Consider the following 57,671-nt stretch of genomic DNA (forward strand, 5'->3'; position numbering starts at 1 on the left):
GATCATGAATCATCAGAGCTGGCCGCAGGGGTTTTACGTAAACAAAATTTGCAGAGCAGCTACCTCCAGGACATGAAGTGATCCTGCATTCTGATAACGGCAGTCCTATGAAAGGAGCTACTATGCTGGCTACTATGCAAAAATTGGGTGTCGTGCCGTCATTTAGTCGGCCATCGGTCAGCAATGACAATCCCTATTCAGAGTCTCTGTTTAAGACCTTGAAATATACACCTGTGTATCCCACCAAGCCATTTGATAGTTTAGAAGATGCACGAGAATGGGTACATCAGTTTGCCCAGTGGTACAACACGAAACATCGTCACAGTGCCTTGAAATACGTCACCCCTGTACAACGGCATACCGGAAAGGACATAGCCCTTCTGGAGCTGCGCAGAGAGTTATATGAAGCAGCAAAAAGAAGCAACCCTGAGCGGTGGTCTGGCAAAACCAGAGACTGGACGCACAACCCAGTTGTCAAGCTGAATCCGGTCAATGAAGCTAATGTAAATACAAAGAAAAAGGATGAGGATGAGCAAAAAGCGGCATAAACCGCTTATTACCCTTGACGGTCATCGTCTCCTCAGCCTGTACCGTGAGAGAATTATAACAGGATCATTACCCTTGTGAAAATACCTTGGGTGAATGGGACGGCTCTATCGTCCCAGAGGGCAAAGCCCTTGTTCTTTAGAATAATAATATTTTAGGAAAAGGCGACAACTTGCTTGACACCTACCGGTAGTGTGAAGGGCCAAACAGGAATAAAAAGACCTAAAGCTAAAAATATAACGGTTCTGAATTTAAACGTATTTTGTTGCTCCACATCCCTTAGTTGTTGTTTTTCAAGTTTCAGTCTGGCAGCTATTTCTTCGTCTTTTATTTTGTTTTTATCATCTAATGTTTTACATTCAGAACATAAGTCTAAAGGCTTTCCATCCCAACCAGAGTCTGTTTTTATCCCACACATTGTACACGACATATTTATCTTCCTTGATAATGAATTATTGGGGAGATTGTGGTCACCCATTATTTGAATATAAAATGATTTCAAAAAGTGGGTATCCTTGAACCATGTTCAAAGCCTCAAGGGCTACTTTTGCTTTAATTTGTTGTTGAATGTTTTTCTTTTTGTGCTCATTTTTTTGTTCCCCGTTAGGTTAGCTCTTATATCTTAACCTATTGTCCAGTTTTTCGGGGGCACTATACCACCTGAAAATACAGGTTTCAAGCCATTATTTGTATCAAAAAACTGTTTTTAGTTTAGCAGATTTTCTTAATTGATCAAAATAACGGCTTTTGATCAAATATTGCTTTTCAACCTTAATGTAATGGTTTCATGGACAGTTATACCATTTTATTGAAAGAATAACTTTCTGAAATTCGATATTTTCAGTTGCTGCTTTTTGAGCTTGTATTAACTCGAAATAACACGGTGACCTGCCGTTAAGGGACGATAAGACTAATTGTTGTCATCCGTTTAAATTATTTTTCAAGCTTAACTGATGGTGTGGTCAGGAGTGATGTATAATATTCGCTTAGGTAGAATTTCTGCTACAATTGGCTTTTATTTAACTGTGATTCTTAGTCCCTATTGATGTTTTTTTCTGAACAACGCCAACAATTCTTCAAGCCTCTGATGTCGTTTTACAAAACAAACCGGCTTTTTTCATTAATCGACCAATTCTCCGGCGGCTTATATGAACGCCTTTTTCAGCCAGTTTTCTTTTAAGACGACGGGTTCCATAAGTCTTGCGACTGTCTTCAAACAGTTTTTTAGCTGCTCAGTAAGCGCTTCATTTTCTTTCTCTCTATCCGTTTTAGGAGAGCTAACCCAATCATAATAGCAACTACGGAAACATCCATAAAACGGCACAGAATCGTTACCGGGTAATCTTTAGCCTGATCAGTTATCCATGCGTACTTCACAAAGTTTCCCTTGCAAAGTACGCTGTGGCCTTTTTTAATAAATCACGCTCCTGAATCACTTTTGCCAATTCTTTTTTCAGACGTTTTACTTCATCATAAATGTGTTCATCACTTCTATTGGCTACCGTCTTCACCGGTTTGGAATATTTACTGATCCAGGTATGTAGAGTATTTACATTAACACCTAGCTCCCTGGCAGTCTGAGAAACGGGTCGGTTAAGTATAGCCACATTACTCTGACCAGCAAGTACCGTGAACAGGTGGTTGAGTGCCTGCGTCTGCTTTATGAGCGCCTCTATAGTGCCAATGCGGACTATGGTGAATCCTTGCGCCGTAACCAACTGATTGAAATCTTTGAGGAAGCTTTGGCGCGTGCGCCCGTCTTAGAGCAAGAAGCAGAACAATCCGTAGAAAATGAGCAGGAATCTAGTGCCCCTCGTTTTAAAAATACCCGTGAGCAAGCTAGTTGGATCTTGAATTTGCTAGTGGATAATGGCTGGATTGAAAAACAGGTGGATCAGGTTACTTTTCAGTCCACCTATCCCTTTAGTCGCATGGGGCGCTTGTTTACTCAGCCCTTGGTCGAAGCCAATCATACCAAAGTGCGTACCCGACATCGTAATACCCGTAATACTCTCAATGCACTGGAGGCTTTTCTTAGTCGTGGTGAAGTGCATGATTTGCTTGATGCTCATGAATACTCTAATGTGGCTATACTTAACCGGACACACAACTTAAAATAACTAAAAGATAAAAAGTGTGACCTAAAATGAATGATCAAACAAAAAAACCGAATAAAAGCTATACATCAGAATTTAAAGAATCAGCTGTCAAATTAGCTAATGAGACGGATCAACCCGTTTCTCAGACTGCCAGGGAGCTAGGTGTTAATGTAAATACTCTACATACCTGGATCAGTAAATATTCCAAACCGGTGAAGACGGTAGCCAATAGAAGTGATGAACACATTTATGATGAAGTAAAACGTCTGAAAAAAGAATTGGCAAAAGTGATTCAGGAGCGTGATTTATTAAAAAGGCCACAGCGTACTTTGCAAGGGAAACTTTGTGAAGTACGCATGGATAACTGATCAGGCTAAAGATTACCCGGTAACGATTCTGTGCCGTTTTATGGATGTTTCCCGTAGTTGCTATTATGATTGGGTTAGCTCTCCTAAAACGGATAGAGAGAAAGAAAAATGAAGCGCTTACTGAGCAGCTAAAAAACTGTTTGAAGACAGTCGCAAGACTTATGGAACCCGTCGTCTTAAAAGAAAACTGGCTGAAAAAGGCGTTCATATAAGCCGCCGGAGAATTGGTCGATTAATGAAAAAAAAAGCGGTTTGTTTTGTAAAACGAAGAGACGCTTTAAAGCGACGACTAATTCCAAGCATAATAAGCGTATATCTCCAAATTTACTGGAAAGAGAGTTTGCTGTCTCTCAACCTGATCGCTACTATGTGGGTGATATTACCTATATTGCCACCAAGGAAGGCTGGTTATATTTAGCGGTTGTCATTGACTTATTCTCTAGGCAAATTGTTGGCTGGTCGATGGATGAGCGAATGAAAGCCAAGCTAGTCAATGATGCTTTACTGATGGCCATATGGAAGCGTAAACCAATGGATGGATTGCTTTGGCATACTGACCGAGGTAGCCAATATGCCTCTGATAGTCATAGAAAAATATTGTCGGATCATAACATAATTCAGTCTATGAGCCGCAAAGGAAATTGCTGGGACAATGCTGTATCAGAGAGCTTCTTTCATAGTTTGAAAACTGAATTGACGCACCATTGTCGATTCAAAACCAGAGTAGAAGCAAAGCAGGCAATATTTGAATATATTGAGGTATTTTATAATCGGGAGCGACTTCATTCGGCTAATGATTATTTGTCACCAGTCGATTATGAAATACAGCAGGAAATAGCTTAAATCGATTGATTGAAGAGGGGTAAAAGGCGACATAAATGCCGCCCATTACCGTTGACGGCCATCGGCTCCTCAGCCTGTGCCGTGAAGATATTGTAACAGGATCATTACCGTTGTGAAAATACCTTGGGTGAATGGAACGGCTCTATCGTTCCAGAGGGCAAAGCCCTTTCTCTTCATCTGTTTAAAAAGTTAACATGAGAAACTAAAATGATAGGAAATACAAAATGACAAAAATCACTTGAAACAGCCAAAAAAATATTTAGAAAACTGTCCGGAAAAGTGTTGACACATCACTCTGAGCGGATTATTGCTGACTTTAGCGATGTGATTGCCGAATTAGAAGAGCGCAAACGCGAACTGGTGCGTGAAGTGGAAGCTCAAGTCTTGGTACAACAAGCATCGGAACACTTTTTTGACTTTATGGAAAAACGCTTTCAGCCGGATTTATCGATTCGTTTATCCGCTGATAGTGTTGAAAAACATCGCGATCAAATCAATCAGGTTATTGCTAAAATCCGTCGTAAACGCAAAGAATTCAAGGCTCAGGCTGAAAAGCGTTTGAGACAAGTTGCACCCGAGTTGCTCGATGCCGATGATCAATCGGTGTTATGGACGATTCTTGATACCATTGAACTACGCATGCGCAAGGCCGCAGAAACCATGTTGCCGGCTCTTCGCCGTGCCTTACAAAGTTTTACCAAACGGGCCGATATTATTATTCGCCAAATTGCTTATCTTGGTGGGCAAAACCAAAGTGACGTCCTAGCAGTTTGTGAGACATTAAAAAACCTAGATGATAAGGCAGTGCAGCAACGTTTAACACAAGCGGCAGAACAGATTTCACCACTGAGTTTACGCTTGCTGGATCCTCACCAGGTGGTGTTGAATGAGCGCCGACAAAAGCGCATAGTGCAAACAGAATTAGCCGAAGACGAACCTCTGGATGAAAGTGCGCAACGTGACTTAGTGATTCAACAATTATTGGATCAGGCTTTTTCCATTCGTAATAAGGATTTAAAAGATTATATGTTGCAAGCCATGCAACAGCATCAGCAAATTAACACCTCAGACTTGCCAGTGAAAAATGCCGATGATTTATTAGCTATGGCGCATGCCATTGAGCTCGGTGCAGTCAACCAAATGAGCTCTGAATTTAGTTTTCATGTTGAGCCTTTGGGGAAGACTAATAAAAATAGTTATTTTAAACAATTCGATGAATTTAGCATTGCCCTGAAACATCTGTCTCCAAAAGAGCTATCTCCCCAAAAAGTGTCTTCAGACAAAATACCAACCAATAAAGATGAACTTTAAATGATCAGTGATTTATTTGCCGAACAATTAGAAAAAAAGAATTATAGTCTGGAAGAATTTTCTGAGCTACTGATTCGCCTATTGGATTATGGCGTATTATGTCGTGATGAAAGTCAGGTCGAAGAGCAACTCTATGACCGTTTTTTACAACTCAAAAATCTGGTGGAAGATTACCTGATTATGATCGGTATTCGTCTGCAACATGATGAACGTTTTCATTTTGTGCGCATTTATCCGCCGGGCTCACAAGTCCCCGGCTTGCCCGATGAAGTTGATCAGCCTTTTAATAGTGGCTTTCGCCAACGTCTGTCACAAAGTGATGTTGCCGTTGTGTTAGTCCTACGTGCAGAGTATGACAAGTCTCTGCGTGAAGGCCAGATGGATGAAAATGGCTGTGTCATGATCGCTATGGAAGCCTTGAGCATCGGTATGCGTAATCTCTTGAATCGTAGCCTACCGGAAACCTTGACCGAACGTAATCGCTTATTGGCGAGATTAAAACAATTGCGCTTGATTCATTTTAAAATGAGTGACGATGAAGAACAGGAAGACTATTGGTTGAAAATTCGCCCGACAATTACTAGCTTTGTGAGTGAAGATGCCTTGGCTACTCTTTCTGGCGAAGGGATGTCTGAAGAGATGTCGGGCGAAACGAATACAACTAACGATGCTAATACAACTGTACCGCATGAGGCTGAATAGAAATATCTATGTTTGTTAAAAAAGTCATTTTTATCAATTGGGGCAATGTACCATTACTGGACTTTGATTTTGGCCCGATTAACTTATTTTCCGGAGGTAATGGCTCAGGAAAAACCACAGCGGCTGATGGTATTCAAACCATCATGACAGCAGCCCATGAAAACCTTTATAACTACAATCCAGGCCAAGATGAAACCACACAGCGTGGTCGTCGAGGCAAACAGGTGAGAACTCTGGCCTCGTATGTCTTAGGTTGTGATGATGGTAGTTATTCGCGCCCCTGGAATACCGATGGCTATTTAGCTGCAGTCTTTCATCCCACTCAGGGAGAAAGTGCAGAACCTTTTACCGCAGTCATGGGTATTCGTGCGCACGTGGAACAGTCGGGCAAGCAAAAACAAGCCCGACAGGATGAATTGAGTTTCTTTATTTTGCAAGGTGAAATGTTGGAACAGGCAGATTTTATTCAGCAGGAAAAACATATTATTCCGCTGACAGAAATTGAATCGCAATTAAAGAAAAAATACGGCACTAAAACAGTTGAATATTATAGCAAGAAGCGACCCTACTTAAGGCGTTTGTATGCAGTCTTACGGGGCAAGCATGATGCCGTGTCTGATCGTGAAGCTATGCATGCGGCAAAAACGTTTTCTTCCTTCATGGCCTATAAGCCCGTTAAAAGTATTAATGATTTTGTGGCACGGGAAATTTTAGAAAATAAAGACATGGGTGATGCCATTCATGATATTTCCGAGTCCATGAAAACCATTCATGGCATGGAACAGGATGCACGCTTTATTATCACCTCGATTGACCTATTGGATCAAACTGGGCAATTCTGTCATAGCTATATTGAACATTGGGTCGATTTAATCGTAAACCATTATACTGAGGCAAAACGTCAGTCTTTGGTGAACCAAGCAAGCTATCTAAAGGCTAAAAAAGAACAGCAGCAAATTAATGCCAATATCATTGAGCATGAAAAGAAAATTATTATTACTGAAGATCGTCTTAATCAGGCGCATCAAGAGCGCGTTTCTTTGGAAGCCCAGCGTCAGGGCATTAAAGCACTTAAAGACAAGGATGAATTGCTGGCAACGATTGAACAGCATAATAATCAGTTATCAGAACAAAGCCGTCCTTTGTTGGAACAAAACTTTTTGCTGAGTAAGAATACTGAAAATAGTGTCGCCTTGCTGGATGCAATGAAAAAAAGTTCATTGGGTGTAGACCTGCCGGGATTTGATAGCAAAGACTTGCTGGCACAAGTGCGTAAAGTCGTAGCGCTTAAAGAAAAATCAGAAATCGATTTACACAGCTTATTGGGTAGTGACTGGGTGGACATTTCACCGCTGGAAAACCATCTGGATAATGCACTCATCGCCGAACAGGAACATAACCGTCTCGTTGCACTATTACATGATAAAGAGCTACAAAGTAAAAATGGCTCTAATATGGCGATTAGTTTGCGCGATCAATTACAGCAATTACTGACCCGCCAGGAAAATTTATTACAGCAAACTCAGCATAAAATGCAGCAAAAACAGCAGGAAATTGACACCCTGCATGCGCATAAAATTACCTATCCGCATTATGTACAAGCGGCTTTGATTGCTATCGAGCAACAATGTCCTCAAGCTGATCCCAGAGTGTTGTGTGATTATATTGAAGTGCTTGATGCTGAGTGGCAAATGGCCATAGAAGGTTATCTCGGTGGGGCACGTTTTTCTATTCTGGTGGCAGAAGATTATGAGGCAGAAGCTATTCGCGTGGTGCGTAATATGCCCGGTGGCAATCGTAATCGTGCCAGAGTCATTCAGGGCAGTCGTGCTAAGCGGGATATGAAACGTTTGGATGTCAAAACGGATTCGATTGCCAGTATTATGAAGTTTGAGCATAAAACGGCTGAGTACTATCTGAAAGCTTCTTATGGCAACGTCTTAATGGTGTCGGATGCAGAAGCCTTGCGCTCAACGGCGAGGGGCATCACTCCGGATGGCTTGGCTTCCGGCAGTTATAGTATGTGGCGTTGTGACTTACCCGATGCGGAATTGGTGTTTGGTCAGGGGGCGCGTGAACGTGCACTGCTGGCCAAACAGGAAGAATTGCGCATTCAGCAGGATGATGCCAATAAATTACATCGTGCGCAGCAAAACAATCGCCAGATATTCAGCTTGCTTGAGCCTATCAAGCATTTAAACTATGTCAGCATTATTACGACCATGCTGGATCATCATCGACGCTTAAAGCAGGCTGAAACAGCCCTATCGAATTTGGATCTCAGTAGTTTTAATTCATTGGAACAAGAGCTGGAATTATGTAAGTCGAGTTTTGATGAACTGAATCAACAGGGCAAAACCTTATTAAAAGATTTAGGTGGCTTGCAAGTTGAACTGAAAAAACAAAAAGAAAAAGTAAAAACGCTGGATGATGCGCAAGATCAATTAGAGCAAGCACTGGAACATCAGGAAGAACAATTACAAAAAATCGCCTCAGTGCATAATGAATTTAATACGGAAGAGACTTTAGATCTGGCCGATGAACGTGCCCGTTTGGCCGGTAAAGAAATGGATTTTCTGACGGAGTTGGATGCCATGCGTGAAAAACTGGGCAAAACGACCGTCAGTATTGAGCAGTCGGTGATGCAGCATAATCAACATTGCAAAAATTACGATGCCATTGCCTATGACTCGGATACCTATGCCTTGCATAGCCATGAATTTTTTAAACGCATTAATCAGCTACTTGGTGAAGTGGATTCGATAAAGAACCGTTTAAAAAACAATGTATTGGCAGAAAAACAGGAAAAACTCACTAGTCTGAAAGAAGATTTTAATACCGCCTTTGTGACCAATCTTTGTCATTCGATATATCAGGCGATTAATGATGGCAAGCGGATTCTTGATGATCTTAATACAGAGTTAGCCCATCATCGCTTTGGGACGGATCAGGAAAGCTTTCGTTTTGCGTATAGTTGGGTACCTGAATTTCGTGAATATCAACGGTTTTTTAAAGAAGTGATTCAACAGCCTAATTTAGGGGATGGCACGACTTTATTTAATGCTGAACTCTCTGAAAATGCCCAAAAAATCCGCGACAAATTAATGACCATGTTGCTGGATGATGATGAGCAAAAAGCGACCCGTGAATTGGAGCGTATCAGCGACTACCGGAATTATCGTCAATATGAAATTTACAAAGAGCCTATGGGCAAACAGCCTATTCCTTTAAGCCAGTACGGTACGGGATCAGGGGGGCAATTAGAAACACCCGCCTATATTATTCGTTCTGCGGCGATAACGTCGGCGTTTCGTTTTAATGAAGGCAATAGTCATTTACGTATGGTGATGGTGGATGAAGCTTTTTCCAAAATGGATGAATCCCGCTCCCGTGAAGTGATCAATTATTTGACGAATACCCTGGGTCTGCAATTAATTTTTATTATGCCAACCAGTAAATCCGGGCCTTTTATGGATTTGATCAGTAATCAATTCGTCTTTAGTAAATGTCCGACCACTAAGGCTAGGGGCGAATTACAGACGCGAATGCTGGTGGATAGGAAAATCTGTGATCAGGATAAATTAAAAGAGCTGTGGGCTAATCACCGTAAAACTATTCGTCATCAAGCGATGTTGGATTTTATGGAAGATATTTAACCTAAAAAAATCAGTAGATTCAACTGATTATTTTAGGTTTAATCGAATACTCTATGGGTACGTATACAATAGTTACAAATTTTTAATTCTTAATTGGAAGGCCAGGAAACAATGACACTCAATTCTTTTTTACAAATCTTACAGGATGCGCCTGAAAGCATAGAATTTACTGATACGATGTCGGTTATTGAAGCATTATACGATTTTACCGAGACAGCATTTAATAATGGTGACTTAGTTAACGCGGCAGGGGAAAATTCAGGTTCGTGTAAATTATTTGCCTTTGCCCAATTACAGGATCTGTCTGAAGAGCAGACGCTGGCATGTTTTGGAGACTATTATCGTGATGATGTATTGCAACATCCAGAAGAGAAAAATCATCAGAATATACGCAATTTTATGCAATCGGGTTGGTCAGGAATCTCATTTTCTGCCCCAGCTTTGCAAAAAAAGTGAAATAATTTGAACTAAGGGAAAAAAGCCGAGTCTTAGTTATAGTGTGCATAAAGTTCACGCCTTATGAACACTTCACTTAATCCCTTTTTTGTACCCCACCTCTGGTGGGGTTTTTTTTTGCCTTTTTTTGTTAGTCTTAGTCTTCTTTTGGTGGATAAAACCACTGATCCAACTTTTCACGTGCTTCATCTACGCCCGTTTTTTTCAGTGCTGAAAACAATTGTACTGTCGTGCCGGGATAGTCGCTGTTCAAAGTTTGGCGTACTTTCAGCAAGATGTTTTGTGCCGCTCCACGTTTAAATTTGTCAGCCTTGGTCAATAAGATATGGGCGGGCATTTGCGCTTTTTGACACCATTGCAACATCAGACAATCATATTCCGTCAGTGGGCGGCGCACATCCATAATCATTACCACACCTTTTAAAGCCAAGCGGTCAATCAGATAACGTTCGAGTAAATTTTGCCAGTGCAGCTTTACCTTGAGAGGTACTTTAGCATAGCCATAACCGGGTAAATCCACCAGATGAAGGTCTTCTGCAATAGAAAAATAATTGATCATCTGTGTGCGCCCTGGAGTTTTAGAGGTACGACAGAGACTTTTGATGTCAGTGATGGTGTTAATTGCACTGGATTTACCGGCATTAGAACGCCCGGCAAAGGCAACTTCTATGGCATCATCAGAAGGCAGTTGACTCCATTTGTTGACGCTGAGCAAAAATTCAGCACGTCGATATGGATTAGGTTTAGTGTGTGTTTGAGGCATGTTAAGTTTCTGTTCAGTTAAGCTATGATAATATGAATTTGAAATGATTCCCTAGAGGCACTAATTAATAGCAATAAATGCTTATTGAGAGATCAAACCACAGGTGTATTCTTTTTACAGGATATTTTTACTGAAAATGTTGGCACATATCAACAGAATTGAGTATTTTAGCACTTTATTATAAACAATTGTTGGTCATGAGACACCGTTTTGTGTAAAATAGCCTCAATTTTTTATCAGTATGCTTTCTGTGCATAAGTCTCTTGCAAGTGAACAGTCAGCAGTTTTATCGCTATATTTATTGCTATAGAAGTTACTATTTAAGTTGCCCTTATAATAAATAGGGAGTAATAATAATGAACAATTATGGAGTAAAAATGAAAAACTCAATTAAACTATTAGTTGCCGCTGCTTTTGTTGCGGGTTCTGCTGCTGCCGTTGCTGATGGTGCTGCACTTTATAAAACCGCATGTTTTGCTTGTCATGATGCTGGAATTGCTGGCGCGCCTAAATTTGGCGATAAAGCACTTTGGGCACCAAGAATAGCTACCGGTGTTGATGCAATGGTTAAGACCGTTATCTCTGGTAAAGGCGCTATGCCTCCTAATGGTGGCACTCAAATGACTGCAGCTCAGATCCATGAAGTTGTTGAGTATATGGCTGCTGCTGCGAAGTAAGTCTATGTATTTGCCCTGAGCATGTTATAAAAAGCACCTTCAGGGTAATTAATTGACAAGATTCACTGACAAAAATATGAGTACTCTTTATACCTACTATTATTTTTCAGCTTTATGAAAGATGTTGAAAAAGTGATAGCAAGTATGAAGAGTGAAAATTTGAAATATCAAGATTTAGGTAATACCATGAAAAAAATTGCTATTATTGCTGCCCTAGTAGTAGGTTTAAGCGGAACATTACATGCGGCAGGTGATGCCGAAGCAGGCAAGGTAAAAGCAGCAAGTTGTGTTGCATGCCATGGCGCTGATGGAAACTCATTAGCGGCCACTCCAAACTTCCCTAACTTGGCTGGCCAGCACGCTACTTTTCTTTATAAGCAATTAAAAGACTTTAAAGATGGCAAGCGTAAAGATCCAACCATGAGTGCGATGGTTATGGCTCTTGATGATCAGGGCATGCAAGACGTAGCTGCTTTTTTTGCTAGTCAAAAGCTAAAAGCGGGTCAAGCTGATCCAGCTTTAGTGACTGCAGGTGAAGCGATATACAAGGGCGGTATTGCAGAAATCGGCGTACCTGCTTGTATGGCCTGTCATGGTACTACAGGTACTGGTAATCCGGGTTCAGGCTTTCCTCAATTAGCGAGCCAAAAGGCCGTTTATATTGAAAAGCAATTAAAAGACTTCCGTGCCTCAGCACAAAGCACCGATAGCACGCCGGTTGGCCGTTATAATGATGCTAACAAAATGATGCGTAGTGCGGTAAAACGTATGAGTGACCCTGAAATAAAGGCCGTTGCTCAATACATTCAGGGCTTACAACCATAAGCGTCTGATTTGAGCTTAGCGATAGTCGTAACGCAAGCGTGTGCAAATAAGTCTTTTTTCGGACAACGAAAAAAGGTAGTATTAACGCGACACGTTAGCTTTAATCGTTACAATGCTTTTTGTATGTAAAAGGGTGGTCATTGACCACCCTTTTTTTTGACCTGAGTTTAGAATGTGAGTAATGAAATAAAACCGAGTAATGAGAATTTACCTGACCGAGCGGTTGAGCGAGAACGCTCTAACCGTCAGGAACATGGCTTAGCAAAAGTAATTCTGAGTTTTCTGAGCTCAATGGAATTGGCAATTAGTCTATTTGTCATTATCGGAATTGCCTCGATCATTGGTACGATCTTGCAACAAAACCAGGGCTACAATACTTATATTGTGCAATTTGGCCCTTTCTGGTTTGAAGTGTTCCGCTCGCTAGAGTTATATGATATTTATAGCTCATGGTGGTTTGTCTTCTTATTAGGCTTTTTGCTGGTTTCAACGGCGACCTGTCTGTATCACTATATTCCTGTCATCGTGCGGGAATGGCGCCTGTTTCGTCTCAATGTATCTGCCAAGTCGCTTAAGCTAATGCACTCCTCGGGTTTATGGCAGAGTTCGAGTTCAGTTGAGGACTCTGCGCAATTTATACAAACCAAGCTAGTCAATGGCGGCTATCAAGCACGCCTGAAAAATGACAATGGCGTGATCACCATTGCTGCGAAAAAAGGCGCAGTGAATCGTTTGGGCTATATTTTCACCCATGGTGCCATTATCCTTATTTGTCTGAGTGCCTTATATGATGGCAATTTTAATTTAAAATTACGTGAGACAGCGGGACAGTTGAAGCCTGAAACCCGTGATTTGTTTGCCTCTCAAGTGCCGGATATCAGCCGTCTTAAAGCCAATGAAAACCATGCTTTTCGAGGCAATGCCAATATTCCTGAAGGCAGTACCTCAGGACTGGTCTTTTTACAGATGCGCAATGGCTTTTTAGTGCAGGAACTCCCTTTTACCATTACTCTGAATGACTTTCGTATCGAATATTACGAATCAGGCATGCCTAAATCATTTGAAAGTGATGTTGTTATCTCAGATATTGAAAGCGGTGAAACCATTGCTAAAACCATTGCCGTCAATCATCCGTTGATTTATAAAGATTATGCTATTTATCAGGCATCTTTTGAAGATGGTGGTTCGGTGATTGATATTCAGGGCTGGTCCTTGGATCTTAAACAACAGTCGGATAGTGCTTTTAAAATGGTCGTGGGTGATACCCGCACTATTACCACGGGTGAGGGTGAATTCAAATTAGAGCTGGATGAATTTAAGGTTTCTAATGTGCAACCGAATCCAGATGCGGAGAAAACTGGCCGTAAATTTAAAAATATGGGACCCAGTCTGACCTTCCGTTTGCGCGACAAATCAGGACAGGCAAAAGAGTTCATTAACTATATGCTACCCAAAGAACAGGAAGGGCGATATTTCTTCCTCAGTGGTGTGCGCAGTACGACTACGGAACCCTTTCGTTATTTATTTATCCCCGTGGATGATGCTAATAGCTTGAAGCGTTTTTTTGCTTTTCGTGCCTTGCTGAACAATACGATGGAAATGCAACGTATTGCAGCAAAGACTGCACTATTATCGCTGGCACCCGATTTTGAGGAAACACCTCAGGATATAGCCCCTGAAATGCAGAACATGATAAAACAAATGTCAGTGGTCATGCAGCGCCTAGCAGAACTGTTCAATCAGGGTGGTTTTGATCAAGTCTTGAATGATATCAACAATAAAGTGCCGGAAGATAAGCGTAAAGATGTGACAGAGTCCTATTTTAAAGTCTTGCAAACTATTCTCGGATCGGTTTACTTAGAAGTGTTAGATGCTGAGGGTGTTGATATTAGTGAAAATATTAGCCCGGCTCAGGAACAATACTACGATGATCTGGTCAATAGTATGGGCGTGGTGGGAAATTATGGTGCGCCTTATTATTTCCAGATAAAATCCTTTGTACATAAAGAAGCATCAGGCTTTCAAGTGACGAAGTCTCCGGGTAAAAATTTAGTTTATTTGGGCAGTGCGCTATTATGCATAGGTATTGTACTGATGTTTTATGTTGCCCATAAACGGATTTGGATTATTATTACGCCTGTCTCTGATGGCAATGATTCTGACGATAAGGCTTCTAAGCCTAGCTCAGAAATACTGGTGGCTGGTTCGGGTGACCGTCACCAGAAAGAATTTGCCATGGAGTTTCAGGCACTCTCACAATTACTGGATAAGCAGTTTACGACCCGTGTAAAATAACGCAATAAAATTAGGTATTTGAATTATGTCAATGACAGGTCAGGAAATGGACAATCTCTTTGAAAAGCAAAGTTTTTGGCGCAATCTCAGTCTCTTTGATTGGGGCTGGGCAGGCGCTTTAATCTTGGCCACTGCCTATGTGTTACAGCAATATGCAGCTCAAATGGATGTCTATGAATTGGGTATTTTAATCGGTACCACGCTATCCATTATCGCCTGGGGTTGGTTTTGGAAGCCGGTGCGAGCCTATATTGTTTTTGTCACACTTATTTCACTATTCTCCATTTACCTTTATGGTAATAACTTGGCCTTGGGTGAAACAAACTTCTTCCTAAAGTTCTTAATCTCCAGTAAGTCCGCCATTATGTGGATGTCAGCACTTTATGTGCTTGCGACTGTTGCTTACTTTATTGGTCTCATTATAGGCTCTGAATTTACTAATAAAACGGCTTCAGCCATGACTTGGTCAGCCACAGTGATGGGCTTTGTCGGGCTCTTAGTGCGCTGGCGTGAATCCTATTTAGTTCATGTCGATATCGGACATTTCCCGGTCAGTAATTTATATGAAGTGTTTATCCTATTCTCAATTATTACTGCATTACTGTATCTTTATTACGAAGGTAAAAGCAAAACCTATACGATGGGTGGCTTTGTGTTATTGGTGATCAGTGCTGCCGTGGCGTTCTTACTTTGGTATGGCTTTGGTTCACGTGGTGCCAGCGAAATTCAACCCTTAGTACCTGCTTTACAAAGCTATTGGATGAAAATTCATGTCCCGGCAAACTTTGTGGGCTATGGTGCATTTGCTCTGGCTGCGATGTTGGGTGTTGCATATTTGATTAAAGATTCCATGGTAAAAGCCGGGCGTAACGGAGCGATCATTAATCGTTTCCCTGATTTGGATATTCTCGATGATGTCATGTATAAGTCTATTGCTCTGGGCTTTGCCTTCTTCACCTTGGCGACTATTTTAGGTGCTATGTGGGCAGCGGAAGCATGGGGCGGCTATTGGTCCTGGGATCCGAAAGAAACTTGGGCATTAATTGTTTGGTTGAATTATGCGGCATGGTTGCATTTGAGATTGACGAAAGGCTGGCGTGGCCGACCATTAGCATGGTGGTCAGTCGTTGGTTTGTTTGTTACACTTTTTGCCTTTATTGGTGTTAATATGTTTTTGTCGGGCTTACATTCTTATGGTGAACTTTAAGTTATCTGGAACTATTTAGCTGTTTAACACTCTAAAAGAAATAGATTTTAAACTCAAAATAAATAACGTTATAAATAACGTTATAAATAACGTTATTTATAACGTTATAAATAACAAGGAAAACAAAATGCGCAAAATTTTGACGCTTCTTCTCTTGCTGGGCATGAGTGCTTTGGCAGTTGCAGAATATACTGAAGGTAAAGATTATGAGTTGCTAAAGACTGCTCAGCCAGCTCCCACAGATGGAAAAATTGAAGTGATTGAATTTTTCTCTTATGCCTGTCCGCATTGCTATCGTTTTGAACCACATATCGAACAATGGAAAAAAACCAAGGCTGATAACATCGAATTTATCCATGTGCCTGCGGTCTTTAACAAAAACTGGGAAGCCTTGGCTACTTTATATTATGCCGCAGAAGTCCTTGGCGTACAGGAAAAAATGCATCCACTCATATTTGAAGCCATGCATGGAGAAGGAAAAAAAGTCCGTTCATTTGATGACTTAAAAGCCTTGTTTGCAGCCAATGGCGTGAGTGGTGAGAAATTGGATCAGGCGCTGAATTCATTCACTGTTGCAGCGAAAACACGCCGTGCTAAAACTATGACCCAGAGCTATGGCATTAAGTCCGTACCCAATATCGTGGTGCAAGGAAAGTACCGTACTAATGGTACCTTAGCAAAAACCCATGGCAATGTATTTAATGTGGTTGATTACCTTGCGGTGAAAATTGAAAAGGACAGTGAAAAGAAATAAGCTGAATTTTCTTTCTAGGTAAATAAAAAAGAGGTATAAGATTTATTTTTATACCTCTTTTTTTGTGGGTCTTTACCACTTTGGTTGATGGCATATTTACCATTAATACCAGACTTATTTGGCTGTTCTCAATAATCGCCAGAGCGTTGCTTGATCTGGAAATCCGGTAGGTTTGAAAGCAATGGATTGTTGATAAGCTTGCATTGCTATGAGCATTTCCTGATCATATTTTCCGTTTATTTTACCCTTGTAAAAGCCAGCAGATTTTAAGTGCTGCTGTATACGCTTTAAGGTTTCAATATAAAGTGAAACCTGCCGTTCACCAATACTGATCTCTATTTTTTTAGAATAAAATTGTAAGCGGTCATCACGAAGCTTTGCTAATAAGGCTCTTATGACTGTGATCACGGCATCATTGGGGTTTTTCTTACAATGCTTATCAAGCACCTCGGTTAATAGCTCGGTTGTCTCAAATGACAATATATCGTAAGTATCATCGACATGTTCATTGGTTGCAGTAATATAGCCATCAATCCAGGCGGCAGCCATTAAATAGACATCCGCCTTGGCCTTACGCTCATTTTCATAAATTTGGCATGAAATAAGGCCGGCACCACGAATGCCGAACTGCCCCAACTTATCGGCAGCAATGGCTCCCTGAGAGAGCAGGGAAGCTATAAGAAAAAGAAAGCTGGCAATGTATTTAGTGCCGTTGGGTGAAAGCAATGAGAGACTCCTTGTCTGTTGATTGTTTAGTCTTAGGTCTAGTAAAGCCTAGAGCAATCAAGCCAAAAGCAAAAATTCCAAGCATACCGGGTTCAGGTACATTAATGCTAATGGTGAATTGTTTGCCTGCAATCTGATTAAAACCACTTAATGTAAAGCGATCTTTAGCGATAGAAAAGTTAAGTTTGTCTGTTGAAAATAACTCATTGCCTAAGCCGAGTAAACCATTAAGACTCTGGGGGCCAAATTGAAATATTTCAGCACCGGCGATTATTGCTGCTGCCTCTAGTTTGAGTACATCAAGGGTGCCAACTAACCCTAAATCCAGGCCAAAATCATTGTTTAAAATAACATCGATCCAGTAAGTCGGGGAGAATGTAGTGGTTTCTAATAGGGAAAACTCAGGCATATCAGACCATAAGCCTGTCCAACTATCTTGTAAGCCAATCATGCCATCAATTAATATTGAATCACTGAATTCAAGTTTGGTCATGAGCGTGGGAAATATTTCAAAGTCTTGCGTTAGCCCTAATACCGGCCCTGCATCGACATCAATAATATCAATGGATGCACCAATTTTAATGCCGCCAACATTAATTAAATCAAGATTAAGTCCTGTAGGAGGAAGGCCTGCCATTACGGTAGCCATACCATCCAAATCGAGTTGTAGTGATAAGAGATCATCTCGTCCACCAGACTTTATTTCACCAGCACCATTGAGCGTGCCGTTGGTTTCTATGTTGGGGACTTGAATCTCGATTTCTGCTAAATCGGTTGTGATCCGAGGTACACCAGGAGGAAAGCTAGTGGTAATTACACCACCATAGGAGTTGGTTAAAGCGTAGCCAACTATGGGTACAGGTGTGGTTGTTGCACCTCCTTCAAGGGTAAGAGATTGGTTTGCCAAGGGGACTTCTGCTAATGGTGCATCGCCGGGTAAAATTCCGTCAAGAATTTTAACACTATTGGGATCAATAGAGATTATACGCTGATCTAAATTGACGGTGGGTAGAGCTGTAGTGCCTGTGGTGCAACCAAAAGCAATTAAACACCCAGTTGCATTGACCGAACCGGATAATTGCATAATAGCACTGATATAGGCTTCAATTTCAGGTGATTGGGTCGTAATTGAGCCTGCATCCAGTGAACTTTTGGTTTTCAGGTTGATAATGTCACCCTGACGGACGGCTTGCTCGGGTAGTTCTGCTAGAGCAGAAAACTCAACCTCAGCATCAACTGAGCCACTATTAATGGTATAGCCAAATTCCAGCCCCACTTTGCCCGAGCTATTAACCTTTAATTGGGCGCCGGTTCGTGTATCAGTTGTTATTGTTTTTCGATCTTTGGAAGGTTCATCACCACAGATTATACTAACTGTTGCTTTACAAGCTTTCCATGCAAACCATAGCGGGTTGGTATTAATGGTGCTGGTCGTTCTTGATCCGGCAATACCTCCTATTGTGGCTGTTTTGTTGCTCCATTCACTACCGAGAAAAGCGCTTTCTGATTTGACAAAGGCATCACCCGTTGCCCACATGCTTTGGTCGGTTGTAGTAAACGTTAGGGCGCCAGAGTCGTATTGTATTGAGGCGCTGGCCACACTGGATAGCGAAAGCAAGATATAGGCACTAAATATATAAGTGCTTAGTATATAAGTGCTTAGTATTGTTTTTTTCGGCGTTAGCATATTTTTCAATGTCATCGTCATAGATAATCCCTTTTTATGATTTTTAGTATTATGAAGAGGATTCTATTGTTTGTTAAATCATTGCGCTATCCTAAATTCGCAAAATATTATCTATAAGCTTGTTTCAGGGTTGTTGACGGTAGTTCGCCAAACATCGTCATATAGCAATTGGAAAATTTTCCTAAGTGCCAAAAGCCCCATCTCATAGCAATATCCGTGACAGTTGTGTCATTGCTAACAGGATGTTTAAGTTGTCTGCGTGCCCAGTTAAGGCGTAAAATTCTAAGGTAATTGATTGGTGTGAGACCCAATAATATTTTAAAGCTGTACTGTAAGGTTCTTTGGCTAACTTTTATTTCATGGCAAATATCAATGATGCTTGGACATAACTGGTTATTATGAGCCGTTATAATATACTCACGCGCACGACCGACCACGTGAAAAGCACGTCGTCGTGCGATCAGGCCTGTTGCATTTTTACCTGGATTGTTTTCAAAGTCTAAGGTCAACAATACTTGATCCATAATGATTTGATCTAAGGATTTTTTGTTATCAACAGAATATTTTTCAAGCAATATGGACTGGGTAGAAAACAAGTGTCGGACAAAACAATCGAGTTGTTTTTGTAATGGTGCTTTAAAGAGCATAAGATCAGTAGGTGGCTTTTCCCAGGATTTGGGGCATAACACTGATGCACGTTCTTGCACTCGTGATTGTTCGAAGCGGAAATAGATTGTTTCTACATTGGCTTCTATCTGAACATCAAACTCAGTATTGCTCGGTAAAAAATATAACTCATTTTCATCGATGCTATGTTCAGAGAAACGATTTTTTTCTGTGTTAGGGCGAATGTAGGAGATTGTGCATAAGTTTTTCTCCATAAGTCCATGCTTATGTGCCGCTTGGTTTTGATTCTCTTCGACAATACTTAAAGAGTCTAGGTGAAGTTCACGTAAGCGACCCTTGTAATGACCTGGCTTTAATTGATGATTTTCCCAAGCCAGCCAATCTTGAGCAGCCTGCTGTTCGGAGGCATCTTGTAGGTGCAGATCACGTAGTGAGGGCGATGAGGTATGCATTATTAGGAAAAATCCGATTATTGTTAAAATAAGATTTATTAGAATATTAGCCTAGAAATTGACTTATGTCACTTACTTTGTAATTTACACTTGATATTTTTTTAAACTCTCATTGCCTTTTTTTATGGTGTTTTTTTTATTATAGTTAAGAGGGATGAAACCTTAGAAGCAATTTTAAGCAGAACTGATGTGTGCCACATTAGAACTTATTTTAAGTAGAGCAGACGATGGCAGATAAAAATTTACAGTGGAAGCAGAAATACTACGATAGTCTGGATGATATTGAGCGCCGAGAGGAAAAGTGGCAGACGCTTGAAGACTTATTTAAGCAGGCCATCTCAAGACTGACATTGGCGGCAGAAGGGAATAGTAAAAATCTGGATGGCGGCTTAGTGCAATTACGTACCGCTATTCGCAAAGGCAAAGATAACCTTGTTATTGAAACGATTTTAGAAGATGTTTCAAAAGAAATTATTAAATTAGACAATATGTCTCAGGATGGGCCTAAGGGAGACGCGGGGTTTTTGATAAATATAATTGAGCAAATGAGCTTAAGTGGTAAGGCAGAGAAAAAGTCTCGTAAGTTTATCAAACGCCTTAAAGCAAAAAAAGCCCCGGAGAAAAAAGAGTTATTAATGGGTTTTACGGATTTATTATCAGAAATCATCCAACAATCAGTCATAGAATGTGAAAAAAATGCCGGTAATAGCAGTGCGAAACAAAGCTTTTTAAAGAATTTGTTTGCCAGTAAAAAAACAGCGAGGAAGCCTTCAGCAGAGAGCGGCAACATGCATAGCTCAGAGGATGAGCGCAGTGACAAATACGATTTTATTGACTCCGAAGATAATATTTCTCTGAATCAAGAGCAAATGAGTAGTGTGGTTGCCACAGTGCAAAATGTGCTTGAGTCCATTATTGATGGGCTTGATATCAGTGCGGAAGTGAAAGAAACCTTAAAAAATAAAGTCTTTGAAGTCAAACCCACCAAGGAAATTCATGTATTATTGGGTGATTTACAGGAAATACTGCATGATTCTGGCCTAGTTGAATTTGCCAATAAGGACTGTCCTGATAACAACTCAATTAATAATGTTGAGCATAATGAATTACTCATTCGTCTTATCGAATATTTACCTTTGGAAGATGAAGTTAAAGAAAATGCTGAGCAACTAAAAGAAAATTTTGCTCAGGGTGTCTCCACTGAGCAACTCCCCAAAGCACTTAAATCCATTGCAGCATTGATCAGTAAGATGCGCAGTAATGTGCAACAAGAGCAAAAACAATTTGAACGTTTCTTGAAAAGCCTGACAGGACGTTTAGCTGAAGTTGACCAGTATCTACAGAATAACTTGGTGGAATATAAACAGTCCTATCAAAATGGTCTGGATCTGGGTGATGTGGTGAAAGAGCAGGTAAAAAGTATTGGTGACTCTGTTTCATCTTTTAATAATATTGGTGAAGTTGAACAGGCAGTACAATCACATTTGGATAAAATTCTCACGCATATTGACTTACATCGTGAAAAAGAAAATGAGCGGGTTAATCGTGTTGAAGAAAAAAACAAGCAACTTTCTCAACAGCTTAAACAACTGGAAAGTGAAAGTGGTAAACTACGCCAGCAGGTAATCGAGTCACAAAACAAAGCCATGTTGGATCAATTGACACAATTACCCAATCGTATGGCCTATGATGAACGCCTGCATCAAGAATATGTGCGCTGGAAACGTTATAATACCACTTTAATTATTATTATTTGGGATATCGACTTCTTCAAAAAAGTCAATGATACCTATGGCCATCAGGCCGGTGACAAAGTGTTAAAAGTAGTGGCCGACTTGTTGCGTAAAAACCTGCGTGAAACCGACTTTGTTGCCCGATTTGGCGGTGAAGAATTTGTTGGCCTAATGCCTGAAACAACGCTGGGCGGAGGCTTTAAAATTGCCGAAAAAATTCGTAACGCGATTGAAAAATTAGAATTTCATTACCGGGGTGATAAGGTCAAAGTCACTATCTCTTGTGGTATCAGCCTGTTTATGGAAAATGATACCTCGGAGACGGCTTTAGCAAGAGCAGATAAAGCCCTGTATCAGGCTAAGAGTGAAGGGCGTAATCGCTGTGTCATTGCAAAAGAAGCGTAAGCGTTAATTAGAGTCCATCCGTTTACTCTTAAATTATTTGATAATTGTGCCCGTAGGGTGGGCACGCCTTTTGTGCCCACGCTGAAAGTGTAAATACAAGATATTGAATCAGCGTGGGCAGATAAAGCTATGCCCACCCTACGGTTTTATATATAAAGAGTCCTATTTACGGATGGACATTAATTAATCAATATCCCAACTAATACATCAATAAAGAGAAATTTTTGATAGAACTCATTTTAGGTGGCGCACGCTCTGGAAAAAGCCGTTTGGCGGAAGCAAGAATCACTGATAATTCCCCGCAAAAAGTCATTTATATCGCCACAGCAACAGCCTATGATGATGAAATGCGTACTCGTATTAAGCATCATCAACAACGTCGCCCCGATCACTGGCAGTTAATTGAAGAGCCTATTGAACTGGGTAAAATCATTCAGCAATATAATCAAGCCAATACAGTATTACTCATTGAATGTCTGACGCTATGGTTGACGAATTTATTGTGTCATAGTGATGCAGAGCAATTTGCCTTACAAAAAAAACACTTTATTGAACAATTACAACATACACAGGCCGAGATCATTTTAGTCAGCAATGAAACTGGAATGGGCGTTGTCCCCATGGGGGAACTCAGTCGCCGCTTTGTTGATGAAGCAGGTTTTTTGCATCAAACGTTAGCACAGCTCAGTGATCGAGTAACATTGGTTGTGGCAGGATTGGAACATTGCTTGAAGCAGCCTAAATTGTCAAACAGCCATTCGCCAATAGCAGGAAGTTCCAATGCCTGATTGGTTGACTGCAAGTATTGCCCCATTGGATCAAACTGTTTTAGCTCAGGCCATCGAAAAACAACAGCAACTAACCAAACCTCAAGGTGCCTTAGGCGTTTTGGAAACGATTGCCACTACAATTTCAGCCTTGCAAGGAAGTACTGAGCCCAGAGTGGAACAGGCTCAAATTGTTATTTTTGCAGCCGATCATGGCATTGCACAAGAAAATGTTTCCGCTTTTCCACAAGCAGTAACAGCTGAGATGGTGAAAAACTTTTCTGCTGGCGGTGCAGCGATCTCGGTATTGGCCAAGCAGTTTGATTTGCCCTTGCAGGTCATTAATCTTGGCCTGGTAACAGAATTACCTTCTTTACCTCTCGTTCAGTCAAAGGTGATTGCTAAAGGGACACAAAATTTCTTGTCACAAGCGGCGATGACTGAAGGGCAATTATTGCAAGCTTTTGAGATCGCAAAAAATTGTGTGGATGAGATAAAGAAAAATAATAAACAATTATTCATTGCCGGTGAAATGGGTATTGCCAATACCAGTAGTGCTACTGCACTGGTTTGTGCCTTAGAAAATATTAAAGTCAAAGAATTAGCAGGCTATGGGACGGGGCTTGATTCTGTCGGGTTGGAACATAAAATCGATATTATTGAACAATCCATTCATAAGCACCAGCCAGAAATGAATTCGGCATTAAATATTTTACAAATCCTGGGTGGCTTTGAAATTGCTGCCTTAACTGCGAGTTATATTCGTTGTGCTCAGCAAGGTATTATTGCCTTGGTTGATGGTTTTATTTGCTCAGTCGCGGCCTTGTTTGCCATTCGCCTGAATCCTCAATGTCGTCCCTGGCTTATTTTTAGTCATCAGTCAGCAGAACAGGGTCATAAAAAAGTGTTAGCGCTTATTGATGCTAAACCACTATTGAAATTTGACTTACGTTTAGGTGAAGGTAGTGGCGCTGCTCTGGCTTATCCTTTGATTCGTTCTGCTTGTTTACTGCAAAATGAAATGGCGAGCTTTGCCAGTGCCTCTGTGAGTGAAAAATCCAGTGCCTGATGAGCAGTCGTACAAAAAATCCACTATTATTGTATTACGTCATGGTGAACCGGATGGCTCAAACTATGCCGATAAAAAAATATTTCGTGGCATCACGGATGATGTATTGACAAAAAAAGGTTGGCAACAAATGGCCAATGCCATAGCCACTATAGAAAACACTATTGATGTCATTTTAACGTCTCCTTTAAAACGCTGTGCTGAATTTGCTTTGTCTGTCGCAACGCAACACAACATAACAATGCACCACATTGATGCTTTTCAGGAAATTGATTTTGGTCAGTGGGAGGGGCGCTCCGTGCAAGATGTTGAATGTGAGGCATCTGACAATTTAAAACGCTTTTGGCAAAACCCATTGCACTATACGCCACCAGATGGCGAACCTGTTGCTGATTTTCAACAGCGTGTAGTGGCCCGTTGGCAAGAAAGTATAAAATCTTATCAAGATAAAACCGTTTTGCTCATTGCTCATGGCGGTGTGCAAAAAATAATTTTAGCTGAGGTGTTAAATATGCCGGTGCAGGCAATTCATAATATCGAAGTACCTTATGCTTGTTGTTCAATCTTTCATATTTATTATAATGATGGTGAAATTATCAGTACTTTAAAATCCCATGGCAGGCTTGCTTAATGTTAACAATGATAGATAAACACTTACACACATTTTATATTGCTTTAAGCTTTCTGACCCGAATTCCTGTTCCCATAAAGGGTGAAGTAAAACAATCTGATATCGGACAGTCGATTCTTTTTTATCCCTTGGTGGGTGCTTTAATCGGCCTGATATTATTTTTGTTGACTCAAGGCATATTGTTTTGGTCACCCGATTTTTCCTCTGATGTATTGGCGGCGGTATTGTTGATTGTCTGGGTGTTACTGACGGGGGGCTTACATCTTGATGGTCTGGCTGATAGTGCAGATGCCTGGATTGGTGGTTTGAATGATAGAGAGCGCACCCTTGCGATTATGAAAGATCCCTATTGTGGTCCCATTGCAGTCGCGGTGATTGTGCTATTGTTACTCTTAAAGTGGACGGCTCTGAGTGCTTTATTGGAAGCCGATTATGCAGCATTTTTAATTGTTGTGCCCATGCTGTCACGCGCCTTAATTATTGTTTTATTTATGACTACGACCTATGTGCGTGACTCAGGTCTGGGCAGTGCTTTGTTAGATTTTTTACCGGAAGAAAATTATTTGTGGCTGAGCCTATTGGCAAGCGTTGTTGCTTACTTGATTTTTGCTGGCTTTGCATCAATACTTTTAGTGGCGCTGGTTGTTTACGGTTTACGCGCTATGATGTTACAACGTATTCATGGTATGACGGGAGATACGCTTGGCGCAATAGTTGAAATTAGTGAGGCAGTGGCCTTGCTGGGCTTGTTGCTCAGTGTGTAAGTTAAAAGTAAATTGCAATAAATTTTCCGACCACATGGTTGCCGGCTAAAAGTTCTAATTGCTCACCTTTGATTCGATAGGTATCGGTACGGTGTAACATATTCTGTATGTTTTGCTCTAGAAGCATTGCCTGGCATTCAGTTTTGTCGGTGCCTATCGGCTTGGTTACGGGTTTTATTTGCAATGCCACATTGTCATAAGTCACGATGCTGGAAAATTGATGGCAAGCGGAAAAACCAGTGATGACATTTTGTTTGGCGCTGTCTTGTTTGATAATAAAGTGCAGCTCTTTGCTGGCACCGCTTTGTTGGCTTGCTAGCCAGTTTTTATTCCTATCAAGTCGTTCGCCGTTCAATTCAACTAATTTCCAATAAGTGTTGGCTAGCGATGCAGGAGGCACTTCGCCATGACAGCGTTCTTGTTGTGCCAGTGATATGAATTGAGTAACGATAATAACTTCTTCTTGACCATCACCTTCCATTTTTTTACGCAGGCTGAAATGCCCTTTAATTGTCACTAATAATGATTTTCCAGGCATATAAATATTATCAAGATAGGCACGTTCTAAGGTGATGTTGTCTGCTTCCATGGCCACAGGGAAACGCTTTTTTTGACCGCACTCGATAAAGCCTGCGGCATCAGCCATATAGGAATACAGTCCGGTCATTTCTCTGTTATTGTCATTAGCAGGGCTATCGTTTATGGATACGCCATCGGCTGACGCGATTGCAGAAAAAGTAAATAATAAAATAATAATATGGGATAAATAAGTCATGGATTCTATCTTAGAGCAGTTTGCAGACTTGTTCAATAAATTTGGCAATTAACAAATTTATGCTAGACTCATGAGTGATTAGAAGAGATAAACTATAACATTAAGGAAAATAAATTTTGGAAACGAATACTCGATTAGTCAATGAATTCTCACAAGGAGTGAGTGCATTAAAAAATTCAGACTTTTCAAAAGGGGTATTTTACTTTCGGGTAGCACTGAATAAACATAAGCAGAGTAAAGCAGCGGCAGCAAAATGTCTGGCTTATTTAGGCTTACTTGATTACCCACAAAGCTCCGCCATATTTCGATAATTATACTATAATTATACTATAATTAAAGTATAGATTATGTGTGGAGTAGAATGATGTCAAAAAATAAAATTCAGTTTCAAGAAGGTTATAGTTTATTTGAGCTTTTTAATGATTATGGCACTGACAAACAGTGCCGACAAGCCTTATTTAAATGGAAATTTCCTGATGGATTTGTTTGCCCAGAGTGTGGCAATAAGACTTATTGCACTCTAGAACATCGCCATCTTTATCAGTGCCACCATTGTCATCATCAGACATCAGCAACCTGTGGGACAATATTTGATAGTACCAAACTGCCTTTATCTAAGTGGTTTTTAGCGATTCATCTTATGACTCAATTGAAGACAGCGGTTTCAGCATTAGAATTAAAGAGACAGCTTAAGGTAAGCTACAATACAGCCTGGAGTATGAAACAAAAGATCATGCAGGTTATGAAAGAACGTGATGACAGTAAACCTTTATCAGGCATCATTCAAATTGATGATGCCTACTGGGGTGGTGAGCACAGAGGCGGCTCCAGAGGTCGTGGTTCAGAAAATAAAACACCGTTCGTTGCAGCCGTTTCTACTAATGAAGATGGACACCCGATTGCAATGAATTTAAATGTGCTTAAAGGGTTTAAATCCAGTGAAATAAAACGATGGGCACAAACTCATTTAACACCTGGAAGTACTGTTTACTCAGATGGGTTAAATTGTTTTCCTGCGGTTAAAGAAGCTGACTGTAAGCATGTTCCAATCGTCACGGGTGGTGGTGCGGCAAGTGTTGATAAAATTGAGTTTATCTGGGTTAACACTATGATAGGTAATATTAAAAACTCTATGAAGGGAAGCTATCATTCCATTAACTCAAAACATTTACCTCGGTATCTTGCTGAATTTTGTTATCGGTTTAATAGACGCTTTAACTTAAAAGACATGATGCCAAGGTTTTTATGCGTGGCGATGAAAACGCCACCTATGAATGGAAAGCTCCTAAAAATGGCGGAGCTTTATGGGTAATCAAGTAGGCTTATGTGAAGTGCTAGGTGGTCTTGAGGAAAAAATTACTCTGATTGAAAAAGCACATCAAATTAATCCCAAGGATACCAATATATTGCGTGCTCTTGCCTATGCCAGTTTTACCAAGGGTGATCGCAAGCATGGTTTGGCGGCCTTAATTCTAGGACTAAAAATTGAGCCGGAGAATAAAGCGCTGATTATATTTTTTAGATCAAGTGGGCTATCGGCGTAAGCGGGTGATTAACTCATTGCAGCGCACGAATACCCTGAATCAATTTTTTGGTCGTTTTTGCGTAAAGATAAAAAGTCTATGGATGTGGTAAGTGCCTTGCCTATTGCGGCCTAAGATTTGAATACTTCACTTGGAAGCCAGGTTGCCAGTTCAGGCCAATAGGCTAAGGCGACCAGCATCAAAAGCTGAATAATTATAAAAGGAATAATACCCTTATAAATATCCATTGTCTTGACTGTTTTTGGCGCCACTCCGCGCAAATAAAATAATGCAAAACCAAAGGGTGGGGTTAAAAAGAGGTTTGTAAATTAATTGCAATCATAATGCCCAACCATATTGGGTCAACGCCCATAGCCAGTAATATGGGCGCAATAATAGGCACCACCACAAAAGTAATTTCAATAAAGTCCAGAATAAAACCGAGCAAAAACATCACCAGCATTACGATTAAAATGGGTCCAAAAACCCCATCAGGCAGAATGCTTGCGAGCCAGCTATCACTATCATTTTCTGCAATACCTAAGAGAAATTCTTCAATTAATTCATCACCACCATAACCTCTGAATACCAATGAAAAAATGGCGGCGCCAATAAAAATAAAGAAGATCATGCTGGTGACTTTGGTGGTGGAATAAATCACATCACGTAATACTGTGATGGAAAGCTGCTTTTTGCTTATAGCTAATATAATTGCCCCAACGGCACCGACTGCCGCAGCTTCTGTAGGGGTTGCTGCGCCACTTAAAATAGAGCCCAGTACGGCGACAATAAGCAGTAGGGGCGGCAGTAGGGCTTTGAGGGTGCGCAATAAGATGGAGCTACCATCATTATTGGGCTCAATCGTCACCTCAGGGATCAGATCACGGCGAAATATGCCAACGGCGATAATATACAGGATATAACATAAGACTAATAACAGTCCGGGGATTAAAGCACCCACAAATAAGTCCCCCACAGAGAGCGTTTCAGGAGCAAAAATACCCATGTCCAATTGTGCCTGTTGATAAGCGGCAGACAAGACATCACCTAAGAGAATTAAAATAATGGATGGTGGAATAATTTGCCCCAAAGTGCCGGCAGCGCAAATTGTGCCGGTGGCAATGCTGGGATGATAGCCGCGTTTGAGCATAATGGGCAAAGAAAGCATGCCCATGGTGACGACAGTTGCACCTACAATACCTGTGCTGGCTGCCAATAACATCCCCACTAGAATGACTGAAATGCCCAGACCGCCCCGGAAACTACCAAAGAGATCCGCCATTGAGCCTAATAAATCCTCAGCGACTTTAGAGCGCTCCAACATGACTCCCATAAAGACAAATAATGGCACGGCAATCAGGGTTTGATTGGTCATAATGCCATAAATTCGGTTGGGCAAGGCTTGCAGAAAAATGGGGTCAAATATATCCGGCATCAACAGACCAATGGCAGCAAATGCCAGTGCTGTACCTGCCAGTGACAGCGCCACAGGATAGCCGATTAATAATACCAGGCAGACTGCTATGAATAGCAATAGTGGCATGATGACTTCCATGATAGCTCCTATTATAAAATGCTGGAATTCATGCTATCACCCTGCTGACAGTCGTCAGCCGCTGGAGCTTGATTCGAAAGACGTAAATGTTTATTGCTTGAGAAAAGTGCCATTGAATTGTCGAGGATGAGACTAAGGCCTTGCATCAATAGCAATAGGGTCATCAGTAAAATAGTGGCTTTGAGTAGATAAACCCCCGGCAAGCCCCGGCCTCGCCGGATTGCTCTTTCATTGACCAAGAGGCAGCCACATAATCCCAACTGATCCAGGCAATGAAGAGTGTAACGGGCAGGAGTAGAAAAACAGCACCGAGTAAATTAACCCATGCTTTACGGCGTGGCTTCATGTGACAATAAAAAATGTCCACCCGGACATGACCATCTTCTTTGAGGGTGTAGGGAATGCCGATGAGAAACACCAGTGCATACATATAAATAACCGATTCTTGCATGGCGATCCAGCCCATTTCAAAACCATAGCGTAGCACCACGATGGCAAAGGTGGTGAGTACCATGAGTAAAGTTAGCCAAGCGATGCTTTGACCGGCGAACACGGTAATACGTTGCAAATGAGCAGCGATCCGGATAGCAAAAGGCTGTTTTTCCATAGCTTGAGTGGACTGATTTGAATGCTGTTTCATGTGCTTAAAATTGACTGACAAAAATTAATATTTTCACGATGTTGTATTAATAGGCATTTTAACACATCAGGATCTTTATCCAGAGTTAATTCCGCGTCTTTGTGGGATTGGGCGTAAATTAGGCGTGATAACCAGAATCGAAGTGCAGCGGCGCGGAGCATGGGTGACCAGCAAAGTTTTTCTTCAGGCGTGATAGGCCTGAGCTGTTGATAAGCCGTGAACAGTGCCTGAGATTTAGCAAAATCCAGATAGTTTTCACTGGTATCGTTTTCTTTAAGACACCAGTCATTGATTGTGATTGCTAAATCATAGATAAGTGGGGCATTGCAGGCCGTGTAAAAGTCTAAAATACCGCTGAGTTGCTGATGCTCAAAAGGGCATTGTCACGGAATAAATCAGCATGAATTATTCCCTGAGGTAAAGATTGATGTGCTGTGTTGAGTACATATTGTTGCTGAAAAAGTAGTTCATCTTGCAGTAGGCGGGCATCATCTTTAGCCAGTTGACTTAATAGGGTTTTGCCGGTGCTTTGTAGCCAGCCTGCTCCCCAGGCATTTTGTTGAGTGCTTGGAAAATTTTGCCCAATACGGTGAATTTGCGCCAATGCCGTGCCTATTTGCTGGCAATGATGGGCTTTAGGTTTTATGAGACTTTGACCGGGAAGGCACTTAAAGACGGCGACAGGTTTTTCCTGCCAGAAGCCGAGTGCTTGATTCTTTTTGACCTGTTCCGGCACGGGTATGTCATGATTACGAAGAAAGGCCAGTAGCTGTAGGTAAAAGGGCACTTCTTCTGCATTGAAGTGCTCATATATGGTGAGGATATAGTTTGAGGTGTCGGTAATTATTCGATAATTGGTGTTCTCAATGCCATCAGAAATACCTTCATAGTGCTTGATCTCACCCAGTTTATAGGGTGCTAATAATTGCTCTATTTGGATGCGAGACAGTGAGGTGTAAACAGCCATTTACCACTCAAATATTTTCCATTGTTGCACGGTGGTTTCACTGAGTTCACGATTGGAACGTGTTTCTAATGAGCCATCACCATCGGTATCATAGAAGAAATAAGCAGGGCCACTACTTGGAATGACTTTGACTTTATAGACCACACCATTGACGCTATGGGTTTCAATGGTTTTGTCATCACGTTTAATGATATTAATATCAACGTTTTCCAGAGGGTTGACCTTGTCATCATCCGGCTTAAGCTTTTTTCTTCATTGCTGGCATCAGCTTCTCCGGCAGCAAAAACTGCACTGCTGAAAGTAAAGAGTGATGTCATCAAAAGCGCATTGATAAACAACAGAAAAGTATTTTTAGTCATTGAAAGTCCTCATTATCAATTATTGCATCGCGGATTAAAACGCTTAGGCGTTTATAAGTCCAGCATTATTTCATGTTCTTCTGCCGACATATCAAAGCAGCGGTATTCGTAATGGTTAAAAATGGCATCGACAATGGCCAGTGGATCGTCAATGACCTGAATCAGCGATAAATCGTCCTGACTGATAGTGCCGGCATTGACCAGCGATTTTTAAACCAGTCCAATAAGCCGGACCAGAACTCAGTGCCGACTAAAATAATTGGAATTTTGCGTGTTTTACCCGTTTGTACCAAGGTGAGTATTTCTGCAAATTCGTCTAGTGTACCAAAACCACCGGGCATAACAACGTATGCGGTTGCATATCAGCAAAACTCGGTGAAGTAACTTATTCTTATGAATTAAGCTGAAAACAGCATTTTTTGTTTGCCTGATGCTTTTTAAAATTTTTTTTGTTCTTTCTTTCTAAATAGCAGGCACGGGAGATGCTGCGTTTAATCGACGCATTTTCCCTAAAATAGGTTTATTTTCTTATTTTTACAGGTCTCATCTCCTCATAATCGTCTCTGTACAATAAAAAATCCATTAAATGTTCCCAGGAGTCCATCACAAAAAGGTAATAACCCCTCTGAACTTTTCCCACATTAATTTTTTAGAGCCAAACTTTTTACGACAAGCTTGATAAGCCCCATCGGTTAATTCAAAAATTTGATGGAAATAAAAAGCCAGCAAGGTTAACAGATACATATTAAAGCTCAGGTGCTTCTTCCCATGACCATAATTATGCTCAATGTGATAGCCTTGGTTCTTTAATGTGTTGAAACATTCGTTTTCTATTTTCCAACGACATCGACCCGCCTGGGTCATTGTTTGAATATTATGTTCACTGATCTTTATGTCGGTGACCCAGCTATTTCGGTAGATAATTTTCCCTGCGGTATTGGTGAGGGTATATTCAAAAAGTTAACTTCAATGGCATTTTTTCGCCATGTAAAGGGACATTATTTTTCCATCGATAATGATGTTGGTGCCCTTTTTCGTCAATCCAGTCCATTGATGGGAGTTCAGAAAATGCTTCAAGCCATTCAAATAAATATGTGTGATCACCAGGTTTGGCAACCAATAAATAATGCATCATTTCTTCAATTATATCTTCTATCATAGGTTGATGTGACATCAAACCATCACCACAAATCATAAATCCTTGTCTTGGATGTGCTTTTTTTAGATTGGCATAAAACGTTTGGCTGCATTACTTTCACAATCCTGTTTTTTGTACCATCCGTATTTTGTATTGCTTCAGGCATGACAGGGAGCACTTGTTTTTTATCGGGGTGCATAATGGCACCTTGTAAAACAGCATGACTGTAGGTTATTTCACCCGTTCTATGTTCTTTATGAAGACAACAGTCACAATGGATTTGCTTAGAGGAATAATATTGCGTGCCATCAATAACACAAAGCAATGTGTTGGGTAATATGGCATACTCTTCAAGATGCTTATGTCGTCTGAGTCGTTCAAATAAATCTTTAAATGCAGGTGCAAATGTTTTAGAGGGTATGAGATCCAAAATGTCTCTTAGTTGACTATTTTTAGGAATTTTTTCAACATTAAAAAGAGTGCGTAAATTATTTTGATTCTGTTCCTCTTCCATCTGTTTCTGAAATTCACTTAAAGAGGGATCTTGAAAATACATGCAGGCAAAAGCACTCATAAGCACATCATGTTGACTGTAATCACACTTTCCTTGTACTCGGCTATCTTTGATTGCATGAAAGTGCAATGAGATGGCCTGTTTCAGGGCAGAAAAACTTAAATGTTTTTTTTGCTGACTTAAAGAGGCCAAAATTCACAGTACCAAGCATATAAAAGGGAAATATTTTTTAACATGAAGTCATTCAACCAATTGAAAAACAAGAGTTTGATCTCTTGTTTCTCAAAATGCAAGCTTTTTATTCGATTTTTTTAATTTTGCTAAAGTTACTGCGAAAAGTTTTTTTATTTCTGCTTGGTAAGTACCACTACAACTCAATTGTTCATCTCAGCGAGAATTGCTGGTTGCATATTTGACAAACATCACCTTGCGGGAGAAAAAATGCTTAAATGATAAGGAAATATCCTGGTAGGGGTTGGGGGTTTGTTCGCGGGGTAGCTCAATGTTAAGGCCAATACTTTCTGATTTGCCCGCCTGCCCGCCCTTGTTGGCGGCCTCCATAATGCCGGGACCACCGCCACTGACAATTGAAAATCCCGCATTGGATAAGAGTAGGGCAATTTCTTCTGCCAAGAGATAATCTGGGTGATCTTTGGGGGTGCGGGCTGAGCCAAAGATGCTGACGGAAGGCTTTATTTGTGACAATTGCTCAAAGCCATTGACAAATTCAGACATAATTTGAAACACGCGCCAAGTCTCACTATTCAATGAGGGCTCTTTTAGGGGGATAAATGAGGGGTCGCGTGAGTTGGATTTATTCATAATCGAAATTATTTTTTCCTGAACATGTAAAAAAGGGGTCTGACTATTATTGTAGTCAATTATGCTGAATAATTCATGGTGGGTTATTATTTGCAAATTGAGTCATTTAAGAAAGAATCCATTCTTATGTTGTTAATGTATTACTATAGTTATTATTCGTAAGTATTTAAAAAACAAGATCTATGTCAATATTATTGCTTACATGCATAGACATCTGGTTGAAAGTTTGTCAGAATCATCTGACGCGTTTTCGGAATATTTCTAGGGTTTATACTATAAAAGTGGTCAATGTTTAAATTATCAGTACGTCAAAAAATAATTCTAGCTTTTTTTATTCCTGCGCTCACCGCTGCGGGAGTTGTAATTAGTTTTCTTTATTTCCAATTTATACTGCCTCTTAATGATACTGATGCTAGCTCTTATGTCATTCCTGATATTAATACTCATTGGGATTCATTTATGGAGTTGTCGATACTTGTTGTTTTGCTCTTCTTAGGACTTTGTTTGCCGGGGATTTATATGGTAGAAAAAATGACTAAGAAATGGGGCTCTACTCATCAATCGTTGCACTTGATGCAAAACTTTGATGACTTGACCGGTTTGGCTAATCGACATTTATTCATCGAACGCTTTACTGATGAACTGCATCGAGCACAGCAGGATGGTAGTCGAGTTGCCTTGCTATTAATTGATCTGGATCGTTTTAAACATGTGAATGACTCATTAGGGCATGCTCTGGGTGATGCTTTACTCAAAGAAGCGGCTAGACGTTTGCAATACAATTTAGCCGAGTCAGACATCATTTCCCGTTTAGGGGGAGATGAATTTGCGGTCGTGATAGCGGATGTCCTGAATCAGGAAAGCATTGAAAATACAGTCTATAAATTACTGGAATGTCTATCAGAGACATTTTTCTTAGGCGAACATAATGTTTTTGTGTCCGCCAGCATTGGCATTACTCTTTATCCCGATCATGGTGATAGCAGCGAGATATTAATTCGTCATGCCGATAGCGCCATGTACCGTGCTAAAGATGACGGCAGAAATGGTTTTTATTTTTACACCCTGGACATGGATGCAGAAGCACAGGCACGTAGAATTTTAGAAAACGATCTGCATAAGGCCTTGGAAAATGGTGAATTATCCGTTCACTATCAACCGATAATGCATAGAAATAGTGATGTCATGAGCAGTGCTGAGGCCTTAGTGCGTTGGAATCATCCACAAAAAGGACTCATCTCACCCATTGACTTTATACCCCTTGCCGAAGAGGTCGGGCTTATTTTACCCATGGGTGAATGGATTTTACGTGAAGCTTGTAAAGAAGCGTCTGGTTGGGCAAAAATATCCACCCATGCACCCGCAGTGACGGTTAATATGTCTAGTTGTCAGTTTCAAAAACAGGATGTGCCTGCTATGGTGCAATTGGCTTTGGCAGAAACAGGCTTGGATGCACATCGCCTGATATTGGAGATCACTGAAAGTCTGCTGGTCGATGATAATAAACAAACCATGAATCAATTACAGCAAATCCGTTCGTTGGGTGTGGGTTTGTCCATTGATGATTTTGGTACTGGTTATTCTTCCTTAAGCTATTTAAAAAAATTTCCCATCAACACCCTAAAAATTGACCGCTCCTTTATTGCTGAATTGCCCAATAATAAAGAAAATGCAGCCTTGGTTGATGCCATTCTTGCCATGGCCAAAAGCCTGCACTTAAATGTGGTAGCCGAAGGCGTTGAAGAACCTGAACAAGCGGCGTTTTTGCAGTCCAGACATTGCCAGTATTTGCAGGGCTTTCTCTATAGCCAGCCACTGACGAAAACAGAATTTATTGAATTTTTATCCAATGAGGTAAGGCTACAAGATATCGTTTAAAACAATTGTTTAACGCCACTCTATTTATTCTGCATTAATTTTCTACAATTCGCCATTTGCTTCCCATTTGGCAGTATAATCCTAGCCCTTAAAGAAAATTAAACACTAAAATAATCATTCCAAGGATTTAAGTATTATGCCCGGTTCAGTCGAAACCAAAGCCCAAACTTTGTCAGATAGCACCACCGATAAGCAATTGATTCTGGTCGATGGCTCCTCCTATCTGTACCGTGCTTTTCATGCCATGCCGGGTTTAAATAACTCCAAAGGCATGCCAACCGGGGCTGTTTATGGCGTGGTGAATATGCTCAAACGCTTGCGCAATGACTACCCTACCCAGCGTGTGGCAATGATTTTTGATGCCAAGGGCAAAACCTTCCGTGATGATATGTTTCCTGAATACAAGGCTAATCGGGCTTCCATGCCGGATGATCTACGTTGTCAGATAGAGCCATTGCATGACGTTATTCGCGCTTTGGGATTTCCCTTGATTGCCATTTCCGGGGTTGAGGCCGATGATGTAATCGGTACTTTAGCGGTACAAGCAGCCGAGCAGGGGCTTGAAGTGGTGGTGTCAACTGGTGATAAGGATATGGCGCAACTGGTGAATGAAAAAGTGTCTTTAGTGGACACCATGAAAAATCAAGTAATGGATATTGAGGGAGTGAAGACAAAATTTGGTGTCACACCCGAGCAGATTAAAGATTATTTATCCCTCATCGGTGATACCTCGGATAATATCCCCGGCGTGGATAAAGTGGGTCCGAAAACGGCGGTTAAATGGCTGCAACAATATGATAGTGTTGCCAATATTATTGAACATGCGGATGAATTTAAGGGCAAAGTGGGAGAAAACCTACGCAACTCTTTAGAGCAACTCAAACTGTCCTATGAATTAGTGACCATAAAACTCGATGTGGAAATGGATGAAACCGTTGAGCAGCTGATCATGGCCGAACCGGATCAGGAAAAACTCAAAGCACTCTATAGTGAGCTAGAATTTAAAAGCTGGTTATCACAAATACTCAGCAAAGAATTTGTTGGCACCCAACAGGATATGCTGGATGATGCTGACAGTGATAGCGTACAAAATAGTGTTAAGGGAGATTATACCTGTATTACTGATTGGGACACCTTTGCGCTTTGGGAACAGCAATTACAACAGGCTGAACTCATTGCCTTTGATACAGAAACCACCTCATTGGATTATATGCAAGCAGAAATCGTCGGCGTTTCCTTTGCCGTAGAGACAGGAAAAGCGGCTTATATTCCGCTGATCCACAAAGATGTCGAAGCCCCCGAACAACTCGATCGCAGTGAAGTGCTTGCCCGTTTAAAGCCCTTACTTGAAGACCCAGATAAACTCAAAGTAGGTCAGAACCTGAAATACGATCGCAATGTTTTGCTCAATCATGGCATCGACTTGCAAGGCATTGCCTTTGATACCATGCTAGAGTCCTATGTGTTGGATAGCACCGCTACCCGCCATAATATGGATGCCTTAGCACTAAAATATCTCAGTTATCAAACCACAAAATATGAAGACATTGCTGGCAAAGGCGTCAAACAACTGCGTTTTGATGATGTGCCTGTTGCCCAAGCCGCACCCTATGCCGCAGAAGATGCCGATATTACCCTGCGATTACATGAGACTTTGTGGCCAAAATTACAAGCACAAGAAGGCCTGAAAAGTTTGTTTTGTGAAGTCGAATTACCGCTGCTGAAGGTCTTGTCTCATATTGAACGCAATGGTGTGTTGATTGATGCCGACTTATTGCACCAACAAAGTCAGGACATTGCTGAACAACTTAAGAAAATTGAAACAGCAGCCTTTGAACTGGCGGGTGATGCCTTTAATATGGCCTCGCCGAAACAAATTCAGCACATTTTATTTGAAAAAATGGCGCTACCGATCATCTCCAAAACCCCTAAAGGACAGCCATCGACAGCAGAATCTGTCTTACAAGAGCTGGCCTTAGATTATCCCATGCCCAAGTTGATTCTAGAGCATCGTTCATTAGCCAAATTGAAATCAACCTATACTGACAAATTACCCAAGCAGATTGATAGCAATAGTGGTCGGGTGCATACCTCCTATAATCAAGCTGTTGCCGTGACGGGTCGATTATCATCCACTGAACCTAATTTGCAGAATATTCCCATCCGCACCGCACAAGGCCGTCAAGTGCGACAGGCTTTTATTGCTCCCCAAGGTAAAAAAATAGTGGCGGCTGATTATTCGCAAATTGAATTACGCATCATGGCACATTTATCACAGGATAAGGGCTTATTAAGCGCTTTTGAACAAGGACTTGACGTACATAAAGCCACCGCCGCTGAAGTCTTTGGTGTCGATTTAGAAAGCGTCAGCACCGAACAGCGCCGCAGTGCCAAGGCTATTAACTTTGGTCTGATTTATGGCATGTCTGCTTTTGGCCTAGCAAAACAACTCGATATCACCCGTAAGGATGCTCAGGGTTATATCGACTTATATTTTGCGCGTTATCCCGGTGTTAAAGACTATATGGATAGAATGCGTGAACTCGCCAAGGAACAAGGCTTTGTGGAAACCGTGTTTGGGCGCCGATTATATATTCCAGAAATCAACTCCCGCAATGGACAGCGCCGTCAATACGCCGAGCGCACCGCCATCAATGCACCCATGCAAGGCAGTGCTGCCGATATTATTAAACGCGCCATGTTTGCTATGTATCAATGGCTGATGACCGAGGCGATTCCGGGACAGCCTTTTGATGGCGTATTGATGACTATGCAAGTACATGATGAACTGGTTTTTGAAGTGCCGGAAGATTTACTGGATAGTGCTGTGGCAAAAATAACAGGCATTATGAGTGATGCAGCAGAGTTGGCTGTGCCATTAATTGTCGAAGCAGGTATTGGTGATAATTGGGATGAAGCGCATTAATATATGATGTGTAGAGGTAGGGTGCTGCTGAGGTACGAAGCGCAGCATCAGCAGCATAAACTGAATATCAAAGTGAGTATTTAACCAGAATTCAGGTTAATTAACCTCCTGCCTACTGAAGTTGAAACTCATCAGCTACTTCATCCCAAACAAAAACACTTCCTATTGCTTGTCTACCCGCAGCAGGTGGATTGTTTTCCATCTCTTGCATCAGTCCGGCAACGGTTTGTTGTGATGACATATTAAAATCAGCCGGGTTAACATACTCCTCATAGCTTGCATTCCAGACTTCTTTGCCAGTGTCGGCAATATATTGAGGAGTTTGTGTTTGTATCATGACCTCGGCGATGGGAAAGACATCACCGATGTCGGGGTCGCCATAAACAGCGTCAGATTCAGCATTGGCATTAAATGCAATTGTGATGCTGGCGGCGAAAAGTAAAGTTGTTAAAGTTTTCATGATATTATCCTTTGCTTAGATTGTGTGGTTAGAATGTCTTAATCTTTTTTAATTAAGTATGAATCTAGTTTAAGGAAAGTTTGTCGCTTCGTCTGTGCGTAATGATACGTGTCGGCTTTCGGTTTTTACTTAAAAGGCAGATAGACAAGAAAGCAATAATTTTATAAAATAGCCGTCACTGAGACAAAAGAACACTTTATTAAGGATAATGGATGTTCATCATGGAAGAAGACAAACGTCAGCAGGATGCTGAATGCAACGACACCGATTCTGATCTGGCATTACGCCCCCAAATACAGCAATTGCAGCAGTTACAACAGTTTGCCCAAAATTTGATGGCAAAAAACCTCTATATTTTGTTCAATTCAGCGAATCATCCAGAACTACCGCAACAATATTACAGCTTAGATCCCGAGCAACAATATACCGGCTTATTACAAGAAATACTGGAAGGCTATAACGAACAATCTATTCCCGTTATGCCCTATCTCGTGCAAATAACCCCCGAAAACATTGCCGATAACCAATTTATTCACTGGCTGTTCAGTACACCCGAAGCACAGTCCAGTTTTTTTGTTCTGAGCAGTGATTTTAATCTGGAAGAAGTGGCCGGACATTGGGATAGCATTGCCCTGGCTTACAATAGCCATCAGCAAAGCGTGATATTAAGGCTCTTTGACGGTCGAATTGGCCAACAATTTTTTCCTCAAATCAGCCAGGCTGATAAACAAGCTCTGATGGGGCCATGTCGAACACTGTGGTTTCCCAATGCAACTGAGAACGAAGAAGCACTGCAAATAGACAATACGGCAGATTGGCTACAGTCACAAAATCAGTCACAACAACAAGCACAACAACAAGCCCCCTGGTTTCATCTCACTGAGCAACATGAACAATTATTAGCCGGTGAGGAGGATTCCAGCCTGACTTATAACCTGACCTTGTATTTATGGGACAAGCATCCACAAAGTTTGTCGCAATATCCGCTAGAATCCATTGACCCGCTAATTGCTCTAGGGCTCAAAAAAGCGCAGGCTTTGGGTTTTCGCCTGACATCCAGCATTTGTCAGTGTGTTGCACTGTTTTTTGATTATTCACCTAGTTTCTATCGGCATGAAGCCATCAGCGCATTGTGGCTAAAAGAAGGGGCAAAAAATATTGACTCAGATTCCTCGGATGAACATACACAATTACTCATGCTCAGCGAAAAAATAACTGATCTGCAATGGCAACAAATCGCACAACATAAAGACATGGATGATTGGCTTGATATGCCGGAAAAACCCATTGCCAGCATACAGACATAACCATTAAAACAAATAAGCAAAACAAATAAAAAAACTAGCAACTGATTAAGGATGATCAATGGCTTCTCTCGAAAGTACTGCACTATCAACATCAACAAAACCTAGCGCACTGAATAAAATGTCAGAGGCGCTGGCTCAGGCGCGTCGCGAAGGCGAGCCGACAGGTATAAAATGCCGTCCACAGACGCATTTTATCGAGTTGCAATACCGCTATGATGATATCGATAAAACCCCCGCTTCCCAAGTTCCCTATACCCTGACGTTTGCCGATAAAAGTACCCGTAGCGGTATTCTTGATGCTCAGGGCTATGTTCTAGAAGATGCTGTGCCAGTCGGACCGGTGAAGGTTCAATACGGTGACCCATCACAGGATGATGCTGAAGCTGACAAACTGCGTGCCGATTTTAAAAAATCACTGGATAAATTTATTCTGCAAATGCAGAACGACAAAAAATTTCAGGACATGGTTTGGGAAGAATTAGCCTGGTGGGAAAAAGGTCTGGTGAAAACCGGTGCTTTTATGACGGGTGTGGGTGAGGGCGCAGAAAGCATTGCTGAAATGGCTGGTGCGGTCGGGAGTTTTTTAGCCAAAGCCGGTGTTGAATATGCTGATTTAATGCAATGTTTGGCCACTGGTGACTACAATGAGTTGGAACGTAAGATGAAAGCCGCCCGTGCGCAGGGTGAAAATACTTATGAAGAAGCCAGTGAAGCTTCTGAAAACCTGATTTTATTACTCAGTGATGACGTGGTACGCCAAGCTTTATTGGATTTCCCAGAGCGCTATTGGGATGCCTTATCAACAGTAGAAGGCACGCGCATGGTCGGTGGGGCTGCTTTTGAAATTGTTCTGGGCATACTTCTAGCCGCTGCAACTGGCGGAGCGGGTGCGGTTGCAATGGGTGCGTCTATGGTTGCTCGACTGGGCTACCATGCTAAAAAAGCCGTCTCTATCTTAGGTAAACTTATGGTGGTGCTGAAAAAAGTACGCACCAAGAAAGCCTACAATGCAGTAACCAATCGTAAAAATACCCATATTATCCGCAAGCCCAACAGTGCCGGCAGTACCGCTACTGCGGGCGCATTACCCAATAACAAGAAAACCCCCAGTGTGAAAGAAACCGCCACCAGTGGTGAGCCTATTAGTTTGGTCACGGGCGAAGAATTATTACAACAAATAGATTTCACCCTAACGGGGCCTCTATTATTTGACTGGTCACGCACCTATCGTACCAGTAACCCCTTTGATGTGGGCTTGGGACATGGTTGGACGCATCCGCTGATTGGTTGGTTGAGTCGTGACTGGCGATCAATTTATTATCACGATCAGGAAGGCAGAAAAATCCCCTTTCCGATCCCACAAAAAGGACAATATAGTACCAACACCATTGAACAGATCCGTTTGACGGCACAGGAAGATGGTCAATACCGCTTACAATTCCTCAAAGATGAACAACCCGATCGACTCTTTAAACTGATCAATAAACAATATCGCCTACAAGCCCTACAAGATCGTCTTGGCAATACCTTGCAATGTTTACACAATGATCATGGGCAAATTATTCAATTGCTTGGTGACTGGGGCAAGGGCTTACGTTTTCATTATCATGGTAAGCATATTATTCAAATTGATGCCTTGAGCTTGAAGGGAAGTGCGTCACCTAAGTCCTTAAAAAATAACAATGAACAATTTGTCAGCATCCGACAAGTCAGTTATCAATACGACCAAAATAATGACCTGATTGCTGTCAGTGATGCCGCTGATCACAAAGAACAATTTGCCTATAACAATCACATCATTATTCAACGCACCTTAAAAAGTGGCTTTAATTTTTACTTTGAATGGGATCAACATACCATTGATGCAAAATGTTTACATCAATGGGGTGATAATGGCATTTATGACTACCGTTTTGAATGGGAGGATGATAAACAGCTTTCCCGTACCATTGATTCAAATGGTGGCGTGTTGACGACGCATTATAATGAACAGGGCTTGGTAGTCAAAGAAATCGATCCCGAAGGTGGTGAAACGCACTACGAATACAATGAGCAAGGCTTGCTCAGTAAAAGTATTAATGTGGCTATACTTAACCGGACACACAACTTAAAATAACTAAAAGATAAAAAGTGTGACCTAAAATGAATGATCAAACAAAAAACCGAATAAAAGCTATACATCAGAATTTAAAGAATCAGCTGTCAAATTAGCTAATGAGACGGATCAACCCGTTTCTCAGACTGCCAGGGAGCTAGGTGTTAATGTAAATACTCTACATACCTGGATCAGTAAATATTCCAAACCGGTGAAGACGGTAGCCAATAGAAGTGATGAACACATTTATGATGAAGTAAAACGTCTGAAAAAGAATTGGCAAAAGTGATTCAGGAGCGTGATTTATTAAAAAGGCCACAGCGTACTTTGCAAGGGAAACTTTGTGAAGTACGCATGGATAACTGATCAGGCTAAAGATTACCCGGTAACGATTCTGTGCCGTTTTATGGATGTTTCCCGTAGTTGCTATTATGATTGGGTTAGCTCTCCTAAAACGGATAGAGAGAAAGAAAATGAAGCGCTTACTGAGCAGCTAAAAAACTGTTTGAAGACAGTCGCAAGACTTATGGAACCCGTCGTCTTAAAAAGAAAACTGGCTGAAAAAGGCGTTCATATAAGCCGCCGGAGAATTGGTCGATTAATGAAAAAAGCCGGTTTGTTTTGTAAAACGAAGAGACGCTTTAAAGCGACGACTAATTCCAAGCATAATAAGCGTATATCTCCAAATTTACTGGAAAGAGAGTTTACTGTCTCTCAACCTGATCGCTACTATGTGGGTGATATTACCTATATTGCCACCAAGGAAGGCTGGTTATATTTAGCGGTTGTCATTGACTTATTCTCTAGGCAAATTGTTGGCTGGTCGATGGATGAGCGAATGAAAGCCAAGCTAGTCAATGATGCTTTACTGATGGCCATATGGAAGCGTAAACCAATGGATGGATTGCTTTGGCATACTGACCGAGGTAGCCAATATGCCTCTGATAGTCATAGAAAAATATTGTCGGATCATAACATAATTCAGTCTATGAGCCGCAAAGGAAATTGCTGGGACAATGCTGTATCAGAGAGCTTCTTTCATAGTTTGAAAACTGAATTGACGCACCATTGTCGATTCAAAACCAGAGTAGAAGCAAAGCAGGCAATATTTGAATATATTGAGGTATTTTATAATCGGGAGCGACTTCATTCGGCTAATGATTATTTGTCACCAGTCGATTATGAAATACAGCAGGAAATAGCTTAAATCGATTGATTGAAGAGGGGTAAAAGGCGACATAAATGCCGCCCATTACCGTTGACGGCCATCGGCTCCTCAGCCTGTGCCGTGAAGATATTGTAACAGGATCATTACCGTTGTGAAAATACCTTGGGTGAATGGAACGGCTCTATCGTTCCAGAGGGCAAAGCCCTTTCTCTTCATCTGTTTAAAGTTAACATGAGAAACTAAAATGATAGGAAATACAAAATGACAAAAATCACTTGAAACAGCCAAAAAAATATTTAGAAAACTGTCCGGAAAAGTGTTGACACATCAGTAATCGGTGGAACGAATAAGCATTGCTGGAATATTAACAGGATCCTCATCAGGAATGGTTTCTATTTTAGTTTTGCTAGAAAGCGATTGGCCCGAATTTAAAATCATTGCGGATAAATCGGTACATGATTTCAGTAGCCCGCATGAATAAGTGTAAGGAGTCATATTTTTATAACTTGCACCAAGGATCTCACCATCGGAATCATAAACCGTTGCATACCGCTCTAATTTAAGATTTCCCCGGTGTTGCTGATCTTGTCAGCGATAATAAGTGAATTACCATTAATAAAAGTGTCATCTGGTTGTAGAAGAAAAATAACTTGCATCGACACTCGCCAATTATCACCTTTAGGTTCACCAATCTCTCGAATCATCTTTTGTAAAAATCCCATACTATTGACGAAACTTTCAGATGCCTTATTTTTTATGGGTGTAGTTCCTTTAAAACGACAAAATTCATTACCCAAAGTTGTTAACCTCTAAAAAATCATAATTTCTTTTTTTGACATTTTCTTATAAAACTTCCAATACATTTCAAAGTCACCACTGGATTTTAGTGAGCGTAATTTCAATACTGCTTCTGCTCCCTGCAGACTCCAACGAGCACCGGTTATATCAAGTCGGTCATTAATGAGGTGACGGCATGCACCTTCAATAACGCCACTGGCAATAGGATAACCCGCTTTTAATGCGATGCCATACTGCAACCGCTCTTTATTTTTAGTAAATAATCAGCACATTTATCAATATTTTCTCTACTTTCTATTTTCCGTCTTGTGGCACTGAGTCTGATCCCTTTGGCTACTTGTGAACAATGGCCATTAAGTATTTTGACTGCTCTTTCAGCTATCCATTCCTCAACCGCTTCGTCACCTTTATCAAAGAAGCACCAAGCTGCTTTCCAGAGATATTCCAAGACATGGATAAAGTCCATTACAATAGTTGCTTTGATGCTCAGTTTCTTCATCACTTTTTGATGAGTTTGATCTGGTGAGGTAAACCATCAATTAAAATAACCCATTCCCTCTTTTGTTTTGGATCTCTTTGTAGTGCTTCCTGAAATGCTTCCTCAATAACAGTTTCTGCCTCTCGCTCAACACTCGCCCAAACCCGCTTATTTCTAATGGGGTTCGAAAAGGAACGACATTATCATCTTCTGCTACTTTCATAATAGATTCAGCAGCACGAATATGAGATTGTACGGTATAAACGGCAGCCACTTGTGCCATACGTTTTCGGTCTTTTTCTCTCCCTGACTCAGACGACTTTTGAGCTTCTTATTCTTCTGGGCATTTTTCTTTGTGCATTCTCTTAAACCTTCAGGTCGCATAACTATCCCTTTTCCATCAAAGGTTAAGACCAGAAAATCTGATGTTTTTCGGGTTCAATAAATCGTTTTTTCTTATAAAAACCTTCAAAATCCTGAGCAACATCTCTCACTATATTGAGGCACTGTCTTTTGGGCACATGACCAGCAGTTGTACTATCAATACTTTCAACGACATCATCGAATGAACCTCGAATGGCTTCTTTAGACACTCTGAAATAAATACCATCACTGTAACTGTTAGTTGATAAATTCAGTTCAGCATCAATAGGAAATAAACTGTCTTTATTTCTTTGACTATAACCATTTCTGGTGGCAGTGACCTGACCAAACAAACTATTCAGCGAACGATGGGTGTTTGTACGGACATAATTCAGCTTGTCTCCTGAAACGGTGTTAACACAGCTTCTTTTTTCCTCGTTGGCGGCTTTTAAATCTAGCCAGCCCTGCAGTAGTCGTCTTAAAATTTCCTGACCTTCCTTGTTAATAAAATCTTCTATGTCACCATGTTCACAATTTTTATGTTTATCTGTTTGTAATTGTTTAATCAACTGTTCAAGTTGATCCTGAGCACCAAAAAAGAATGAATAATCGTTTGAATTTAGGTATGCTATGTTCATGAGAGAGGTCTTTTTATTGGGTTATGAAACTAAGAAGCTTATAAAACAATATTTTGATCTTTCTCTTTTCATTTTTCAAGCATTAACTATTGAATTTATTGTTTATTTTCATCGTTTTAGAAGATCTGCACCCAAAAGAATTCCTAAATTCAAATACGGTCTATTATCCTATTTGTCCCTTGGGCGATACAGATAATATTATTCAGATCAAAAACAATATTGCTTTAGCCAGTGAAGGAAGAGCTATGCATCATTGTGTCGCAGGCTATGGCTCATCTTTACTGGAGGAAAAAAGTTATATTTATAAAGTTATCAATCCGGAGCGAGGGACTTTACATATTTCTCGTAACGGTGATAACTTTGATATCAACCAATTTAAGCTAGTTTGTAATGGCCCCCCATCTAATGATTCATATAAAATTATTCGGCAGTGGTTAAAACAAAAAGAAAGACAATAATTACTTATAAGGCCAAAACTGAACTCGCACGCTCCAAGCTACCTAGATTATAAGATAATGCCCGACCCTTCTTGCGTAGCAACTCCTGAGCAATGTGGGACAGCTTTCCCGTGTAGCAATAAGTCAGCACAATATTTTCACCCAGCTTGCTTTGTACTTCGGTGGTTTTGGCCACCCATCTTTTGATATCAAATGAATCGCCGTAAAGCACCGTTTTACAAAGATGTTACCATCCTATACAGCCCTCCGGCACAGATCCGGACTTGCACTACTAATGCATCCGGCTCCTACATCGAGTCAAACGTAAAAACGTTGATTGGGATAAGGGTGTGTGAGTCTGAGCGATGGAAAGGAGTTGGCTACAGATATGGGTAAAACCAAGAAATGTAAACGTTTCTGGCTTCCCTTTTCCTTGCCTTGCTCTATTCTTTTTCGCATGCCGACCAAATTCCAGCAGTCTGGTCTTTTCTTCATGTAATGTCAGGTTAAACTGCTTTAAGTGTTCATTCAGCTTGTTCAGAAGTTGTCTTGCTTCGTGTTGATATTCACAGCCGATGACAAAGTCATCGGCATACCTCACAATGTAGATTTCTCCGAAAGCCTCTTGTTTTCGCCATTTATTTATCCATAGATCGAGCACATAAAACAGGTAGATATTTGCTAACAGAGGCGATAGTACTGAGCCCTGTGCAGTTCCCATTTCACTCGCTGACCATACCCCCTCATCACTTACGCCTGCTTTTAACAATTTTTCAACTAATGATAAGATCCTTTTATCACTGATTCGGTGTGCTAAGAACTTCATCATCCAGTGATGGTCGATGTTGTCAAAGAAACCTTTTATGTCTGCATCGATAACCCAGTTGACTCGTTTATCAGTCAGTGCAACAAATAATGCATCCAGTGCTTTATGTTGGTGCCTTTTGGGTCTAAACCCATAACTGAAACCCAGAAAGTCTTCCTCGTAGATAGATTGGATCACCCAAACCAAGGCTTGCTGGACGACTTTGTCCTCCACGACCGCAATTCCGATGGGACGCTGCCTGCCATCTGATTTGAGTAACCCTATCCGTTTTGAGGGCTGTGGTTTATATCGTCTCGCATGAATGTTGCTGTGCAAACGGTGAAGCTTATCTGACAGTCCCAATCCATACGTGTGCCATGTTTCACAGTCTATACCTCGGGCAGCCTTTTTGTTCAGGTTGTCATAAGCATTCTTGAGTAACATGGGCGTGATATGATGCAGTAAATTGTTAAAGCGAAATGTTCGGTTCGCTTTCGCCGTTTTTCGTATCCTGTGCAAACTACTCATTGCTTACCCCAGACTCTGTGTTCTGGTCACAATGGCAGCGACAGAATTTCTCTCTGTCAAGGTACTTCGCTCCACAAACTCCACCGTTTTCTTTACAATTACTTTGTTCGCCTGCTTCTTCACTACTATTACCTTGTCTGACTTCCTAACAGCGTTCATGTTAAGCTTATGTTTATCACTTTCCTTAACCGCACCACGGTACTCTGTGGTGGCTGATAGGATCTCCCGAGTTCCGCGTAAGAAACATCAGTACATGCACCAGGTCTCTGACTCCGAAGAACCACATAATAACTCGCTTTAAATTATCGCTATTATATGTATTGCCTTCCCCTTCACCCAACAAGGTCAGCGTTCTTGAATTTGATTTCGGAGCTCAATACTGAGCCTATATTTTCCCCTGTCAACGCTTAACCATTACCCTTACGAATAACCGCCCATGACTCGGAGTTCCGGTGGGGAGCTAACCCTTTCCGGATAGAGGGCTTTCACCTCCAATTTCTTACCGATTTAGCTCGGCGCACTGGGTGGCTAAAAATATCGTTTTTAAAACAGAAATGGATTGCTATTCATTATCCGCATTAATGAACCGCCCCTTGCGGATCCGCATGAGGGGTGGTGTGGGGGCTGAGGGAGAGAAACCCTTGGCTACCCGATTTGGCTTTTAGTTGCTTAGAGCATTCAAAACTGCTTGAGGTTCTTTTGCAACAACATTGAGTAAGACTAAGGCTGGACCATGAGGAGTTCGATCTCCTAGCTCCCAGTGCCGAAGAGTACTAACACTAATACCAAATGCTGAGGCAAATTCATTTTGAGTCATGCCGGTTTTTGCACGAATGTTTTTTACATCTAGAGGTGTAAATTTATGCACTATAGCTTTTGTTGAATTTCTTTTTGAAAAATCCAATGCCTCTTCAAGACCTTGTTTAATGCTATCAAATGCTGAGCTCAATTTTTACCGCCATAATTTAAAATAAGTAGTGATGTAAATTTTGCTAAATCATTACGTTCGCCCTTCGTGAGATTATCTTTTTCACCTTTGCCAAATAAAGTTAACAAAAATAATGGCATTGATTGATTATGGTAGTAATATATCACTCGAATACCACCACTTTTTCCTCTGCCTTGCGATGACCATCGTAATTTTCGAATACCACCAGTACCTTGCATGAGTTTACCAGCAGCAGGGTGAACAGCCAAGTAATTGATAATGCAATTTGATTCAGATTCGTTTAGTAGTTTATCTGATCTTTTGGCGTATTCTGGTAATTCAACGATTATTTGCATGACTTAGATTGTAATCCAATGGATTATATGATATCAATATCTACTTTTGCGTGGTGAAATTTGATAAGCCAACACTTAAATCATCGGTGCGTCTTTTTGTATCCGATGCATTTTTTGGTTATGCCACATGATCCGTTAAGTGTAATAATTTTGCCTGAGTTGATTCTAAAATTGAATCTCTTAAAAAGTCACTTGCACCAATTATTTCAATACCAATAAGTTCACCTTTATCATTTAATTCAGCTGTAATATTAGGGCTTATTTCGACACTACCGCTTTCAGATTCTTCAGATATTGAAAGGTGGAGAATATCTTCTTCTTTAAAATAGGATAACTGTGATTCTTTCATTTTTTAAACCTTCCGCTTTTTATTCTATAATTAATTTGCTGTCGTGTTGTCGCATGAATAGTTATCGGAGTGATTGATCCCTCATCACTAATTTCATGGGGGATCATAACCAAAATATTTGAATCCTTACCAACAACAACCCATCTGTCTGTAGAAGTATCAAAATATCTTTCATTGCTATATCTAATAATATCCTCAATACTTTCTAAAGTGAAGCCACGAAGCTTTACTCTATATTTTAAATAATCTGTCCAAATAATTTCTGTCATGATTGTGTATCTAAAAGTATATTGTTTGTTTGCATTTGAAGCATAACGATCTTTTTTAATGCAAAATTTTCCACTTAAACTGATATTACCCCCCTAAACATGGAAAATAAAGGAATAAATAAAAAAGACAAGTATATTTTCCACTAAAGCAGATATTAGCTAACCAATATGGAAAATTTACATATAATAGGGTCTAACTTTCAATGCATGGGCTTGTTGAAACACTTTTTATTTTTTAAAAGCGCGTAAACTTGTTGAGCAATTTCAAGTTCTTCATTGGTTGGAATGACTAAAATTTTAACTGTAGAGGCAGTGCTTTGAATTTCTCTAATCTGCTTACTTGTAAGTTTGTTTTTTTGATGGTCAATTTCAATACCAAAGTATTGTAAATCATCACAACAATATTGCCGAACAATACTGGCATTTTCACCAATGCCGCCAGTAAAAACAATGGCATCTAAGCCATTAAGAGAAGCGATATAGGCACCAATGTATTTTTTTATTCGATAACAAAATATTTGTAGTGCGAGTTCGGAGAGTTCATCCCCTTTTTCAGCGAGGTCAGTAATTGTACGCATATCACTTTGACCGCAGATCCCCTTTAAACCACTTTTCTTGTTCAGTAACTCATCCAGCGCTTCAATATTCAGATCAGTTTTTTTAGCCAGATAAAAGGCAATGGCGGGATCAATATCACCACTTCGAGTGCCCATAACCAGCCCTTCTAAAGGGGTGAGTCCCATTGATGTGTCAATAGACTGACCATTTAAAACAGCACAAGCACTGGCACCATTGCCCAAGTGTAGACTGATGATTTTTAATTGGGATTCCCCCAGGTACTGACTAGCCTGTTGAGTCACATAATGGTGTGATGTGCCATGAAAACCATAACGTCGTACTTGATGCTTTTCATAGAGTTCATAAGGTAGGGCATAAAGATAAGATTTTTCGGGGAGGCTTTGATGAAATGCGGTATCAAAAACGGCGACTTGAGGCACATCGGGGGCACATTGTTGGAGCATTTTAATACCCAATAAATTGGCTGGATTATGCAGTGGTGCTAAAGCAGATAATTGCTCGATAGTATCAATAACCGTTTGATCAATTAGAGCGGGTTGCTGAAATTGTTCACCACCATGTACCACTCGATGACCGACAGCAGCTAAGCAGGCCAGATTTTTTATGTGACCCCCTGAGCGTAATTGGGCTTCCATTGTTTTAACAGCTTGTTGATGATCGCTAACGTGTTCTATTAATCCCGAAGTGATTACCTGCTTTGAAGGCATATCAAACAATTGATATTTTAATGAAGAGCTACCAGAGTTCAGTACTAATATAATCATTGTTCCTGAGCCTGTATTGCGGTGATGGCAACGGTATTAATAATATCTGCAACTAGACAACCGCGACTGAGATCATTCACTGGCTTATTTAAGCCTTGTAATATAGGGCCAATGGCAATGGCACCGGATGAACGTTGTACGGCTTTATAGGTATTATTGCCCGTATTCAAATCAGGAAAAATAAACACCGAGGCATTGCCAGCCACTTTGCTATCGGGTAATTTACTTTGGGCTACATCCGGTGAAATAGCGGCATCATATTGCATTGGACCTTCAATCAATAGTTCAGGCCGTGTTTGTTGGGCAATATGGGTTGCCTCGCGTACTTTATCCACATCAGCACCCTTGCCTGAGCCTCCAGTGGAATAAGAAAGCATGGCAACACGAGGTTCGATACCAAACATTGCGGCGGTTTGAGCAGAGCTAATGGCAATTTCGGCTAATTGTGAGGCATTGGGGTCGGGATTAACGGCACAGTCTCCATAGACCAGTACTTGGGTTTCCAGACACATCATAAAAACACTGGATACGATGGAAATATCAGCAGTGGTTTTAATGATTTGTAAGGCCGGACGAATGGTGTCGCCGGTGGTGTGAATAGCACCGGAAACCATACCATCAGCATGTCCTTTATGTACCATCATGGTGGCAAAATAAGAATAGTCAGCCATCGCATCGGCAGCGCCTTCCAGGGTGAGTCCCTTGTGCTGACGTAATTCAAAAAGTGTTTGGGTATAGTCAGAAAGATACTCAGATTGTTCGGGATCGATAATAGTGGCTGGTTGAATGTCCAGTCCCAAAGATGCACTTTGAGCTTGAATGCTTGCTTCATTACCCAAGAGTATAATATGTGCTACCTGACGACGTAATAATATTTCAACAGCTCTGAGAATACGTTCATCCGTTGCTTCCGGCAAGACGATAGTCATGCGTTTTGCCTTGGCTCGTTCAAACAAATTATGCTCAAACATAATGGGTGTCATAATTTTAGAAACATGAATGTTGGCCTGATCGAAAATACCTTGTGCATCGACATGGGCATCAAAATGACCTAGGGCTAAAGCAATTTTTCTTTTATTTTCATGATTAATAAGCGCCGCTATTTTTTCCACCTGACTAGTGGTTTTAAAGGTATCATAAGGCACCGATAAAATGGGAACGGTGAGAGTCATGCCCTTGAGTAATTTGAGCATATTGTCTTGTGGTGTGAAACCACCCGTTAGTAGTATGCCCGACAGATTAGGGAAATTATTGGATGCTAAGGCCGTGAGTGATGCCAGTAAAATATCAGCTCGATCACCACCAACAATGATTAAATCATCATCTTCAATATAGTTGAGAAAATGCTCTACGGTCATGGTAGCAATTTTAACTTGCTTTACAACGCGAAAGAGATCATCGGCTGAACCCATGACACAATTTGCGTTTAAGGCGGCTTTAATGTCAGCTAATGAAGGGCTATCCAGTTCGGTTTTTTCGGGAATAAAAAAAGTGGGTGCTATGCTATTAGAAATATCGTGCTGATTAATTCCAAGCAAGCTTTTATTGGGGATGCGATTGACGAAGGAAGCAAAATGAAAGCACCCGGAATTTTTAATGAGACGTGCGGCAATATTTATTTCTTCCTGAATATCTTTATCGCTTTGAGTCGCGCCATTAATAACACTGACAAAGGGACAGGCAAGATTTTTAGCAATATTTAAATTGATGTTCATATCAAAAGAGGCTAAAAACCCACGACTATTTAAACCTTCACATAAAATAAAATCATAGTCTTGTTTCAAGCGGTTAAAGTGGCTTAGCAGGCTGGCATAAAACTCTTTTATGCGACCCTGTGAAGAGAGTTGTGAGACTTCATCTACGGTAAACGCATAACAATCTTCATAAGGCATATCAGGACAATAGAGATTGCGTATGAGCTCGATATCTGTATCAGTATTGCTACTATTGTTTACTTGATTACCCATAAAGCTCCGCCATTTTTAGGAGCTTTCCATTCATAGGTGGCGTTTTCATCGCCACGCATAAAAACCTTGGCATCATGTCTTTTAAGTTAAAGCGTCTATTAAACCGATAACAAAATTCAGCAAGATACCGAGGTAAATGTTTTGAGTTAATGGAATGATAGCTTCCCTTCATAGAGTTTTTAATATTACCTATCATAGTGTTAACCCAGATAAACTCAATTTTATCAACACTTGCCGCACCACCACCCGTGACGATTGGAACATGCTTACAGTCAGCTTCTTTAACCGCAGGAAAACAATTTAACCCATCTGAGTAAACAGTACTTCCAGGTGTTAAATGAGTTTGTGCCCATCGTTTTATTTCACTGGATTTAAACCCTTTAAGCACATTTAAATTCATTGCAATCGGGTGTCCATCTTCATTAGTAGAAACGGCTGCAACGAACGGTGTTTTATTTTCTGAACCACGACCTCTGGAGCCGCCTCTGTGCTCACCACCCCAGTAGGCATCATCAATTTGAATGATGCCTGATAAAGGTTTACTGTCATCACGTTCTTTCATAACCTGCATGATCTTTTGTTTCATACTCCAGGCTGTATTGTAGCTTACCTTAAGCTGTCTCTTTAATTCTAATGCTGAAACCGCTGTCTTCAATTGAGTCATAAGATGAATCGCTAAAAACCACTTAGATAAAGGCAGTTTGGTACTATCAAATATTGTCCCACAGGTTGCTGATGTCTGATGATGACAATGGTGGCACTGATAAAGATGGCGATGTTCTAGAGTGCAATAAGTCTTATTGCCACACTCTGGGCAAACAAATCCATCAGGAAATTTCCATTTAAATAAGGCTTGTCGGCACTGTTTGTCAGTGCCATAATCATTAAAAAGCTCAAATAAACTATAACCTTCTTGAAACTGAATTTTATTTTTTGACATCATTCTACTCCACACATAATCTATACTATAATTATAGTATAATTATAGTATAATTATAGTATAATTATAGTATAATTATACTATAATTATCGAAATATGGCGGAGCTTTGTGGGTAATCAAGATTGTTTAAACCATCAGCTACTTCTATCACAGGGCGAAAAAAGGCAACTTTATCAATTCTTCGACTGAGCAATTCCATCATGCCCAGAGTGATCAGCAATTTTCCAGAATGAGGTTCCATAGAGGCAATATACAGGCTTGATGTTTTCATTGTTTGCTTCCCTATACGATGAACACTACTATACCCCTGTCACTTACATACTCAAAGCGGATTTATTTAATAGGTTTTTTCATAGATAGCATTTTGGGTGCTTTCTATCCATTGTTCAGCGGCCTTATGAATTTCCTTGGTGCTGAGTTCGCTGCTTTTAATGACTGGGCCAATGACCATTTTTATGGTGCCAGCTTTTTTAACGAATTGTCCCTTGGGCCAGAATTCACCGGCATTGTGGGCAATCGGCAGTACATCAAAATTTGATTTGTTGGCTAGCATTGCACCACCAATTTTATAATCGGGCTTATCTCCGGGACGTTTGCGAGTACCTTCGGGGAAAATAATCACCCAATTGCCTTCTTCGAGGCGTCGTGTGCCCCCTTCAACAATTTGCTTCAAGGCTTTTTTACCACTACTGCGATCAATGGCAATGGATTTCATTGATGCCAGTTGCCAACCGAAAAAAGGTACCCATAATAATTCACGTTTTAACACCCAAACTTGGGGAGTGAAGAGTAATTGCAAGGCCATGGTTTCCCAGGTGGATTGATGCTTACAAAAAATGATACAGGGCTTATCAGGAATGTTTTCCTTGCCACTAATTTCAAATTTTAGTCCACAAATAAAACGCAGTACATGCAAGGTTGCACTTGACCAACTGGAAATGAGTTTTGAACGATATTTATAGGGCACCGGGTAGGCCAATAAAAAAATACTGGTGGCAATAGGGATGGTGATCCACATAAAAGCTAAGTAAATGGTTGAGCGGATATAAGGCATAGTTACTTCTCTAATGTCTTTTTAAGTTTCTAATATTTAAGTTTCTAATAACTGTTGAGTGAAATCAGCTAAATCATTATAAACAGGCAATTGGGAAAATTCTTTGGAGCGATCCTCGGCAATGGCTTTTAAACTCCGCAAACCCTTGCCGGTTTTTACCAGTGCTATTTTAGTTCCGGCAGTGCGACCTGTTTTTAAATCACTCAGTGAATCACCTACCATAAATACGTCAGTCAGTTGTTGTGAAATCAGTTGTTGTGAAATGTCGGCTGTTGCATCAGTAAAAAAATCGTGTGCAATTTGATTGATTAAACCCGGTTGAGGTTTACGACAGTCACAGTGATCATCGGGGCCATGCGGGCAAAAATAAAAGCCGGAAATCTTAGCATCCAATGGTGCTAATAAGGACTGTAATTTATCATGCATGGCGTTTAAGGTTTCAAGGCTGAAATATTGTCGTGCAATGCCCGATTGATTGCTTGCTACCATCACTGAATAGCCTGCCTGACATAAACGGGCAATGGCTTCCAGACTACCAGGAATGGGTATAAACTCAGCGACAGATTTGATGTAATTATCCGAATCCTGATTGATTACCCCATCGCGATCTAAAATAATTAAGCGTGACATGGACGGTTTTAGTTAGCTTGTAATAATGATAAATCAGCTACCTGAATAAACTGTCCCTGTAATTGTCCTAGCAAGGCAATACGGTTGTTTTTCAGTGCCTCGTCATCGGCCATTACCATCACATCATCAAAGAAAGTATCAACAACTGTTCTTAGTTCGGACAACTCTGTTAATGCCTGAGTGTATTGTGATGCTTTTAAGAGTGGCGCTACTTTTTGAGTGATGCTCTCTAATTGCTCGGCTAATTGTTTTTCTGCGGCTTCCACAAATAAGTCTGCATTGATCGCCGTGGGTATATTACCTTTTAACTTTTTCAAGATATTGGCGATACGCTTGTTCGCTGCTGCGAGAGATTCGGCCGCTTCTAATTGCTTGAACTGTTTAACGGCTTCAATACGGCAGGCAAAGTCATAAGGTTGAGGCGGTGTGAGTGCCAATACCGCATCAAATACATCAATACTAATGTCCTGATCAGCGAAATAGCCTTTGAGTCTATCCAGCATGAACTTATAAACACTTTGACAAGCCTTGGCGGCTTCAATGTCAGCGGGAAAAAGTGATGCCGACTGAGCGAGTAATGCGGGCACATCCAGGACTAATTTATTCTCAATGATGGTGCGTAATAAGCCTAGGGCGGCACGTCTTAGTGCAAAAGGATCTTTGTCGCCACTGGGGATTTGTCCTAGGGCAAAAATACCCATCAGTGTATCAATGCGTTCAGCAATGGATAGGCATTGCCCGATGCTGCTAGCAGGTGTTTGATCACCAGCAAAGCGTGGCATATACTGCTCATCCAAAGCGATGGCAACGGCATCGTCTTCACCGTCATTGTGTGCATAATAGCGTCCCATAATGCCTTGTAGGTCAGGGAACTCATTAACCATTTCGGTCATCAGGTCGCATTTAGCTAATTGCGCTGCGCGTTCTGCCTGTTTGACGTCTGCACCCAAAGACTGAGCAATAATACTGGCTAATTGGGTAACGCGTTGGGTTTTGTCATAGACAGTGCCTAACTTGTTTTGAAAGACGACGGTTTTTAAGCGTTCTAGATGATTAGATAAAGGGGCTTTTTTATCCTGTGACCAGAAAAAATTAGCATCGGACAAACGTGGGCGAATCACTTTTTCATTGCCTTTTTTTATTTGTTCGGGGTCAGTGCTTTCAATATTGCTGATGGTAATGAAATACGGCATGAGCTGCCCATCCTTATCCAGCAAGTGGAAATATTTCTGGTGCTTTTTCATTGCTGAAATTAATGCTTCGGCAGGTACATCGAGAAAATGTGCTTCAAACTCACCCATAATGGCTTTTGGCCATTCCACCATACTGGTGACTTCATCAAGTAAATCTTGATCAATGACTGCAGTACCGCCAGCGGTGGCTGCACTGTCATTAATTTGTTGACGAATAAGGGCTTGGCGTTTATCAAAATCAGCAATCACCATACCCTGATTGAGCAATAATGCTTCATAATCAGCAGGAGCTGAGACCGTGATGTTTAAAGGACTGTGAAAACGATGGCCTTTTGTGGTATTGGACGTTGATACGCTCAGTACTTTGGTCTCAATGATTTTATCACCCAATAAAAGGATTGCCCAATGGACAGGACGCACGAACATGGCATCTAAATCGCCCCAATGCATACGCTTAGGGATAGGCAGTTTATCTAAGGCGGTCTGAAAAATAGCGGGAATTAATGCTTCGCTGGGCTTGCCTTGCTCAGAAAGGGTATAGGCCAACCAAGCACCCTTATCGGTTTCTAATTTACTCAATTGCTCTACTTCAACATTGCAGGAGCGAGCAAAACCTTGAGCCGCTTTAGTTGGACAGCCTTCTTCATCAAAGGCCGCCTGTAATGCCGGACCACGGCGTTCGATGGATTTGTCTGGTGAGCAAACATCTAATTGGCTGACTAAGAGCGCCAAGCGACGTGGCGTGGCATAGGATTTTATTGTTTCATAGCTTAAATTCGCTTCATCCAGTCCTTTTGCCACGCCATTTTTAAAGGCTTTTATTAAGCCTTTTAATGCCGTTGGTGGTAGCTCTTCAGTTCCTAATTCTATGAGTAAATCTTTTTTATCTGACACGGTTTTAACTCTTATATGTTTAACACGATAGTAAATTGCTACAAATGCTTTTCAAGCCTTAGTTTTTAAGCTTTAGCTTTCAGCATAGGAAAGCCCAAGGCTTCACGACGATCATAATAGGCCTGAGCAATGGCTTTGGACAAGCCCCGAACCCGGCCAATAAAGCGTGCTCGTTCGGTGACTGAAATTGCATGACGGGCATCCAGCAGA

54 protein-coding genes and 10 pseudogenes (2 of these 64 cut by a window edge) are annotated in these 57,671 nt (G+C 40.9%); 27 read left to right on the top strand and 37 right to left on the bottom strand.

Annotated features, from left to right (window positions below):
* A pseudogene (locus JEU79_RS25995) lies at positions 1–548 on the top strand (transposase); its annotated part reaches 102 nt to the left of the window's first position; the annotation flags it as partial.
* Positions 549–700: 152 nt separating this feature from the next.
* On the opposite strand, the gene JEU79_RS03945 reads toward JEU79_RS25995, so the two are convergent.
* The 4 genes from JEU79_RS03945 to JEU79_RS03960 form a co-directional block, all read right to left on the bottom strand.
* Positions 701–1,048: a hypothetical protein gene (locus JEU79_RS03945; RefSeq protein WP_214660486.1), complete on the bottom strand. Its 348-nt coding sequence runs from the start codon at positions 1,046–1,048 to the stop codon at positions 701–703.
* A gap of 574 nt (positions 1,049–1,622) precedes the next feature.
* The gene (locus tag JEU79_RS03950; RefSeq protein WP_198265849.1) at positions 1,623–1,766 is read right to left on the bottom strand and encodes an IS3 family transposase; all 144 of its coding nucleotides are present in this window, start codon (positions 1,764–1,766) and stop codon (positions 1,623–1,625) included.
* Positions 1,767–1,770: 4 nt separating this feature from the next.
* Entirely contained in the window at positions 1,771–1,923 is a 153-nt protein-coding gene (locus JEU79_RS03955) for a hypothetical protein (RefSeq protein WP_198263055.1), read from the bottom strand.
* On the bottom strand, positions 1,920–2,153 hold the full coding sequence (locus tag JEU79_RS03960; RefSeq protein ID WP_198263056.1) for a transposase: 234 nt from the start codon (positions 2,151–2,153) through the stop codon (positions 1,920–1,922). Before JEU79_RS03960 ends, JEU79_RS03955 begins: the two co-directional genes overlap by 4 nt.
* Between JEU79_RS03960 and JEU79_RS03965 the strand changes: the two are divergent.
* The 6 genes and pseudogenes from JEU79_RS03965 to JEU79_RS03990 form a co-directional block, all read left to right on the top strand.
* Positions 2,124–2,651: pseudogene (locus tag JEU79_RS03965) on the top strand (Wadjet anti-phage system protein JetA family protein); the annotation flags it as partial. The gene JEU79_RS03960 and the pseudogene JEU79_RS03965 overlap by 30 nt on opposite strands.
* A gap of 41 nt (positions 2,652–2,692) precedes the next feature.
* A pseudogene (locus JEU79_RS03970) lies at positions 2,693–3,856 on the top strand (IS3 family transposase).
* Between the two features lie 279 nt (positions 3,857–4,135).
* Positions 4,136–5,167, top strand: coding sequence for a Wadjet anti-phage system protein JetA family protein (locus tag JEU79_RS03975; protein WP_198263058.1), 1,032 nt, complete (start codon positions 4,136–4,138; stop codon positions 5,165–5,167).
* Positions 5,168–5,869, top strand: a complete 702-nt coding sequence (locus tag JEU79_RS03980; RefSeq protein WP_198263059.1) for a DUF4194 domain-containing protein — start codon at positions 5,168–5,170, stop codon at positions 5,867–5,869.
* 8 nt (positions 5,870–5,877) lie between these two features.
* Positions 5,878–9,525: an ATP-binding protein gene (locus tag JEU79_RS03985; RefSeq protein WP_198263060.1), complete on the top strand. Its 3,648-nt coding sequence runs from the start codon at positions 5,878–5,880 to the stop codon at positions 9,523–9,525.
* A gap of 111 nt (positions 9,526–9,636) precedes the next feature.
* On the top strand, positions 9,637–9,981 hold the full coding sequence (locus tag JEU79_RS03990) for a HopJ type III effector protein (protein ID WP_198263061.1): 345 nt from the start codon (positions 9,637–9,639) through the stop codon (positions 9,979–9,981).
* Between the two features lie 136 nt (positions 9,982–10,117).
* Here the strand turns inward: JEU79_RS03990 and yihA are convergent, their stop codons facing one another.
* Positions 10,118–10,744 carry a ribosome biogenesis GTP-binding protein YihA/YsxC gene (yihA, locus tag JEU79_RS03995; RefSeq protein ID WP_198263062.1) on the bottom strand — a complete coding sequence of 209 codons (627 nt, stop codon included), beginning with the start codon at positions 10,742–10,744 and terminating at the stop codon, positions 10,118–10,120.
* Between the two features lie 356 nt (positions 10,745–11,100).
* Here yihA and JEU79_RS04000 point away from each other — a divergent pair, with 356 nt between their 5' ends.
* The 5 genes from JEU79_RS04000 (at position 11,101) to JEU79_RS04020 (ending at position 16,502) form a co-directional block, all read left to right on the top strand.
* Positions 11,101–11,421 carry a c-type cytochrome gene (locus JEU79_RS04000; RefSeq protein ID WP_198263063.1) on the top strand — a complete coding sequence of 107 codons (321 nt, stop codon included), beginning with the start codon at positions 11,101–11,103 and terminating at the stop codon, positions 11,419–11,421.
* A 186-nt stretch (positions 11,422–11,607) separates the two neighbouring features.
* Positions 11,608–12,246, top strand: a complete 639-nt coding sequence (locus tag JEU79_RS04005; protein WP_198265850.1) for a c-type cytochrome — start codon at positions 11,608–11,610, stop codon at positions 12,244–12,246.
* A 174-nt stretch (positions 12,247–12,420) separates the two neighbouring features.
* Complete coding sequence (locus tag JEU79_RS04010; RefSeq protein WP_198263064.1) at positions 12,421–14,541, top strand: cytochrome c biogenesis protein ResB; 2,121 nt, start codon at positions 12,421–12,423, stop codon at positions 14,539–14,541.
* Positions 14,542–14,566: 25 nt separating this feature from the next.
* Positions 14,567–15,748, top strand: coding sequence for a c-type cytochrome biogenesis protein CcsB (gene ccsB, locus JEU79_RS04015; protein WP_198263065.1), 1,182 nt, complete (start codon positions 14,567–14,569; stop codon positions 15,746–15,748).
* 127 nt (positions 15,749–15,875) lie between these two features.
* Complete coding sequence (locus tag JEU79_RS04020) at positions 15,876–16,502, top strand: thiol:disulfide interchange protein DsbA/DsbL (RefSeq protein WP_198263066.1); 627 nt, start codon at positions 15,876–15,878, stop codon at positions 16,500–16,502.
* A 114-nt stretch (positions 16,503–16,616) separates the two neighbouring features.
* On the opposite strand, the gene JEU79_RS04025 is transcribed toward JEU79_RS04020, so the two are convergent.
* The 3 genes from JEU79_RS04025 to JEU79_RS04035 all read right to left on the bottom strand — a co-directional run bounded on the left by JEU79_RS04025 (position 16,617) and on the right by JEU79_RS04035 (position 19,994).
* On the bottom strand, positions 16,617–17,228 hold the full coding sequence (locus tag JEU79_RS04025) for a peptidoglycan-binding domain-containing protein (protein WP_198263067.1): 612 nt from the start codon (positions 17,226–17,228) through the stop codon (positions 16,617–16,619).
* Positions 17,206–18,765 (bottom strand): PEP-CTERM sorting domain-containing protein, encoded by a 1,560-nt coding sequence (locus JEU79_RS04030; protein WP_214660487.1) that lies wholly within the window; start codon positions 18,763–18,765, stop codon positions 17,206–17,208. The genes JEU79_RS04025 and JEU79_RS04030 overlap by 23 nt, the downstream gene beginning before the upstream one ends.
* Positions 18,766–19,022: 257 nt before the next feature.
* Positions 19,023–19,994, bottom strand: coding sequence for a helix-turn-helix domain-containing protein (locus JEU79_RS04035; RefSeq protein WP_198263069.1), 972 nt, complete (start codon positions 19,992–19,994; stop codon positions 19,023–19,025).
* Positions 19,995–20,221: 227 nt separating this feature from the next.
* On the opposite strand from JEU79_RS04035, the gene JEU79_RS04040 reads away from it, so the two are divergent.
* From JEU79_RS04040 to JEU79_RS04060, 5 genes are all read left to right on the top strand, one after another.
* Entirely contained in the window at positions 20,222–22,132 is a 1,911-nt protein-coding gene (locus tag JEU79_RS04040) for a GGDEF domain-containing protein (protein ID WP_198263070.1), read from the top strand.
* A gap of 224 nt (positions 22,133–22,356) precedes the next feature.
* Positions 22,357–22,920 (top strand): bifunctional adenosylcobinamide kinase/adenosylcobinamide-phosphate guanylyltransferase, encoded by a 564-nt coding sequence (gene cobU / locus JEU79_RS04045; RefSeq protein ID WP_198263071.1) that lies wholly within the window; start codon positions 22,357–22,359, stop codon positions 22,918–22,920.
* Positions 22,913–23,968 (top strand): nicotinate-nucleotide--dimethylbenzimidazole phosphoribosyltransferase, encoded by a 1,056-nt coding sequence (gene cobT, locus JEU79_RS04050; protein ID WP_198263072.1) that lies wholly within the window; start codon positions 22,913–22,915, stop codon positions 23,966–23,968. Before cobU ends, cobT begins: the two co-directional genes overlap by 8 nt.
* Positions 23,961–24,599, top strand: coding sequence for a histidine phosphatase family protein (locus JEU79_RS04055; protein WP_214660488.1), 639 nt, complete (start codon positions 23,961–23,963; stop codon positions 24,597–24,599). The genes cobT and JEU79_RS04055 overlap by 8 nt, the downstream gene beginning before the upstream one ends.
* Positions 24,599–25,363 carry an adenosylcobinamide-GDP ribazoletransferase gene (locus JEU79_RS04060; RefSeq protein ID WP_246539986.1) on the top strand — a complete coding sequence of 255 codons (765 nt, stop codon included), beginning with the start codon at positions 24,599–24,601 and terminating at the stop codon, positions 25,361–25,363. Before JEU79_RS04055 ends, JEU79_RS04060 begins: the two co-directional genes overlap by 1 nt.
* Before the next feature lies 1 nt (position 25,364).
* Here the strand turns inward: JEU79_RS04060 and JEU79_RS04065 are convergent, their stop codons facing one another.
* Entirely contained in the window at positions 25,365–26,174 is an 810-nt protein-coding gene (locus tag JEU79_RS04065) for an META domain-containing protein (protein WP_198263074.1), read from the bottom strand.
* 328 nt (positions 26,175–26,502) lie between these two features.
* Between JEU79_RS04065 and JEU79_RS04070 the strand changes: the two genes are divergently transcribed.
* Together JEU79_RS04070 and JEU79_RS04075 are read left to right on the top strand one after the other, a co-directional pair.
* Positions 26,503–27,450 (top strand): IS1595 family transposase, encoded by a 948-nt coding sequence (locus JEU79_RS04070; protein ID WP_198262526.1) that lies wholly within the window; start codon positions 26,503–26,505, stop codon positions 27,448–27,450.
* Positions 27,443–27,682, top strand: a complete 240-nt coding sequence (locus tag JEU79_RS04075; RefSeq protein WP_198263075.1) for a tetratricopeptide repeat protein — start codon at positions 27,443–27,445, stop codon at positions 27,680–27,682. The genes JEU79_RS04070 and JEU79_RS04075 overlap by 8 nt, the downstream gene beginning before the upstream one ends.
* A 110-nt stretch (positions 27,683–27,792) precedes the next feature.
* Here JEU79_RS04075 and JEU79_RS04080 read toward each other — a convergent pair.
* The 4 genes and pseudogenes from JEU79_RS04080 to JEU79_RS04100 all read right to left on the bottom strand — a co-directional run bounded on the left by JEU79_RS04080 (position 27,793) and on the right by JEU79_RS04100 (position 31,036).
* Positions 27,793–29,216, bottom strand: a pseudogene (locus JEU79_RS04080) (TRAP transporter large permease).
* A 163-nt stretch (positions 29,217–29,379) separates the two neighbouring features.
* Positions 29,380–29,856, bottom strand: coding sequence for a TRAP transporter small permease subunit (locus JEU79_RS04085; protein WP_343074935.1), 477 nt, complete (start codon positions 29,854–29,856; stop codon positions 29,380–29,382).
* Positions 29,853–30,823 (bottom strand): annotated as a pseudogene (locus JEU79_RS28310) (homoserine kinase). The gene JEU79_RS04085 and the pseudogene JEU79_RS28310 overlap by 4 nt, the downstream one beginning before the upstream one ends.
* Complete coding sequence (locus JEU79_RS04100) at positions 30,824–31,036, bottom strand: DUF2782 domain-containing protein (RefSeq protein ID WP_198265853.1); 213 nt, start codon at positions 31,034–31,036, stop codon at positions 30,824–30,826.
* On the opposite strand from JEU79_RS04100, the gene JEU79_RS04105 reads away from it, so the two are divergent.
* On the top strand, positions 30,980–31,294 hold the full coding sequence (locus JEU79_RS04105) for a hypothetical protein (protein ID WP_198266123.1): 315 nt from the start codon (positions 30,980–30,982) through the stop codon (positions 31,292–31,294). The two genes, JEU79_RS04100 and JEU79_RS04105, sit on opposite strands and share 57 nt — an antisense overlap.
* Here JEU79_RS04105 and JEU79_RS04110 read toward each other — a convergent pair.
* From JEU79_RS04110 to JEU79_RS04130, 5 genes and pseudogenes are all read right to left on the bottom strand, one after another.
* Positions 31,234–31,544 (bottom strand): annotated as a pseudogene (locus JEU79_RS04110) (LOG family protein); the annotation flags it as partial. The gene JEU79_RS04105 and the pseudogene JEU79_RS04110 overlap by 61 nt on opposite strands.
* Before the next feature lie 241 nt (positions 31,545–31,785).
* Positions 31,786–32,046, bottom strand: a complete 261-nt coding sequence (locus JEU79_RS04115) for a hypothetical protein (protein ID WP_198263077.1) — start codon at positions 32,044–32,046, stop codon at positions 31,786–31,788.
* A gap of 88 nt (positions 32,047–32,134) precedes the next feature.
* A complete protein-coding gene (locus tag JEU79_RS04120; protein ID WP_198262510.1) occupies positions 32,135–32,377 on the bottom strand; it encodes a hypothetical protein in 243 nt (80 codons plus the stop codon).
* Entirely contained in the window at positions 32,364–33,026 is a 663-nt protein-coding gene (locus tag JEU79_RS04125) for a transposase family protein (protein WP_198263078.1), read from the bottom strand. The genes JEU79_RS04120 and JEU79_RS04125 overlap by 14 nt, the downstream gene beginning before the upstream one ends.
* Positions 33,027–33,233: 207 nt before the next feature.
* Positions 33,234–33,656: pseudogene (locus JEU79_RS04130) on the bottom strand (LOG family protein); the annotation flags it as partial.
* A gap of 288 nt (positions 33,657–33,944) precedes the next feature.
* On the opposite strand from JEU79_RS04130, the gene JEU79_RS04135 reads away from it, so the two are divergent.
* Together JEU79_RS04135 and polA are read left to right on the top strand one after the other, a co-directional pair.
* On the top strand, positions 33,945–35,534 hold the full coding sequence (locus tag JEU79_RS04135) for a putative bifunctional diguanylate cyclase/phosphodiesterase (protein WP_198263080.1): 1,590 nt from the start codon (positions 33,945–33,947) through the stop codon (positions 35,532–35,534).
* A gap of 136 nt (positions 35,535–35,670) precedes the next feature.
* Entirely contained in the window at positions 35,671–38,460 is a 2,790-nt protein-coding gene (gene polA / locus JEU79_RS04140; RefSeq protein ID WP_198263081.1) for a DNA polymerase I, read from the top strand.
* Between the two features lie 112 nt (positions 38,461–38,572).
* On the opposite strand, the gene JEU79_RS04145 is transcribed toward polA, so the two are convergent.
* A complete protein-coding gene (locus tag JEU79_RS04145; RefSeq protein WP_198263082.1) occupies positions 38,573–38,920 on the bottom strand; it encodes a hypothetical protein in 348 nt (115 codons plus the stop codon).
* A 212-nt stretch (positions 38,921–39,132) separates the two neighbouring features.
* Here JEU79_RS04145 and JEU79_RS04150 point away from each other — a divergent pair, with 212 nt between their 5' ends.
* The 4 genes and pseudogenes from JEU79_RS04150 to JEU79_RS04165 all read left to right on the top strand — a co-directional run bounded on the left by JEU79_RS04150 (position 39,133) and on the right by JEU79_RS04165 (position 43,529).
* Entirely contained in the window at positions 39,133–40,227 is a 1,095-nt protein-coding gene (locus tag JEU79_RS04150; RefSeq protein ID WP_198263083.1) for a DUF4123 domain-containing protein, read from the top strand.
* Between the two features lie 58 nt (positions 40,228–40,285).
* Positions 40,286–42,343: a DUF6531 domain-containing protein gene (locus JEU79_RS04155; protein ID WP_198263084.1), complete on the top strand. Its 2,058-nt coding sequence runs from the start codon at positions 40,286–40,288 to the stop codon at positions 42,341–42,343.
* Between the two features lie 61 nt (positions 42,344–42,404).
* Positions 42,405–42,611, top strand: a pseudogene (locus JEU79_RS28315) (transposase); the annotation flags it as partial.
* A gap of 54 nt (positions 42,612–42,665) precedes the next feature.
* The gene (locus tag JEU79_RS04165) at positions 42,666–43,529 is read left to right on the top strand and encodes an IS3 family transposase (RefSeq protein WP_198263029.1); all 864 of its coding nucleotides are present in this window, start codon (positions 42,666–42,668) and stop codon (positions 43,527–43,529) included.
* A 515-nt stretch (positions 43,530–44,044) separates the two neighbouring features.
* Here JEU79_RS04165 and JEU79_RS04170 read toward each other — a convergent pair.
* From JEU79_RS04170 to JEU79_RS04190, 4 genes and pseudogenes are all read right to left on the bottom strand, one after another.
* Positions 44,045–44,287: a hypothetical protein gene (locus tag JEU79_RS04170; protein WP_198263085.1), complete on the bottom strand. Its 243-nt coding sequence runs from the start codon at positions 44,285–44,287 to the stop codon at positions 44,045–44,047.
* Positions 44,288–44,317: 30 nt separating this feature from the next.
* Positions 44,318–44,604: pseudogene (locus tag JEU79_RS04175) on the bottom strand (ISKra4-like element ISBeg3 family transposase); the annotation flags it as partial.
* Between the two features lie 223 nt (positions 44,605–44,827).
* On the bottom strand, positions 44,828–45,049 hold the full coding sequence (locus tag JEU79_RS04185; RefSeq protein ID WP_198263088.1) for a hypothetical protein: 222 nt from the start codon (positions 45,047–45,049) through the stop codon (positions 44,828–44,830).
* Positions 45,050–45,173: 124 nt separating this feature from the next.
* A complete protein-coding gene (locus tag JEU79_RS04190; RefSeq protein ID WP_198263089.1) occupies positions 45,174–45,767 on the bottom strand; it encodes a hypothetical protein in 594 nt (197 codons plus the stop codon).
* Between the two features lie 89 nt (positions 45,768–45,856).
* On the opposite strand from JEU79_RS04190, the gene JEU79_RS04195 reads away from it, so the two are divergent.
* Positions 45,857–46,225 (top strand): PcfJ domain-containing protein, encoded by a 369-nt coding sequence (locus JEU79_RS04195; RefSeq protein WP_214660489.1) that lies wholly within the window; start codon positions 45,857–45,859, stop codon positions 46,223–46,225.
* A 4-nt stretch (positions 46,226–46,229) separates the two neighbouring features.
* On the opposite strand, the gene JEU79_RS04200 is transcribed toward JEU79_RS04195, so the two are convergent.
* The 14 genes and pseudogenes from JEU79_RS04200 to glyQ all read right to left on the bottom strand — a co-directional run.
* Positions 46,230–46,400, bottom strand: a complete 171-nt coding sequence (locus tag JEU79_RS04200) for a hypothetical protein (RefSeq protein ID WP_198263091.1) — start codon at positions 46,398–46,400, stop codon at positions 46,230–46,232.
* Between the two features lie 189 nt (positions 46,401–46,589).
* Positions 46,590–47,537, bottom strand: a pseudogene (ltrA, locus tag JEU79_RS04205) (group II intron reverse transcriptase/maturase); the annotation flags it as partial.
* A gap of 661 nt (positions 47,538–48,198) precedes the next feature.
* Positions 48,199–48,486 (bottom strand): NadS family protein, encoded by a 288-nt coding sequence (gene nadS, locus JEU79_RS04210; protein ID WP_198263093.1) that lies wholly within the window; start codon positions 48,484–48,486, stop codon positions 48,199–48,201.
* Positions 48,483–48,821 (bottom strand): type II toxin-antitoxin system RelE/ParE family toxin, encoded by a 339-nt coding sequence (locus tag JEU79_RS04215; protein ID WP_198263094.1) that lies wholly within the window; start codon positions 48,819–48,821, stop codon positions 48,483–48,485. The genes nadS and JEU79_RS04215 overlap by 4 nt, the downstream gene beginning before the upstream one ends.
* Positions 48,822–48,939: 118 nt before the next feature.
* Positions 48,940–49,170 carry a DUF2283 domain-containing protein gene (locus tag JEU79_RS04220; protein WP_198263095.1) on the bottom strand — a complete coding sequence of 77 codons (231 nt, stop codon included), beginning with the start codon at positions 49,168–49,170 and terminating at the stop codon, positions 48,940–48,942.
* Positions 49,167–49,439, bottom strand: coding sequence for a hypothetical protein (locus tag JEU79_RS04225; RefSeq protein ID WP_198263096.1), 273 nt, complete (start codon positions 49,437–49,439; stop codon positions 49,167–49,169). The genes JEU79_RS04220 and JEU79_RS04225 overlap by 4 nt, the downstream gene beginning before the upstream one ends.
* Positions 49,440–49,639: 200 nt before the next feature.
* Positions 49,640–50,782 carry an acetate/propionate family kinase gene (locus JEU79_RS04230; protein WP_198263097.1) on the bottom strand — a complete coding sequence of 381 codons (1,143 nt, stop codon included), beginning with the start codon at positions 50,780–50,782 and terminating at the stop codon, positions 49,640–49,642.
* A complete protein-coding gene (gene pta / locus JEU79_RS04235; protein WP_198263098.1) occupies positions 50,779–52,749 on the bottom strand; it encodes a phosphate acetyltransferase in 1,971 nt (656 codons plus the stop codon). The genes JEU79_RS04230 and pta overlap by 4 nt, the downstream gene beginning before the upstream one ends.
* Positions 52,742–53,689, bottom strand: a complete 948-nt coding sequence (locus tag JEU79_RS04240) for an IS1595 family transposase (protein ID WP_198262526.1) — start codon at positions 53,687–53,689, stop codon at positions 52,742–52,744. The genes pta and JEU79_RS04240 overlap by 8 nt, the downstream gene beginning before the upstream one ends.
* An 86-nt stretch (positions 53,690–53,775) precedes the next feature.
* On the bottom strand, positions 53,776–53,961 hold the full coding sequence (locus tag JEU79_RS04245; protein ID WP_198263099.1) for an AAA family ATPase: 186 nt from the start codon (positions 53,959–53,961) through the stop codon (positions 53,776–53,778).
* A gap of 66 nt (positions 53,962–54,027) precedes the next feature.
* Entirely contained in the window at positions 54,028–54,708 is a 681-nt protein-coding gene (locus JEU79_RS04250) for a lysophospholipid acyltransferase family protein (protein WP_246539988.1), read from the bottom strand.
* Between the two features lie 72 nt (positions 54,709–54,780).
* Positions 54,781–55,374 carry a D-glycero-beta-D-manno-heptose 1,7-bisphosphate 7-phosphatase gene (gene gmhB / locus JEU79_RS04255; protein ID WP_198263101.1) on the bottom strand — a complete coding sequence of 198 codons (594 nt, stop codon included), beginning with the start codon at positions 55,372–55,374 and terminating at the stop codon, positions 54,781–54,783.
* An 8-nt stretch (positions 55,375–55,382) separates the two neighbouring features.
* Positions 55,383–57,461 carry a glycine--tRNA ligase subunit beta gene (gene glyS / locus JEU79_RS04260; protein WP_198263102.1) on the bottom strand — a complete coding sequence of 693 codons (2,079 nt, stop codon included), beginning with the start codon at positions 57,459–57,461 and terminating at the stop codon, positions 55,383–55,385.
* A 65-nt stretch (positions 57,462–57,526) separates the two neighbouring features.
* A protein-coding gene (gene glyQ / locus JEU79_RS04265; RefSeq protein ID WP_198265854.1) for a glycine--tRNA ligase subunit alpha crosses the window boundary here: on the bottom strand, positions 57,527–57,671 show its end. 752 nt of this gene lie beyond the right edge of the window; the window shows 145 of its 897 coding nt (coding positions 753–897); its start codon lies off the right edge, out of view; its stop codon occupies positions 57,527–57,529.

This window comes from sulfur-oxidizing endosymbiont of Gigantopelta aegis, assembly GCF_016097415.1.
Taxonomy (GTDB): Bacteria; Pseudomonadota; Gammaproteobacteria; order GRL18; family GRL18; genus GRL18.

Coding starts and splice junctions, on each gene's coding strand:
- JEU79_RS03980 (WP_198263059.1), top strand. CDS start 5,168: ATGATCAGTGATTTATTTGCCGAACAATTAGAAAAAAAGAATTATAGT.
- JEU79_RS03985 (WP_198263060.1), top strand. CDS start 5,878: ATGTTTGTTAAAAAAGTCATTTTTATCAATTGGGGCAATGTACCATTA.
- JEU79_RS03990 (WP_198263061.1), top strand. CDS start 9,637: ATGACACTCAATTCTTTTTTACAAATCTTACAGGATGCGCCTGAAAGC.
- yihA (WP_198263062.1), bottom strand. CDS start 10,744: ATGCCTCAAACACACACTAAACCTAATCCATATCGACGTGCTGAATTT.
- JEU79_RS04000 (WP_198263063.1), top strand. CDS start 11,101: ATGAACAATTATGGAGTAAAAATGAAAAACTCAATTAAACTATTAGTT.
- JEU79_RS04005 (WP_198265850.1), top strand. CDS start 11,608: ATGAAAAAAATTGCTATTATTGCTGCCCTAGTAGTAGGTTTAAGCGGA.
- ccsB (WP_198263065.1), top strand. CDS start 14,567: ATGTCAATGACAGGTCAGGAAATGGACAATCTCTTTGAAAAGCAAAGT.
- JEU79_RS04020 (WP_198263066.1), top strand. CDS start 15,876: ATGCGCAAAATTTTGACGCTTCTTCTCTTGCTGGGCATGAGTGCTTTG.
- JEU79_RS04030 (WP_214660487.1), bottom strand. CDS start 18,765: ATGTGGGCAACGGGTGATGCCTTTGTCAAATCAGAAAGCGCTTTTCTC.
- JEU79_RS04035 (WP_198263069.1), bottom strand. CDS start 19,994: ATGCATACCTCATCGCCCTCACTACGTGATCTGCACCTACAAGATGCC.
- JEU79_RS04040 (WP_198263070.1), top strand. CDS start 20,222: ATGGCAGATAAAAATTTACAGTGGAAGCAGAAATACTACGATAGTCTG.
- cobT (WP_198263072.1), top strand. CDS start 22,913: ATGCCTGATTGGTTGACTGCAAGTATTGCCCCATTGGATCAAACTGTT.
- JEU79_RS04060 (WP_246539986.1), top strand. CDS start 24,599: ATGTTAACAATGATAGATAAACACTTACACACATTTTATATTGCTTTA.
- JEU79_RS04070 (WP_198262526.1), top strand. CDS start 26,503: ATGTCAAAAAATAAAATTCAGTTTCAAGAAGGTTATAGTTTATTTGAG.
- JEU79_RS04075 (WP_198263075.1), top strand. CDS start 27,443: ATGGGTAATCAAGTAGGCTTATGTGAAGTGCTAGGTGGTCTTGAGGAA.
- JEU79_RS04085 (WP_343074935.1), bottom strand. CDS start 29,856: ATGAAACAGCATTCAAATCAGTCCACTCAAGCTATGGAAAAACAGCCT.
- JEU79_RS04105 (WP_198266123.1), top strand. CDS start 30,980: ATGGGTTTCAATGGTTTTGTCATCACGTTTAATGATATTAATATCAAC.
- JEU79_RS04115 (WP_198263077.1), bottom strand. CDS start 32,046: ATGACCCAGGCGGGTCGATGTCGTTGGAAAATAGAAAACGAATGTTTC.
- JEU79_RS04120 (WP_198262510.1), bottom strand. CDS start 32,377: ATGATTTGTGGTGATGGTTTGATGTCACATCAACCTATGATAGAAGAT.
- JEU79_RS04135 (WP_198263080.1), top strand. CDS start 33,945: ATGTTTAAATTATCAGTACGTCAAAAAATAATTCTAGCTTTTTTTATT.
- polA (WP_198263081.1), top strand. CDS start 35,671: ATGCCCGGTTCAGTCGAAACCAAAGCCCAAACTTTGTCAGATAGCACC.
- JEU79_RS04145 (WP_198263082.1), bottom strand. CDS start 38,920: ATGAAAACTTTAACAACTTTACTTTTCGCCGCCAGCATCACAATTGCA.
- JEU79_RS04150 (WP_198263083.1), top strand. CDS start 39,133: ATGTTCATCATGGAAGAAGACAAACGTCAGCAGGATGCTGAATGCAAC.
- JEU79_RS04155 (WP_198263084.1), top strand. CDS start 40,286: ATGGCTTCTCTCGAAAGTACTGCACTATCAACATCAACAAAACCTAGC.
- JEU79_RS04185 (WP_198263088.1), bottom strand. CDS start 45,049: ATGGCACAAGTGGCTGCCGTTTATACCGTACAATCTCATATTCGTGCT.
- JEU79_RS04190 (WP_198263089.1), bottom strand. CDS start 45,767: ATGAACATAGCATACCTAAATTCAAACGATTATTCATTCTTTTTTGGT.
- JEU79_RS04215 (WP_198263094.1), bottom strand. CDS start 48,821: ATGCAAATAATCGTTGAATTACCAGAATACGCCAAAAGATCAGATAAA.
- JEU79_RS04220 (WP_198263095.1), bottom strand. CDS start 49,170: ATGAAAGAATCACAGTTATCCTATTTTAAAGAAGAAGATATTCTCCAC.
- JEU79_RS04225 (WP_198263096.1), bottom strand. CDS start 49,439: ATGACAGAAATTATTTGGACAGATTATTTAAAATATAGAGTAAAGCTT.
- JEU79_RS04230 (WP_198263097.1), bottom strand. CDS start 50,782: ATGATTATATTAGTACTGAACTCTGGTAGCTCTTCATTAAAATATCAA.
- pta (WP_198263098.1), bottom strand. CDS start 52,749: ATGGGTAATCAAGTAAACAATAGTAGCAATACTGATACAGATATCGAG.
- JEU79_RS04240 (WP_198262526.1), bottom strand. CDS start 53,689: ATGTCAAAAAATAAAATTCAGTTTCAAGAAGGTTATAGTTTATTTGAG.
- JEU79_RS04245 (WP_198263099.1), bottom strand. CDS start 53,961: ATGAAAACATCAAGCCTGTATATTGCCTCTATGGAACCTCATTCTGGA.
- JEU79_RS04250 (WP_246539988.1), bottom strand. CDS start 54,708: ATGTGGATCACCATCCCTATTGCCACCAGTATTTTTTTATTGGCCTAC.
- gmhB (WP_198263101.1), bottom strand. CDS start 55,374: ATGTCACGCTTAATTATTTTAGATCGCGATGGGGTAATCAATCAGGAT.